The 55,964-nt window shown below is 70.2% G+C and carries 51 protein-coding genes and 7 tRNA genes; 16 read left to right on the top strand and 42 right to left on the bottom strand.

Annotation, left to right across the window (positions count from 1 at the left end):
* Positions 1-3: 3 nt before the first annotated feature.
* Together hisS and ACZ5VQ_RS43010 are read right to left on the bottom strand one after the other, a co-directional pair.
* A complete protein-coding gene (gene hisS / locus ACZ5VQ_RS43015; protein ID WP_469109777.1) occupies positions 4-1,266 on the bottom strand; it encodes a histidine--tRNA ligase in 1,263 nt (420 codons plus the stop codon).
* A 13-nt stretch (positions 1,267-1,279) separates the two neighbouring features.
* Positions 1,280-1,996 carry an MBL fold metallo-hydrolase gene (locus ACZ5VQ_RS43010; protein ID WP_469109776.1) on the bottom strand — a complete coding sequence of 239 codons (717 nt, stop codon included), beginning with the start codon at positions 1,994-1,996 and terminating at the stop codon, positions 1,280-1,282.
* A 170-nt stretch (positions 1,997-2,166) separates the two neighbouring features.
* Between ACZ5VQ_RS43010 and ACZ5VQ_RS43005 the strand changes: the two genes are divergently transcribed.
* Both ACZ5VQ_RS43005 and ACZ5VQ_RS43000 read left to right on the top strand, forming a co-directional pair.
* Positions 2,167-3,006: a peptidylprolyl isomerase gene (locus ACZ5VQ_RS43005; RefSeq protein ID WP_469109775.1), complete on the top strand. Its 840-nt coding sequence runs from the start codon at positions 2,167-2,169 to the stop codon at positions 3,004-3,006.
* 135 nt (positions 3,007-3,141) lie between these two features.
* Positions 3,142-4,371: a DUF349 domain-containing protein gene (locus tag ACZ5VQ_RS43000; RefSeq protein WP_469109774.1), complete on the top strand. Its 1,230-nt coding sequence runs from the start codon at positions 3,142-3,144 to the stop codon at positions 4,369-4,371.
* A 127-nt stretch (positions 4,372-4,498) separates the two neighbouring features.
* On the opposite strand, the gene ACZ5VQ_RS42995 is transcribed toward ACZ5VQ_RS43000, so the two are convergent.
* The 16 genes from ACZ5VQ_RS42995 to pgsA form a co-directional block, all read right to left on the bottom strand.
* Positions 4,499-7,024: a RelA/SpoT family protein gene (locus ACZ5VQ_RS42995; RefSeq protein ID WP_469109773.1), complete on the bottom strand. Its 2,526-nt coding sequence runs from the start codon at positions 7,022-7,024 to the stop codon at positions 4,499-4,501.
* A gap of 219 nt (positions 7,025-7,243) precedes the next feature.
* Positions 7,244-7,792, bottom strand: coding sequence for an adenine phosphoribosyltransferase (locus ACZ5VQ_RS42990; RefSeq protein ID WP_469109772.1), 549 nt, complete (start codon positions 7,790-7,792; stop codon positions 7,244-7,246).
* On the bottom strand, positions 7,789-8,916 hold the full coding sequence (gene secF / locus ACZ5VQ_RS42985) for a protein translocase subunit SecF (RefSeq protein ID WP_362082939.1): 1,128 nt from the start codon (positions 8,914-8,916) through the stop codon (positions 7,789-7,791). Before secF ends, ACZ5VQ_RS42990 begins: the two co-directional genes overlap by 4 nt.
* A gap of 1 nt (position 8,917) precedes the next feature.
* Positions 8,918-10,675, bottom strand: a complete 1,758-nt coding sequence (gene secD / locus ACZ5VQ_RS42980; protein ID WP_469109771.1) for a protein translocase subunit SecD — start codon at positions 10,673-10,675, stop codon at positions 8,918-8,920.
* A gap of 141 nt (positions 10,676-10,816) precedes the next feature.
* Positions 10,817-11,314 (bottom strand): preprotein translocase subunit YajC, encoded by a 498-nt coding sequence (gene yajC, locus ACZ5VQ_RS42975; protein ID WP_055614438.1) that lies wholly within the window; start codon positions 11,312-11,314, stop codon positions 10,817-10,819.
* A 164-nt stretch (positions 11,315-11,478) separates the two neighbouring features.
* Entirely contained in the window at positions 11,479-12,549 is a 1,071-nt protein-coding gene (gene ruvB / locus ACZ5VQ_RS42970; RefSeq protein ID WP_469109770.1) for a Holliday junction branch migration DNA helicase RuvB, read from the bottom strand.
* A 160-nt stretch (positions 12,550-12,709) separates the two neighbouring features.
* On the bottom strand, positions 12,710-13,318 hold the full coding sequence (gene ruvA, locus ACZ5VQ_RS42965) for a Holliday junction branch migration protein RuvA (protein WP_306940974.1): 609 nt from the start codon (positions 13,316-13,318) through the stop codon (positions 12,710-12,712).
* A complete protein-coding gene (gene ruvC / locus ACZ5VQ_RS42960; protein ID WP_469109769.1) occupies positions 13,315-13,944 on the bottom strand; it encodes a crossover junction endodeoxyribonuclease RuvC in 630 nt (209 codons plus the stop codon). The genes ruvA and ruvC overlap by 4 nt, the downstream gene beginning before the upstream one ends.
* Before the next feature lie 161 nt (positions 13,945-14,105).
* Positions 14,106-14,858: a YebC/PmpR family DNA-binding transcriptional regulator gene (locus tag ACZ5VQ_RS42955; RefSeq protein ID WP_143635426.1), complete on the bottom strand. Its 753-nt coding sequence runs from the start codon at positions 14,856-14,858 to the stop codon at positions 14,106-14,108.
* Between the two features lie 51 nt (positions 14,859-14,909).
* Complete coding sequence (gene pdxT, locus ACZ5VQ_RS42950) at positions 14,910-15,515, bottom strand: pyridoxal 5'-phosphate synthase glutaminase subunit PdxT (protein ID WP_469109768.1); 606 nt, start codon at positions 15,513-15,515, stop codon at positions 14,910-14,912.
* A gap of 6 nt (positions 15,516-15,521) precedes the next feature.
* Positions 15,522-16,445 carry a pyridoxal 5'-phosphate synthase lyase subunit PdxS gene (gene pdxS / locus ACZ5VQ_RS42945; RefSeq protein WP_200399490.1) on the bottom strand — a complete coding sequence of 308 codons (924 nt, stop codon included), beginning with the start codon at positions 16,443-16,445 and terminating at the stop codon, positions 15,522-15,524.
* 232 nt (positions 16,446-16,677) lie between these two features.
* Complete coding sequence (locus tag ACZ5VQ_RS42940; RefSeq protein WP_469109767.1) at positions 16,678-17,223, bottom strand: LemA family protein; 546 nt, start codon at positions 17,221-17,223, stop codon at positions 16,678-16,680.
* A gap of 267 nt (positions 17,224-17,490) precedes the next feature.
* Entirely contained in the window at positions 17,491-17,811 is a 321-nt protein-coding gene (locus ACZ5VQ_RS42935; protein ID WP_469109766.1) for a hypothetical protein, read from the bottom strand.
* 39 nt (positions 17,812-17,850) lie between these two features.
* Positions 17,851-19,020 (bottom strand): glycosyltransferase family 4 protein, encoded by a 1,170-nt coding sequence (locus tag ACZ5VQ_RS42930; protein ID WP_469109765.1) that lies wholly within the window; start codon positions 19,018-19,020, stop codon positions 17,851-17,853.
* Positions 19,017-19,943, bottom strand: coding sequence for a phosphatidylinositol mannoside acyltransferase (locus ACZ5VQ_RS42925; RefSeq protein ID WP_469109764.1), 927 nt, complete (start codon positions 19,941-19,943; stop codon positions 19,017-19,019). The genes ACZ5VQ_RS42930 and ACZ5VQ_RS42925 overlap by 4 nt, the downstream gene beginning before the upstream one ends.
* A complete protein-coding gene (gene pgsA, locus ACZ5VQ_RS42920) occupies positions 19,940-20,701 on the bottom strand; it encodes a phosphatidylinositol phosphate synthase (RefSeq protein WP_469109830.1) in 762 nt (253 codons plus the stop codon). The genes ACZ5VQ_RS42925 and pgsA overlap by 4 nt, the downstream gene beginning before the upstream one ends.
* 217 nt (positions 20,702-20,918) lie before the next feature.
* Between pgsA and ACZ5VQ_RS42915 the strand changes: the two genes are divergently transcribed.
* The gene (locus ACZ5VQ_RS42915) at positions 20,919-23,117 is read left to right on the top strand and encodes an elongation factor G-like protein EF-G2 (RefSeq protein WP_469109763.1); all 2,199 of its coding nucleotides are present in this window, start codon (positions 20,919-20,921) and stop codon (positions 23,115-23,117) included.
* A 169-nt stretch (positions 23,118-23,286) separates the two neighbouring features.
* Positions 23,287-24,954, top strand: a complete 1,668-nt coding sequence (locus ACZ5VQ_RS42910) for a hypothetical protein (RefSeq protein WP_362082966.1) — start codon at positions 23,287-23,289, stop codon at positions 24,952-24,954.
* A 135-nt stretch (positions 24,955-25,089) separates the two neighbouring features.
* On the opposite strand, the gene ACZ5VQ_RS42905 is transcribed toward ACZ5VQ_RS42910, so the two are convergent.
* Positions 25,090-25,650: an HIT family protein gene (locus ACZ5VQ_RS42905; protein WP_200399483.1), complete on the bottom strand. Its 561-nt coding sequence runs from the start codon at positions 25,648-25,650 to the stop codon at positions 25,090-25,092.
* A gap of 67 nt (positions 25,651-25,717) precedes the next feature.
* Between ACZ5VQ_RS42905 and ACZ5VQ_RS42900 the strand changes: the two genes are divergently transcribed.
* Positions 25,718-26,431: a potassium channel family protein gene (locus tag ACZ5VQ_RS42900; protein WP_469109762.1), complete on the top strand. Its 714-nt coding sequence runs from the start codon at positions 25,718-25,720 to the stop codon at positions 26,429-26,431.
* Positions 26,432-26,509: 78 nt separating this feature from the next.
* Here ACZ5VQ_RS42900 and thrS read toward each other — a convergent pair whose 3' ends face one another.
* The 3 genes from thrS to ACZ5VQ_RS42885 all read right to left on the bottom strand — a co-directional run bounded on the left by thrS (position 26,510) and on the right by ACZ5VQ_RS42885 (position 30,425).
* Positions 26,510-28,486, bottom strand: a complete 1,977-nt coding sequence (thrS, locus tag ACZ5VQ_RS42895) for a threonine--tRNA ligase (RefSeq protein ID WP_469109761.1) — start codon at positions 28,484-28,486, stop codon at positions 26,510-26,512.
* A 143-nt stretch (positions 28,487-28,629) separates the two neighbouring features.
* A complete protein-coding gene (locus tag ACZ5VQ_RS42890) occupies positions 28,630-29,862 on the bottom strand; it encodes a hypothetical protein (protein WP_469109760.1) in 1,233 nt (410 codons plus the stop codon).
* On the bottom strand, positions 29,859-30,425 hold the full coding sequence (locus tag ACZ5VQ_RS42885) for a DUF4365 domain-containing protein (RefSeq protein ID WP_143635449.1): 567 nt from the start codon (positions 30,423-30,425) through the stop codon (positions 29,859-29,861). The genes ACZ5VQ_RS42890 and ACZ5VQ_RS42885 overlap by 4 nt, the downstream gene beginning before the upstream one ends.
* Positions 30,426-30,593: 168 nt before the next feature.
* Between ACZ5VQ_RS42885 and ACZ5VQ_RS42880 the strand changes: the two genes are divergently transcribed.
* On the top strand, positions 30,594-31,319 hold the full coding sequence (locus ACZ5VQ_RS42880; protein WP_469109759.1) for an exonuclease domain-containing protein: 726 nt from the start codon (positions 30,594-30,596) through the stop codon (positions 31,317-31,319).
* A 63-nt stretch (positions 31,320-31,382) separates the two neighbouring features.
* On the opposite strand, the gene ACZ5VQ_RS42875 is transcribed toward ACZ5VQ_RS42880, so the two are convergent.
* Positions 31,383-31,454, bottom strand: a tRNA-Val gene (locus ACZ5VQ_RS42875).
* 49 nt (positions 31,455-31,503) lie between these two features.
* Positions 31,504-31,965: an SRPBCC family protein gene (locus tag ACZ5VQ_RS42870; protein WP_469109829.1), complete on the bottom strand. Its 462-nt coding sequence runs from the start codon at positions 31,963-31,965 to the stop codon at positions 31,504-31,506.
* A 97-nt stretch (positions 31,966-32,062) separates the two neighbouring features.
* On the opposite strand from ACZ5VQ_RS42870, the gene ACZ5VQ_RS42865 reads away from it, so the two are divergent.
* The gene (locus tag ACZ5VQ_RS42865) at positions 32,063-34,579 is read left to right on the top strand and encodes an SCO7613 C-terminal domain-containing membrane protein (protein WP_469109758.1); all 2,517 of its coding nucleotides are present in this window, start codon (positions 32,063-32,065) and stop codon (positions 34,577-34,579) included.
* A gap of 83 nt (positions 34,580-34,662) precedes the next feature.
* On the opposite strand, the gene ACZ5VQ_RS42860 is transcribed toward ACZ5VQ_RS42865, so the two are convergent.
* The 7 genes from ACZ5VQ_RS42860 to ACZ5VQ_RS42830 all read right to left on the bottom strand — a co-directional run bounded on the left by ACZ5VQ_RS42860 (position 34,663) and on the right by ACZ5VQ_RS42830 (position 43,225).
* Positions 34,663-37,410, bottom strand: coding sequence for an exo-rhamnogalacturonan lyase family protein (locus tag ACZ5VQ_RS42860; protein WP_469109757.1), 2,748 nt, complete (start codon positions 37,408-37,410; stop codon positions 34,663-34,665).
* Positions 37,411-37,527: 117 nt separating this feature from the next.
* Entirely contained in the window at positions 37,528-38,136 is a 609-nt protein-coding gene (locus tag ACZ5VQ_RS42855) for a hypothetical protein (RefSeq protein ID WP_362082993.1), read from the bottom strand.
* 7 nt (positions 38,137-38,143) lie between these two features.
* Positions 38,144-39,052, bottom strand: coding sequence for a carbohydrate ABC transporter permease (locus ACZ5VQ_RS42850; protein ID WP_469109756.1), 909 nt, complete (start codon positions 39,050-39,052; stop codon positions 38,144-38,146).
* Complete coding sequence (locus ACZ5VQ_RS42845; protein WP_469109755.1) at positions 39,049-40,020, bottom strand: carbohydrate ABC transporter permease; 972 nt, start codon at positions 40,018-40,020, stop codon at positions 39,049-39,051. Before ACZ5VQ_RS42845 ends, ACZ5VQ_RS42850 begins: the two co-directional genes overlap by 4 nt.
* Positions 40,020-41,309 (bottom strand): ABC transporter substrate-binding protein, encoded by a 1,290-nt coding sequence (locus ACZ5VQ_RS42840; RefSeq protein WP_469109754.1) that lies wholly within the window; start codon positions 41,307-41,309, stop codon positions 40,020-40,022. Before ACZ5VQ_RS42840 ends, ACZ5VQ_RS42845 begins: the two co-directional genes overlap by 1 nt.
* A gap of 1,337 nt (positions 41,310-42,646) precedes the next feature.
* Positions 42,647-42,721: transfer RNA gene (locus tag ACZ5VQ_RS42835), tRNA-Val, on the bottom strand.
* 69 nt (positions 42,722-42,790) lie between these two features.
* On the bottom strand, positions 42,791-43,225 hold the full coding sequence (locus tag ACZ5VQ_RS42830) for a TIGR02611 family protein (RefSeq protein ID WP_200401934.1): 435 nt from the start codon (positions 43,223-43,225) through the stop codon (positions 42,791-42,793).
* 191 nt (positions 43,226-43,416) lie between these two features.
* Here ACZ5VQ_RS42830 and ACZ5VQ_RS42825 point away from each other — a divergent pair, with 191 nt between their 5' ends.
* Both ACZ5VQ_RS42825 and ACZ5VQ_RS42820 read left to right on the top strand, forming a co-directional pair.
* A complete protein-coding gene (locus tag ACZ5VQ_RS42825; protein WP_003959770.1) occupies positions 43,417-43,830 on the top strand; it encodes an SsgA family sporulation/cell division regulator in 414 nt (137 codons plus the stop codon).
* A gap of 286 nt (positions 43,831-44,116) precedes the next feature.
* Positions 44,117-44,674 (top strand): CGNR zinc finger domain-containing protein, encoded by a 558-nt coding sequence (locus tag ACZ5VQ_RS42820; RefSeq protein WP_469109753.1) that lies wholly within the window; start codon positions 44,117-44,119, stop codon positions 44,672-44,674.
* Between the two features lie 41 nt (positions 44,675-44,715).
* Here ACZ5VQ_RS42820 and ACZ5VQ_RS42815 read toward each other — a convergent pair whose 3' ends face one another.
* On the bottom strand, positions 44,716-44,868 hold the full coding sequence (locus ACZ5VQ_RS42815) for a hypothetical protein (protein ID WP_169802000.1): 153 nt from the start codon (positions 44,866-44,868) through the stop codon (positions 44,716-44,718).
* Between the two features lie 182 nt (positions 44,869-45,050).
* Positions 45,051-45,500: a hypothetical protein gene (locus ACZ5VQ_RS42810; protein ID WP_469109752.1), complete on the bottom strand. Its 450-nt coding sequence runs from the start codon at positions 45,498-45,500 to the stop codon at positions 45,051-45,053.
* Positions 45,501-45,726: 226 nt separating this feature from the next.
* Here ACZ5VQ_RS42810 and ACZ5VQ_RS42805 point away from each other — a divergent pair, with 226 nt between their 5' ends.
* Complete coding sequence (locus ACZ5VQ_RS42805) at positions 45,727-46,251, top strand: DsbA family protein (protein WP_469109751.1); 525 nt, start codon at positions 45,727-45,729, stop codon at positions 46,249-46,251.
* Positions 46,252-46,299: 48 nt separating this feature from the next.
* Here ACZ5VQ_RS42805 and ACZ5VQ_RS42800 read toward each other — a convergent pair whose 3' ends face one another.
* From ACZ5VQ_RS42800 to ACZ5VQ_RS42790, 3 genes are read right to left on the bottom strand one after another with little or no spacing between them, the layout of a single operon-like run.
* Positions 46,300-47,124: a GNAT family N-acetyltransferase gene (locus ACZ5VQ_RS42800; RefSeq protein WP_469109750.1), complete on the bottom strand. Its 825-nt coding sequence runs from the start codon at positions 47,122-47,124 to the stop codon at positions 46,300-46,302.
* 58 nt (positions 47,125-47,182) lie between these two features.
* A complete protein-coding gene (locus ACZ5VQ_RS42795) occupies positions 47,183-48,004 on the bottom strand; it encodes an aminotransferase class IV (RefSeq protein ID WP_469109749.1) in 822 nt (273 codons plus the stop codon).
* Positions 48,001-49,056, bottom strand: coding sequence for a chorismate-binding protein (locus ACZ5VQ_RS42790; RefSeq protein ID WP_469109748.1), 1,056 nt, complete (start codon positions 49,054-49,056; stop codon positions 48,001-48,003). Before ACZ5VQ_RS42790 ends, ACZ5VQ_RS42795 begins: the two co-directional genes overlap by 4 nt.
* Before the next feature lie 156 nt (positions 49,057-49,212).
* On the opposite strand from ACZ5VQ_RS42790, the gene ACZ5VQ_RS42785 reads away from it, so the two are divergent.
* The 5 genes from ACZ5VQ_RS42785 to ACZ5VQ_RS42765 all read left to right on the top strand — a co-directional run bounded on the left by ACZ5VQ_RS42785 (position 49,213) and on the right by ACZ5VQ_RS42765 (position 49,683).
* Positions 49,213-49,285, top strand: a tRNA-Gly gene (locus tag ACZ5VQ_RS42785).
* A gap of 39 nt (positions 49,286-49,324) precedes the next feature.
* Positions 49,325-49,398, top strand: a tRNA-Cys gene (locus ACZ5VQ_RS42780).
* A 1-nt stretch (position 49,399) separates the two neighbouring features.
* Positions 49,400-49,471, top strand: a tRNA-Val gene (locus ACZ5VQ_RS42775).
* 36 nt (positions 49,472-49,507) lie between these two features.
* Positions 49,508-49,579 (top strand) — tRNA-Val (locus tag ACZ5VQ_RS42770).
* A gap of 29 nt (positions 49,580-49,608) precedes the next feature.
* A tRNA-Val gene (locus ACZ5VQ_RS42765) sits at positions 49,609-49,683 on the top strand.
* A gap of 56 nt (positions 49,684-49,739) precedes the next feature.
* Here ACZ5VQ_RS42765 and ACZ5VQ_RS42760 read toward each other — a convergent pair.
* The 4 genes from ACZ5VQ_RS42760 to ACZ5VQ_RS42745 form a co-directional block, all read right to left on the bottom strand.
* Positions 49,740-50,063 (bottom strand): TFIIB-type zinc ribbon-containing protein, encoded by a 324-nt coding sequence (locus ACZ5VQ_RS42760; RefSeq protein WP_307526551.1) that lies wholly within the window; start codon positions 50,061-50,063, stop codon positions 49,740-49,742.
* Between the two features lie 74 nt (positions 50,064-50,137).
* A complete protein-coding gene (locus ACZ5VQ_RS42755) occupies positions 50,138-51,085 on the bottom strand; it encodes an aminoglycoside phosphotransferase family protein (RefSeq protein ID WP_469109747.1) in 948 nt (315 codons plus the stop codon).
* 197 nt (positions 51,086-51,282) lie between these two features.
* The gene (locus ACZ5VQ_RS42750; RefSeq protein WP_055618075.1) at positions 51,283-51,492 is read right to left on the bottom strand and encodes a hypothetical protein; all 210 of its coding nucleotides are present in this window, start codon (positions 51,490-51,492) and stop codon (positions 51,283-51,285) included.
* Positions 51,493-51,724: 232 nt separating this feature from the next.
* Positions 51,725-51,991: a hypothetical protein gene (locus tag ACZ5VQ_RS42745; RefSeq protein ID WP_055511046.1), complete on the bottom strand. Its 267-nt coding sequence runs from the start codon at positions 51,989-51,991 to the stop codon at positions 51,725-51,727.
* Positions 51,992-52,187: 196 nt separating this feature from the next.
* Between ACZ5VQ_RS42745 and ACZ5VQ_RS42740 the strand changes: the two genes are divergently transcribed.
* On the top strand, positions 52,188-53,459 hold the full coding sequence (locus ACZ5VQ_RS42740; RefSeq protein WP_469109746.1) for a serine/threonine-protein kinase: 1,272 nt from the start codon (positions 52,188-52,190) through the stop codon (positions 53,457-53,459).
* A gap of 92 nt (positions 53,460-53,551) precedes the next feature.
* Here ACZ5VQ_RS42740 and ACZ5VQ_RS42735 read toward each other — a convergent pair whose 3' ends face one another.
* Both ACZ5VQ_RS42735 and cobA read right to left on the bottom strand, forming a co-directional pair.
* Positions 53,552-54,370 carry a TrmH family RNA methyltransferase gene (locus ACZ5VQ_RS42735; RefSeq protein ID WP_055618248.1) on the bottom strand — a complete coding sequence of 273 codons (819 nt, stop codon included), beginning with the start codon at positions 54,368-54,370 and terminating at the stop codon, positions 53,552-53,554.
* A gap of 64 nt (positions 54,371-54,434) precedes the next feature.
* Positions 54,435-55,679, bottom strand: a complete 1,245-nt coding sequence (cobA, locus tag ACZ5VQ_RS42730; protein WP_469109745.1) for a uroporphyrinogen-III C-methyltransferase — start codon at positions 55,677-55,679, stop codon at positions 54,435-54,437.
* Positions 55,680-55,964: the final 285 nt, after the last annotated feature.

The following is a 55,964-nucleotide window of genomic DNA, read 5'->3' as shown; positions in this document are numbered from 1 at the left end:
CACTCAGCTCAGCCTGGACTCCAGTTCCGCCACGATCTCGTTCACGCCGACGGGAACCTGCTCGCCGGACTCCATGTCCTTGAGTTGGACGACACCTTCGGCGAGATCGCGCTCGCCGGCGACGACGGTGTAGCGGGCCCCACTGCGGTTGGCGTTCTTCATGGCGCCCTTGAGCCCCTTGCCACCGTAGGAGAAGTCGGCCGCGACCCCGTTCCTGCGCAACTCGGTGACCACCCGGAACAGCACCCGCCGAGCCTCGTCCCCGAGCGGCACCGCGAACACACTGGTGGACGCGGGAAGTTCGAGGGACACACCCTCGGCCTCCAGCGCGAGGACCGTACGGTCGACACCGAGCGCCCACCCGACGGACGGCAGCGCAGGACCGCCGATCATCTCGGACAGGCCGTCATAGCGACCGCCGCCACCGACCGCGGACTGCGAACCGAGACCGTCGTGCACGAACTCGAAGGTGGTGCGGGTGTAGTAGTCCAGCCCGCGGACCAGCTTCGGATCGTCCTCGAAGGAGACACCGGCGGCCGTGATCAGCTCGCGGACCTCCTCGTGGTACGCCTTGCACGCGTCGCAGAGGTAGTCCCGCAGCAGCGGGGCGCCCACCAGCTTCTTCTGGACGTCGTCGCGCTTGTCGTCCAGGACCCGCAACGGGTTGATCTCGGCCCGCCGGAGCGTCTCCTCGTCCAGGTTCAGCCCGCGCAGGAAGTCCTGGAGCGCGGCCCGGTAGACGGGACGGCACTCCTGGTCGCCCAGCGAGTTGAGGAGGATCCGGAAGTTCCGCAGCCCGAGCGAGCGGTACGCCTGGTCGGCCAGGATGATCAACTCGGCGTCCAGCGCCGGGTCCTCGGCCCCGATCGCCTCGGCGCCGACCTGCGAGAAGTGGCGGTAACGGCCCTTCTGGGGGCGCTCGTAGCGGTAGTACGAGCCCGAGTACCAGAGCTTGACGGGGAGGTTGCCCACCTTGTGCAGGTTGGCTTCGAGGGCGGCGCGCAGCACGGAGGCCGTGCCTTCGGGGCGCAGGGCCAGCTGGTCGCCGCCCTTGGTCTCGAAGGCGTACATCTCCTTGGTCACGATGTCGGTGGACTCACCGACCCCGCGCGCGAACAGTTCGACGTTCTCGAATCCGGGCGTCTCGATGTATCCGTAACCGGAGTTCCGCAGCGGCGCGGCGATCGCCTCGCGCACGGCGAGGAAGGTCGCGCTGTCCGGCGGAATCAAGTCGTACGTGCCCTTGGGGGCCTTGAAGGTGCTCACGGGAAGTCTCTCGTCACATTCCTCGTCGAGGAGCGGAGGTCGGGTCCGCTCCCGGGCCGGCCGCCGCCACCTGCCGCAAGTACGGGTTGGTGGCGCGCTCCTGGCCGATGGTCGTCTGGGGGCCGTGGCCGGACAGCACCACGGTCGAGTCGTCGAGCGGCAGGCACACACGGGCCAGCGAGCCGAGCATCTCGTCCATGTCACCGCCGGGCAGGTCGGTGCGTCCGATGGAGCCGGCGAAGAGCAGATCCCCGGAGAAGAACACGGACGGGACCTCCGTGTTCTCGGGCATCCGGAACGTCACCGACCCCTTCGTATGGCCGGGCGCGTGCGCGACGGAGAAGTCGAGGCCGGCCAACTTCAGCGCGGCGCCGTCCGTCAGCTCCTTCACGTCGTCCGGCTCCCCGATGGTCAGCTCACCCATCAGCGGCATTCCGATGGAGCGGCCGAGCGCCCGCTCGGGGTCGCTCATCATGTACCGGTCCTCGGGGTGGATCCACGCCGGTACGTCGTGCGCGCCGCACACCGGGACCACCGAGGCGACATGGTCGATGTGGCCGTGTGTGAGGACGACGGCGACGGGCTTGAGCCGATGCTTGGCGAGCGCTTCCTCGACTCCCTGGGCGGCCTGGTGGCCCGGGTCGATGATCACGCACTCCTCGCCTGCGGCGGGGGCGACCAGATAACAGTTGGTGCCCCAGGCCCCGGCGGGGAACCCGGCAATGAGCACGTTCGTCCTTCGGTATGTCGTACGGGGGAATGGCCTGGCTGTGGATCAGAGCCTACCGGCGCTGCCGGAACCACAGCGAACCCATATACGGTACGGGGCACACGCAGGCGGTCGGCTCAACAGACGCACGCGTCCCACCTGACGTACGAGACGCATGAGGAGATAACCCGGTGGTCACCCAGGAACAGCGGCGGCGTCAGCTCGCCCGGGAGAAGTTCTTGCGGCAACAGCAGCGGCGCACGTCCGCTCGGCGCAAGGCCCACGCTCGCAACGCGGTGATCGCGTCGGTCCTCGGCGTGGTCGTCGTGGGCAGCGTGGTGTCGTACGCGACCGGGGTCTTCAAGAGCGACGACAACAAGTCGGACGCGGCGGCCGAGGCCAGCCCGAGCCCCTCCGCGCCCAGCAAGGCACCTGACCCCTGCGAGAAGGCCGCCGCGGGCAAGGTGAAGTCGCTGAGCTACAAGAAGGAGCCGGCGATGACCATCGACAAGTCGGCGGACTACACGATGAAGCTGCAGACGACCTGCGGCACGATAGACATCGACATGCCGGCCTCGAAGGCCCCGCACACCGTGAACTCGTTCAACTTCCTGGTGGGCAAGGGCTATCTGGACCACACCAAGTGCCACCGCCTGACCACGAACGGCATCTTCGTGCTCCAGTGCGGCGACCCGCAGGGCACCGGCATGGGCGGCCCCGGCTACACGATTCCGGACGAGAACCTCAAGGACAAGCGCCTCAAGGGCGACGTGTATCCGGCGGGCACGGTGGCGATGGCCAACCAGTACAACGCGCAGACGAAGGAAGGCCGCAACTCCGGCGGCAGCCAGTTCTTCCTCGTGTACCAGGACAGTCCGTTGCCGGCCAACTACACACCGTTCGGGACTATTTCCGAATCGGGCATGAAGGTCATGGAGAAAATCGCCAAGGCCGGCGAGAGCACTGGCCAGGGCGACGGCGCACCCAATGCGACCGTCGTGATCGACAAGGCGACCGTGACGAAATCCTGACCTCCAGCAGCGAAATTTCGGTCGCGCGGGATGCGGACAGCCGCCCCGCCGGTCGCCTATGTTGGCCGTGACGAAACTGTGGACGATGCCCGGGGGTAAAGCAGCCCCACGCAGGCATCATGTGGAGGAGGCGCTGTGAGCAGCGACCCGTGGGGCCGCGTCGACGAGACGGGGACCGTGTACGTGCGTACGGCCGACGGCGAGCAGGTCGTCGGTTCCTGGCAGGCCGGTTCTCCCGACGAGGCACTGGCCTACTTCGAGCGCAAGTACGAGGGCCTGGTCGTCGAGATCGGCCTCCTCGAGCGACGAGTGAAGACCACCGACCTGTCGGCGAAGGACGCCCAGATTGCCATCGACCACATTCGCGAGCAGGTGGACGCCCACCACGCGGTCGGGGATCTGGACGCGCTGAAGGTGCGTCTTGACAAGCTCGTCGAGACGGTCGAGGCACGCCGCGAGGAGCGCAAGGCGCAGCGGGCGAAGCAGTCCGACGAGGCCCGGCACTCCAAGGAGGCGCTGGTCACCGAGGCGGAGGAGCTCGCCCAGTCCGACCAGTGGCGGGCCGCCGGTGAGCGGCTGCGGGCGCTCGTGGACACCTGGAAGGGTCTGCCGCGGCTCGACCGGAAGTCCGACGACGAGCTGTGGCACCGCTTCTCGCACGCGCGCTCGGCGTTCTCCAAGCGCCGCAAGGCGCACTTCGCGTCGCTCGACGCGCAGCGCGAGGAGGCTCGCAAGACCAAGGAGAAGCTGGTCGCGGAGGCCGAGTCGCTGTCCGGCTCGACGGACTGGGGTCCGACGGCCGCCCGCTACCGCGAGCTGATGGCGGACTGGAAGGCCGCGGGCCGTGCCCAGCGCGAGCACGAGGACGACCTGTGGAACCGCTTCCGCGGTGCCCAGGACGTGTTCTTCGCGGCGCGCAGCTCGGTCTTCGCCGAGCGGGACGCGGAGCAGACGGAGAACCTGAAGCTCAAGGAGGAGCTGGCCGAGGAGGCCGAGAAGCTCCTCCCGGTGCACGACCTGAAGGCGGCGCGGGCCGCCTTCCGCTCGATCAACGAGCGGTGGGAGGCCATCGGCCACGTGCCGCGTGACGCCCGCCCGAAGGTCGAGGGCCGGATGCACACGGTGGAGCGGGCCCTCCAGGAGTCCGAGGAGGCCGAGTGGCGCCGGACGAACCCGGAGGCACGCGCGCGTGCCGAGGGTCTGACCGGGCAGCTCCAGGCGGCCGTGGACAAGCTGCAGGGCCAGATCGAGTCGGCGCGGTCCTCCGGCAACAACGCACGGGCCGACAAGCTCCAGAAGGAGCTCGACGGCCGCCAGGCGCTCCTTGAGCAGGCCCTGAAGGGTCTGCAGGAGTTCGGCGGCTGAGGCCCCCGAGGTCACCGGGGCGGGGCCACTGAGCCCTTCCACGGTTTTCCGCTTCTACGTAGAGGGGGCTTCCGTACGTTTCGTACGGAAGCCCCCTCTACGTAGTGGCCGATCGAGGCCGGACCGGCTACGGCCTGCGCGCCGAGGTCACCCGGTAGACGTCGTACACGCCCTCGACTCCCCTGACCGCCTTCAGGACGTGGCCCAGGTGCTTCGGGTCGCCCATCTCGAAGGTGAAGCGGGACGTGGCCACCCGGTCGCGGGACGTCTGGACGGCCGCCGACAGGATGTTGACGTGCTGGTCGGACAGGACCCTGGTGACGTCCGACAGGAGCCGTGAGCGGTCCAGTGCCTCCACCTGGATGGCGACCAGGAAGACCGAGGACTGGGTGGGTGCCCACTCGACCTCGAGGATCCGCTCTGGCTCGCGGGACAGCGAGTCGACGTTGACGCAGTCGGTGCGGTGGACCGATACACCGCTGCCGCGCGTGACGAAGCCCATGATCGGGTCGCCTGGAACGGGAGTACAACAGCGGGCCAGCTTGACCCACACGTCGTCGACGCCCTTGACGACGACGCCCGGGTCGGCGTTCGACCGGCGCTTGCGGCCGCGGCCGCGCGCGGGCGGAACGCTCTCGTCGATCTCCTCGGTGGCCGCTTCCTCGCCGCCGAGCGCCTGGACGAGCTTCTGCACGACGTTCTGCGCGGCGACATGGCCCTCGCCGATCGCCGCGTACAGGGACGAGATGTCGGGGTAGCGCATCTCGTGCGCGAGCGTGACCAGCGAGTCGCCGGTGAGGATGCGCTGGATCGGCAGGTTCTGCTTGCGCATGGCGCGCGCGATGGCGTCCTTGCCCTGCTCGATCGCCTCGTCGCGGCGCTCCTTGGAGAACCAGGCCCGGATCTTGTTGCGGGCGCGCGGGGACTTCACGAAGCCCAGCCAGTCGCGGGACGGGCCCGCGCCGGCCGCCTTCGAGGTGAAGACCTCGACCAGGTCGCCGTTGTCCAGGGTCGATTCGAGCGGTACGAGGCGTCCGTTGACCCTCGCTCCTATGGTCCGGTGGCCGACCTCCGTGTGGACCGCGTACGCGAAGTCCACCGGCGTCGCCCCGGCCGGGAGCGCTATGACGTCGCCCTTCGGCGTGAAGACGAAGACCTCGTTGCGGGACAGGTCGAAGCGCAGGGACTCCAGGAACTCGCTGGGGTCCTCGGTCTCCTTCTGCCAGTCGAGCAACTGGCGCAGCCACGCCATGTCGTTGACCGCGTCCTTGTCCTTGCCGAGGCCCCTGGGCGCGTCCGTGCGCACCTTGGAGGCGCCGGCGGAGGGCTCCTGCTTGTACTTCCAGTGCGCGGCGATGCCGTACTCGGCACGGCGGTGCATGTCGAACGTACGGATCTGGAGTTCGACCGGCTTGCCGTTCGGACCGATCACCGTCGTGTGCAGCGACTGGTACATGTTGAACTTGGGCATCGCGATGTAGTCCTTGAACCGCCCCGGAACCGGGTTCCAGCGGGCGTGGACGGTGCCCAGTGCCGCATAGCAGTCGCGGACCGTGTCGACGAGGACGCGGATGCCCACCAGGTCGTAGATCTCCGCGAAGTCACGGCCGCGGACGATCATCTTCTGGTAGACGCTGTAGTAGTGCTTCGGGCGGCCGGTGACGGTCGCCTTGATGCGGGCCGCGCGCAGGTCGGACTGGACCTCGTCGGTCACTATGGCGAGGTACTCGTCGCGCTTGGGGGCGCGTTCGGCGACCAGCCGCACGATTTCGTCGTACATCTTGGGGTAGAGGATCGCGAAGGCGAGGTCCTCCAGCTCCCACTTGATGGTGTTCATGCCCAGGCGGTGCGCCAGCGGAGCGTAGATCTCCAGCGTCTCGCGGGCCTTCTTCTCCTGCTTCTCGCGCTTGAGGTAGCGCATGGTGCGCATGTTGTGCAGGCGGTCGGCGAGCTTGATGACCAGGACGCGCGGGTCCTTGGCCATGGCGACGACCATCTTGCGGACGGTCTCGGCCTGGGCGGCCTCGCCGAACTTGACCTTGTCGAGCTTGGTGACGCCGTCGACGAGCAGCGCGACCTGGTCGCCGAAGTCGCGTTTGAGGGTGTCCAGGCCGTACTCGGTGTCCTCGACGGTGTCGTGCAGCAGGCCCGCCATCAGCGTGGCCGGGTCCATGCCCAGCTCGGCGAGGATCGTCGTCACGGCGAGCGGGTGCGTGATGTACGGGTCGCCGCTCTTGCGCTTCTGGCCGCGGTGCCAGCGCTCGGCGACCTGGTAGGCGCGCTCGACCTGGCGGAGCGTGGACGTCTCGATCTTCGGGTCGTTGCTGCGCACTATCCGCAGCAGGGGCTCCAGGACCGGGTTGTACGGGTTTGACCGCTGGACGCCAAGACGGGCCAGACGGGCGCGTACGCGGTTGGAGGAGCCGCCGCCGGAGCGTGCGGGCTGGCCGGCCGTGGGACGGGCCGCGGACGCGGGTGCCTGGCGCTCGGGGGCGGCCGGCTCGGGGCGTGGCTGCTCAGCCGCCTTGGCTCCGGGCGCGGGCTCGGCGGAGCCGTTCTTCGCGGGCGCGCTCGCGGGCGGTGCGGGCGTGCCTGCGGGCGCCGCGGACTTCTCGGGCTTGGCGGCGGTGAGTGGCTGGGCCTCGTCTGGCAAGAGGACTCCTCGTGCGCGATCCGGGTCCCCGGTCAGGTTCCGGAGACCCCATGGTAGCGATCCTGGGCTCCGGACTCGCCTTCGGCCGGTGAGACCGCCTTCTACGGGAGAAACGCGAGAGGCGGGCACCGGATTCCTCCGGGCCCGCCTCCGCGGTGTCCTACAGGTGCCTCAGGGGTGTCGTACGGGCGCCTCAGGGGTTGCTCAGGGGGTTTTTGCTCAGACCTTGAGCAGCGCCTCCAGCGGGGCGCCGTCCAGGGCCGGCTCCAGCCGTGCACGGCCGCCCAGGAAGCCGAGCTCCATGAGGACGGCGACGCCGGCGACCCGGGCACCGGCCCGGCGGATCAGCCGGAGCGAGGCCTCGGCGGTGCCGCCGGTGGCGAGGACGTCGTCGACGACCATGACGCGGTCGTCCGCGCTCAGGTCCTCGGCGTGCACCTCGATCTCGGCGGAGCCGTACTCCAGGTCGTACGTCTGGCCGAGCGTCGCTCCGGGGAGCTTGCCCGCCTTGCGTACGGGGATGAAGCCGAGCCCGGCGCGGACCGCGACGGGCGCGCCCAGGATGAAGCCGCGGGCCTCCAGGCCGACGATCTTCGTGGCGCCGCTGCGGACGCTGATCTCGGCCAGCGCGTCGGTGAGCGCCGTGAACGCCGCCGGGTCGGCCAGGAGCGGGGTGATGTCCTTGAACATCACGCCCGGCTCCGGATAGTCCGGGACGTCACGGATGCGGCTGAGCAGCAGCGCCGTAGCGTCGGTGAGCCCGGTCATCGGCGCTTCCCCGACGGCCGGCCGCGCCCCCTGCCACGGGACGACGGCTGGGCACGCTGGGCGCGCGGTCCGACGACCGCGGGCGTCGCGTCCTCCGGCTCGTCCTCGTCGTAGTGGTCCTCGACGACCGGGGCCTCCAGGGACTCGCCCTTCGCGGCGGCGGCGGCCCGCTTGGCGAGCACGCGCTTCCGCAGGGCCTTCATCTGCGGCTCGCGCTCCTTGAGGTCGGCGACGAGCGGCGTGGCGATGAAGATCGAGGAGTACGCACCGGCCGCGAGGCCGACGAACAGCGACAGCGAGATGTCGTTGAGCATGCCCGCGCCGAGCACACCGCCACCGATGAACAGCAGGCCGCCGACCGGAAGCAGCGCGACCACCGTGGTGTTGATGGAACGCACCAGGGTGCCGTTGATCGAGCGGTCCGCGATCTCGCTGTAGGTCCAGCGGGTCTGTTTGGTGATGTCCTTCGTCTGCTCCTTGAGACTGTCGAAGACGACGACAGTGTCGTAGAGCGAATAACCGAGGATCGTGAGCAGACCGATCACCGTACCTGGGGTGACCTCGAAGCCGACCAGGGCGTAGACGCCGACGGTGATGGTGATGTCGTGGATGAGCGCCACGAGCGCGGCCACGGCCATGCGCCACTCGAAGGCGATGGCCAGATAGATCACCACCAGGACCAGGAAGATCGCCAGACCTTGCCAGGCCTTGTTGGCGACCTGATCACCCCAACTGGGGCCGACCAGGTCGGCGTTGATCTTCTCCGCGTCGACCTTCAGGTCCTTGGAGAGCTCCTGCTTGATCTGGTCGGACTTGCCGGTGTCGATGCCGGCGATCTGGATGCGCAGTCCGCCGTTGCCGAGCTTCTGGACGATCGCGTCGTGGCCGGAGGCCTCTTCCGCGTACGTCTCGGCCTGACTCACCGAGATGCTGGTCCTCTCGGTGGTGAAGACGGCGCCGCCCTGGAACTCGATGCCCATGTTCAGGCCGCGCACCGCCAGGCCGACGATGGCCGTGATGGTGATCAGGATGGAGATGCCGTACCAGAGCTTGCGCTTGCCGACGAAGTCGTAGCCGATCTCGCCGCGGTGGAGCCGGGCGCCGAGGGTGCCGAGTTTCGACATCTCAGGCCTCCTTCGTGTCGACGGGAGCGGACACGCGACGGGTGCGGCGCAGCGGCGGCTGGACGCCCAGTCGCTTCGGGTCGAGGCCGGACCAGCTGTGGCCCTCCGCGAAGAACTTCTTGCGGGCGAGGATCGTCATCAGCGGCTTGGTGAAGAAGAAGACGACGACCACGTCGAGCAGGGTGGTGAGACCGAGCGTGAACGCGAAGCCCTGGACCTTGCCGACCGTGACGACGAAGAGCACTGCGGCGGCGAGGAACGACACGAAGTCGGAGACCAGGATGGTGCGCCGGGCGCGCGGCCAGCCGCGCTCGACCGCGGGCCGCAGCGTACGGCCCTCGCGGATCTCGTCACGGATGCGTTCGAAGAACACGATGAACGAGTCCGCTGTGATGCCGATGGCCACGATGGCGCCGCAGACCGCCGGCAGGTTCAGGGCGAAGCCGATGGTCGGGCCGAGCAGCGACATGATCACGTAGGTCATGACCGCGGAGACGAGCAGCGACGCGATGGCGATGAGCGACAGACCCCGGTAGTAGGCCACCAGGTAGATGATGACCAGGGCCAGACCGATGGCGCCGGCGATCAGACCGGCCTCCAGCTGCTCGCCGCCGAGCGCGGCGGTGACGGTGGTGACGCTCGCCTCCGTGAAGGTGAGCGGCAGCGCGCCGTACGACAGCATGTTGGCCAGGTCCTCGGCCTCCTGCTGCTTGAAGCTGCCGGAGATCTCCGCGCTGCCGCCGGTCAGCGCCTGGCTGACGTACGGGTCGGAGACGACCTCACCGTCGAGGACGATGGCGAACTGGTTCTGCGGGGACTGGTTCTGCGCCAGCTTGCCCGTGATGCTCGCGAACTTCTTGGCTCCCTTGGACGTGAAGTCCATGGTGACCTTCCAGCCCGCGGCACCCTGGGTGTCGAACAGGGCCGAGGCCTTGTCGACGTCGGTGCCCTCGACCTCGGCCGGGCCGAGGATGTACTTCTGCCACTGGCCCTGGGAGTTCTGACCACAGGCGACGGTCGGGTCGGTGGCCTTGACGCCGTCACCGGCCTTCGCGCGGACCGTCTTCTTGGAGCAGTCGAGCGCGGTGTACTCCGCCTGGAGCTTGGCGGTCGCCGGGTCGGTGCTCGCGGACGGCGAGGCGGACGGGCTGGACGAGGCGGAACCGCTGCCCGACGGGGTGGGGTCGGCCTTCAGCGCGTCGGTGACCGCGCGGCCCTGCGTGCTGGAGGTGGCCGAGGGGGGCGTGGAGGGCGACGCGGACGAGGTGGCCTTGTCCTTGTCGCTGTCCTTGTCCGAACCCGTGGAGGCGCTGCTGGAGGCGCTCGGCGAGGGGCTGGCCGCCGGGTCACCACCGGAGACCTCGGTGGTCAGGACGGGACGGAAGTAGAGCTTGGCGGTGGTGCCGACCTGTTCCCGGGCCTGCTCGGAGTTGGTGCCCTTGGGGATGTTGACGATGATGTTGCTTTCGCCCTGGGTCTGCACCTCCGCCTCGGTGACGCCCAGACCGTTGACACGGCGGTTCATGATGTCGACCGCGGTGTTCATGTTGGTCGGGTTGATCGCGTTCTTCTGGCCCGGCTCGTTCTTCGCCTGGAGCGTGATGCTCGTACCGCCGGCGAGGTCGATGCCGAGGCGCGGCGTCGTGTGTCCGGAGGCGAACATGCCGCCGGTGAGCGCCACGATGGCGATCAGGATCAGGGCCAAGGTGCGCCCCGGCCTGCCCTGGGTGCCCTGTCGGCCCTTCTTAGGTGCTGCCACCTTCTCGTTCTCCCTCTTCGTCCGCCCGGTGACCGAAGTACCTGCGCGGACGGGCATGAATGGTGTCGAGATTCCGTGCGAAACCACACGTCCCGGGGACCGCGGCGCGCGAGCGGCGCACTCCGCGGTCCCCGGTCATGACTACTTCGCGTCGGACTCGCCGTCGGACTTCTTCAGGTCAGCCTCGTCGGCCTTCTTCGGCTCCGCGTCGGCGGACTCCTCGACGGGCTCGTCGGCCGCGTCCTTCTTGCCGAGGTCGATGGGCTTGTCGTCGGAAGCGTCGGCGGGCTCGTCGGTCTCGGTGAGGGAGGAGGCGTCGTCCGGGACGACGGACTCGTCTTCCTTCAGGTCGTGCTCGATGCCGTGAACGAGGCGGTTGTACTCGTCGTCGCTGAGGACCGCGCCGATCGCGTTCTTCGCGAAGAGCAGGTCGACTCCCGGGCCTGCGTCAAGGAGGACCGTGTCCTCGTTGACCTCCTTCACCGTTGCGTACATGCCACCGATCGTGCGGACGCCGGAGCCGGGCTGCATGTCGTTGCGCATCTGCGCAGCCGCATTCTGCTTCTTCTTGGCCGACCGGGTCATCAGGAACATGGCCCCGATGAGCACGATGAACGGGAGGAGGGTCACGAGACTCACGGGACGGAACTTCCTTCATTCGACCGCGATGGTGAGCGGCCTGATGGATGGGGGTATGTGCGCCGCCGGCAAAGGCGGCATCGGCGGAGTCTAAGCGAGTCCGCCGTCAAGGAACAACGCTCAGCATGGCACCGGGGTTCCTGACCTCGCGAGCCCCCTCGCCGTCACGCCCCGAACAGGTCCTGTTGTCCGTTTCCACCGGTTGACGGCCGGGGCGGGGTGAGGCCGAAATGAGCCCACGCCGCCGGTGTCGCCACGCGCCCGCGGGGTGTACGGGCCAGTAGTCCCTCACGGACGAGGAAGGGCTCGGCGACCTCCTCCACGGTCTCGCGCTCCTCCCCCACGGCGACGGCGAGCGTGGACAGACCGACCGGGCCGCCGCCGAAGAGCTTGATCAGTGCTTCGAGGACACCGCGGTCCAGGCGGTCGAGGCCTCGGCTGTCCACTTCGTAGACGGCGAGGGCGGCGCCGGCGATCTCGCGCGTGACGAAGCCGTCGGCCTTGACCTGGGCGTAGTCGCGGACGCGGCGCAGGAGCCGGTTGGCGATACGGGGCGTGCCACGGGAGCGGCCCGCGATCTCGGCGGCGCCCTCGGTGTCGATCTCGACGTCCAGCAGGTTCGCCGAGCGGTGGATGACGCGCTCCAGCTCGGCGGGCTCGTAGAACTCCATGTGGGCGGTGAAGCCGAAGCGGTCCCGCAGCGGGGGCGGCAGCAGGCCCGCGCGCGTGGTGGCGCCGACGAGCGTGAAGGGCGGCAGTTCGAGCGGGATGGCGGTGGCACCGGGACCCTTGCCGACGATCACGTCGACGCGGAAGTCCTCCATCGCCATGTAGAGCATCTCCTCGGCGGGCCGCGACATGCGGTGGATCTCGTCGAGGAAGAAGACCTCGCCCTCCTGGAGGGAGGAGAGGATCGCGGCGAGGTCGCCCGCGTGCTGGATGGCGGGGCCGCTGGTGATGCGGATGGGGGCTTCCATCTCGGCGGCGATGATCATCGAGAGGGTGGTCTTGCCCAGGCCGGGGGCGCCGGAGAGCAGGACGTGGTCGGCGGTGGCGCCCCGCGCGCGTGCGGCCCGCAGGACGAGGTCGAGCTGCTCGCGGACCTTCTCCTGGCCGATGAACTCGCCGAGGTCCTTGGGGCGCAGGGCGGCCTCGACGGCCTGCTCCTCATGATCGGCGGACGCACCGACGAGCCGCTCGGCGGTGTCGTCGTCGGCCGTGTCGTCCCAGTTCATGTGCTGTGCCTCGCGGGGTAGTGGGTCCGGGTCGTACGGGTGTGGAGCAGGCGGTGCCGTGCCCCATGGCGGCGCGGGGCCGTGTCGATTGCGGCTCCGCCGCGTGGGCGCGACCAGCCACAACGGACCCGCAGCTTCACGACCGCACCTCCTGCGGAGCTCAACGCGCTCTGTTGAGGGTCTGCAGGGCGGCCTTCAACAGCTGGCCGATCTGCGGCGTCCCGGCCGCCTCGGCCTGTGGCGCCACCGCGGAGACCGCCTCGTCGGCCTCGCGGGTCGCGTACCCGAGGCCGATCAGCGCGGCGTGCAACTGCTCGCGCCAGCCGGCCGTGACGGGGGTGCCGATGGCCCGGCCGCCGGTGCCGAGGGGTTCGCCGAGGCGGTCCTTGTACTCCAGGAGGAGCTTCTGGGCACCCTTCTTGCCGATGCCGGGCACCGCGACGAGGGCCTTCTCGTCGCCGGTGGACACCGCGCGGCGCAGGGCGTCGGGGCTGTGCACCGCGAGCATGGCCTGGGCCAGGCGAGGGCCGACACCGCTCGCGGTCTGCAGCAGCTCGAAGGTCTGCCGCTCGTCGTCGTCGGCGAAGCCGTACAGCGTCAGCGAGTCCTCCCGTACGACGAGGGAGGTGGCGAGCTTGGCCGGCCGGCCCATGCGGAGTCCGGAGAGCGTGTTCGGCGTGCACTGGACCGCGATGCCGATGCCGCCCACCTCGACCACCGCGGAGTCGGGTGCGAGGGCGGCGACGGGGCCGCTGACGAAGGCGATCATGCGGTACGGCCTTTCGGTGCGTGGGGTGGTGCGTGGTTCGGTGCGTCGGTCGCTGCGCGGCTCGGTGCTTGTCGCGACGCGAGTTTCGACGCGTGCAGGGCGGCGGCCTGCTGGAGCCGGTTCTGCGCGACGGCCTGCTGCAGGCGGTTCTGGGCGGGCGCGCGCCAGATGTGGCAGATCGCGAGGGCCAGGGCGTCCGCCGCGTCGGCGGGCTTCGGAGGTGCGTCGAGCCGGAGCAGCCGGGTGACCATGGCACCGACCTGGGCCTTGTCCGCACGGCCGTTCCCGGTGACGGCGGCCTTTACCTCGCTCGGCGTGTGCAGGGCCACGGGAATCCCGCGCCGGGCGGCGCACAGCATGGCGACCGCGCTGGCCTGGGCCGTGCCCATCACCGTACGTACGTTGTGCTGGCTGAACACCCGCTCCACGGCGACGAATTCGGGCCGGTGCTCGTCGAGCCACTGCTCGATGCCCTGCTCGATGGCGACGAGGCGCTGCCCCAACTCCGCGTCGGCGGACGTGCGTACGACACCGACGCCGTGCATGGTCAGGGGCCGGCCGGCGACACCTTCGACCACACCGACACCGCACCGGGTCAGTCCGGGGTCAACGCCCAGTACCCGCACCCCTGCCCCTCCTTCGATCTCCCCCAGCTACCGCTGGGTGCCCCCAGTTTGTGCAGGCTATCGGGTGCCACCGACATCGCTCGCCAGCGACGCCCGACAAAGCGACGGGCCGACGGAGTGTGTCCCGTCGGCCCGTTGAACCCGTGCGGCTCGCGGCAGCGCTACGCGTCCACCTTCTCCATGACCTCGTCGCTCACGTCGAAGTTGGCGAAGACGTTCTGCACGTCGTCGCTGTCCTCAAGGGCGTCGATGAGCTTGAAGATCTTCTTGGCGCCCTCCTCGTCCAGTTCGACCTGCATGGTCGGGACGAAGTTGGCGTCGGCGGAGTCGTAGTCGATCCCGGCGTCCTGGAGGGCGGTGCGCACCGCGACCAGGTCGGTGGCCTCGGAGATGACCTCGAAGGACTCGCCCAGGTCGTTGACCTCCTCGGCGCCCGCGTCGAGCACGGCACCCAGGACGTCGTCCTCGCCAAGCTCGCCCTTGGGGACGATGACGACGCCCTTGCGGTTGAAGAGGTACGAGACGGAACCCGGGTCAGCCATGTTGCCGCCGTTGCGGGTCATGGCGACGCGTACGTCCGAGGCGGCGCGGTTGCGGTTGTCGGTGAGGCACTCGATGAGCACCGCGACACCGTTCGGACCGTAACCCTCGTACATGATCGTCTCGTAGTCGGCGCCACCGGCTTCGAGACCGGCGCCGCGCTTGACCGCGGAGTCGATGTTCTTGTTCGGGACCGAGCTCTTCTTGGCCTTCTGGATGGCGTCGAAGAGCGTCGGGTTACCGGCCGGGTCGGCACCGCCGGTACGGGCCGCGACCTCGATATTCTTGATCATCTTCGCGAAGAGCTTGCCGCGCTTGGCGTCGATCACGGCCTTCTTGTGCTTCGTCGTAGCCCATTTAGAGTGGCCGGACATCTGCCTGTCTCCTTCGCGTAACCCAACTCTTTACGAACCCCAGGAATCCTACTAGGACCCCGGAGTCAGGTTCGCGCGCACCATCTCGACGAACAGGCCGTGCACGCGGTGGTCGCCGGTCAGTTCCGGGTGGAACGACGTGGCGAGCGCGTTGCCCTGACGTACGGCGACGATGTGGCCGTCGTGCTCGGCCAGCACCTCTGCCTCCGCGCCCACGGACTCGACCCAGGGGGCCCGGATGAAGACGCCCTCCACGGCATCGCCCTCCACGCCCTTCACGTCGACCGTCGCCTCGAAGGATTCGTTCTGCCGTCCGAAGGCGTTGCGGCGCACGATCATGTCGATGCCGCCGACGGTCTCCTGGCCCGAGCGCGGGTCGAGGATCTTGTCGGCGAGCATGATCATGCCCGCGCAGGTGCCGTAGACGGGCATTCCGGCCCGCACGCGCGCGCGGAGGGGTTCCATCAGGCCGAAGAGGACGGCCAGTTTGGAGATGGTGGTGGACTCGCCGCCGGGGATGACGAGTCCGTCGATCTCGGCGAGTTCCTCGGGGCGTCGCACCTGCCTGGCCACGGCGTCCGCCGCGGCCAGGGCGACCAGGTGCTCCCGTACGTCGCCCTGGAGGGCCAGGACGCCTATGACAGGTGCGTCGGTCATCGGTGCTTACCAGCCGCGGTTCGCGTAGCGCTCGGCCTCGGGGAGGGTGTCGCAGTTGATGCCGACCATGGCCTCGCCGAGGTTGCGGGACGCCTCCGCGATGATCTTCGGGTCGTCGTAGAAGGTGGTGGCCTTCACGATGGCGGCGGCGCGCTTGGCCGGGTCGCCGGACTTGAAGATGCCGGAGCCGACGAAGACGCCCTCGGCGCCGAGCTGGCGCATCAGCGCGGCGTCGGCGGGGGTGGCCACACCACCGGCGGAGAACAGCACGACCGGGAGCTTGCCGAGCTCGGCGACCTCCTTGACGATCTCGTACGGGGCGCGCAGTTCCTTGGCGGCGGCGTACAGCTCGTTGTTGTCGTAGCCGCGGAGCTTGGCGATCTCGTTCTTGATCTGGCGCAGGTGGCGGACGGCCTCGACGACGTTGCCCGTGCCGGCCTCGCCCTTGGAGCGGATCATGGCGGCGCCCTCGGCTATGCGGCGCAGGGCCTCGCCCAGGTTGGTGGCGCCACAGACGAAGGGGGTCGTGAAGGCCCACTTGTCGGAGTGGTTGACCTCGTCGGCGGGGGTGAGGACCTCGGACTCGTCGATGTAGTCGACGCCGAGGGACTGCAGGACCTGGGCCTCCACGAAGTGCCCGATGCGCGACTTGGCCATCACCGGGATGGACACGGCCTCGATGATGCCCTCGATCATGTCCGGGTCGGACATACGTGCCACGCCGCCGTCCTTGCGGATGTCGGCCGGCACCCGCTCCAGGGCCATGACGGCCACGGCGCCCGCGTCCTCGGCGATCTTCGCCTGCTCCGGCGTGACGACGTCCATGATCACGCCGCCCTTGAGCTGCTCGGCCATACCGCGCTTCACGCGCGCGGTTCCGGTGGCAGGGGTGTCGGTGGGCTGGGCGGGAGTGGAGAGCGTGCTGGACAAGGGTTGACCTCACTCGGTGAAAGAGGGCTTCTGCAGACACCGAGGAAACGCTTGAGGACCAGGCCACTGCAAGGGCCAATGAGGAGGCGGTGGCTCATTTTCCGGGCCTCCGGGCGCGTTTCCCGTGGTCAGGCCGGGCGGTCGGGGCCGTGACCAGGGACGTCGTGTGCCGTGCCCGACGGCGTCGGATCCTGTGGCCGGGAGCCTTTCCCGGGGTCCACGCGCGCGTGGACTACGTTCCCGGGCGGTCCGCGAGGGCGACCGGAGCCTCGTCGTCCATCTCGAAGGCCAGCGGGAACGGCGCGTGGCCGGCCAGCCGGAACCAGCGCACCTTGCGGTGGCGGCGCAGGGCGCGGGCCGCTCGTACGGCGTCGTTGTGGAAGCGCCGGGCCATCGGAACCCGGCGGACCGCCTGGGCGAGTTCACGTGCCGCTTCCTCGCCACCGGGGACCGCCTGCACCGCCTCGACCTGCTGGACCTCTCCGAAGACGGCCCGCAGCGCCTGGCTGAGGTCGCTCTCGGCGACCTCCCTGTTGTCCTCCTCGGCCTGGCGGGCCGCGTGCGCCGCTTCGTAGAGCACGATCGAGGCGGCCGGGTCGAGCACTCCGGAGGTGGCCAGCTCCTGTGCCACCGACGCCCTCCGGAGCAACTGTGCGTCGAGCGCGGCCCGGGCCGCGTCGATCCGCGAGTGCAGCCGGTCGAGACGGCCCGCGGTCCAGCTCAGGTAGAGGCCGATCGCCACGAGGGCGACCACGATCCAGATCAGTGTGGAGGTCACGGGCGCACAGGCTACCGGTGCGTCCCGGGCCGCCCGCCTCGGCATCACCCCGCACGACGATCAGCAGCCGAGCCGCACGCAGGCGCCGCGCACCACCGCACCACCGCACCACCGCACCCGGATGTCACCGCAGTGACCCACCGTCAGAACCGGACGCTGCTGCAGCGATCCCGCCATCAGCCCAGTCGGGGGGGCGGAGGCGGGCCCGGCCAGGCCCCTCCCCCTCCCCCCGGCACTGTCACCTCACGCGGGGCGCCGCCCCGGGCGTCAGTCGTCCAGCTGTCCGGCTGCCCCGGCCGCCGGGCCGACCTCATGCGCGGCGCCCACCACCGTGAACCGCATGGACACGATGTCCTGCGGCACGGCCTCGACCCGGCACCCGAGCCGCTCCTCGATGATCCGCGCCACCGCGAAGAGCCGGATGCGCTCCTCCGGCGTGTGCGCGGGAAAGACAGCCCACCCCTGGCGGGCCAGCTGCGCGCCGATCTCGGTGGCGAAGACCGAGCGGCTGCGCAGTTCCTCCTCGGCCGTCAGGGGAGTCCTGGCGGCCTCCTGGGGCACCTCCCGGACATCACGTACGTCCCCCACGCCATGTGCGTCCCACACCACGCGCGTTCCCTCCTGCTCTCAGTCCCGGACCAGGCCGAGTCGGGCCAGCAGCCCGCCCGGCTCGTTGGGCTCGTCGGCGGCGACCGCGGCGGCGCCGTCGGTGACCGTCTCGTAGACGGACAGGATGTCCGCGCCGACCGTCGACCAGTCGAAGCGCCGCACATGCGCGCTCCCCCGTTCGCGCAGTTCCGCGCGGCGCGCCGGGTCGCCGAGCAGCCGTACCGCGGAGGCGGCCAGCGCGTCGGCGTCCTCGTTGGCGAACAGCTCGCCCGCCGCGCCCTGGTCGAGGACCTGCGCGAACGCGTCGAGGTCGGAGGCGAGCACGGGCGCGCCCGCCGACATGGCCTCGACGAGGATGATCCCGAAGCTCTCGCCGCCGGTGTTGGGCGCGACGTACAGGTCGACGCTGCGCAGGAACCGTGCCTTGTCGTCGTCGCTCACCATGCCGAGGAACTCGACGCGCGACCGCAGCTCCGCGGGGAGCTTCTCGACGGCCTCCTCCTCGTCACCGCGCCCGGCGACCAGGAGCCGGGTCCCCGGCCGCTCGGCGAGGATCTTCGGCAGCGCCTTCATGAGGACCGGCAGTCCCTTGCGGGGCTCGTCGATACGCCCTATGAAGCCGATCGTCTCGCCCTGCCACTCCGTTTTGGGCTCCGCCTTGGCGAAGAAGTCCACGTCGACGCCGTTCGGGATGACGACGGCGTCGCCGCCCAGGTGCTCGACGAGGGTGCGCCGCGCGTACTCGCTCACCGCGATGCGCGCGCTGATCTTCTCCAGGGCGGGCTGCAGGATCGGGTACGCGGCGATCATCGCCCGGGACCGCGGGTTCGACGTGTGGAAGGTGGCGACGATCGGCCCCTGTGCGGCCCAGCAGGAGAGCAGGCCGAGGGACGGCGAGGCCGGCTCGTGGATGTGGATCACGTCGAACGTGCCGTCGTGCAGCCAGCGCCGCACCCGCGCGGCCGACAGGAACCCGAAGTTGAGGCGCGCGACCGAGCCGTTGTACGGCACCGGGACGGCACGGCCCGCCGAGACGACGTACGGCGGAAGGGGGGTGTCGTCGTCGGCCGGAGCGAGGACGGACACGTCGTGTCCGAGGCCGATGAGGTGGTCCGCCAGATCGCGGATGTGGAACTGGACTCCCCCGGGCACGTCCCAGGAGTACGGACAGACGATGCCGATTCTCACGGCTGTTCCCCCTCGGCCGGCCCGGAGCGGGGCTCCAGGTCGGCGAGCCACAAGCGCTGCAGCATGTGCCAGTCCTCCGGATGGTCGGCGATACCCGTGGCGAAGGCGTCGGCCAGCGCCTGCGTCATGACAGACGTCTTCTCGGCCCGGCTACCTGACTCGGGGACGTCGACGGGCGGATGGACCCGGCCCCGCATCACGGGCGAGTCGTCGTACCAGAGTGTCACCGGCAGCAGCAGCGCACCGGTCTGCTGGGCGAGCAGCGCCGGACCCGCGGGCATCCGGGTGGCGTCTCCGAAGAACTTGACCTCGACCCCGGAGGCGGACAGATCGCGCTCGGCTACCAGACAGACGAGGCCGCCGTCGCGCAGCCGCCGGGCCAGCGTGCCGAACGCGGTGCCGCCGCTGTGCGGCAGGACCTCCATGCCGAGGCTCTCGCGGTAGGCGACGAACCGGTCGTACAGCTTCGCCGGCTCAAGCCGCTCGGCGACCGTCGTGAACGGCGTTTCCAGCTTGGTGGTGACCCAGGCGCCGGCGAGGTCCCAGTTGGCCAGGTGCGGCAGCGCGAGGATGACACCCTTCCCGGCGGCGAGCCCGTCGGTGAGGTGGTGGACGTCCTTCACGTCGAAGCCGTCCTTGATGCGCTCCCGGCTCCAGGCGGGCAGCCGGAAGGACTCCATCCAGTAGCGCAGGTACGAGCGCATGCCGGCCCTGGAGAGCTCGGTGAGCCGCTCCGGGCTCGCGTCGGGCAGCACGCGCGCGTAGTTGGATTCGAGGCGTCGTACGCCCTTGCCGCGCCGCTTCCAGGCGATGTCGGCGATGGTCCGGCCCAGGCGTACGGCGACGGGCTCGGGAAGCTTCTTGACGGCCCCCCAGCCCGCCGCGTACGCCGCGTACGTCAGCTGGCCCTTCAGACCGCTCACGGTGTGGCCTCGCTGCTCTGCGAGGCGTTGTCCGGCGAGGCGGTGGCGGAGGGGGAGGCGTCGGCAGCCGCGTCGGCCTCTGCGGACTCCCGGCGGACCGTGACGACGCGCTGGATCAGCGTGACGACACTGCCGACGGCGACGATCCACAGCGCGATGGGCAGCAGGATCTCGATACCGGGCACGCCGAAGGTCTTGTGGAAGCCCGCCAGGCCGGCCGCGACCAGCGAGATCACCAGGCGCTCTGCGCGCTCGACGAGGCCGTTGACGGCGACGGGCAGTCCGATCGACTCGCCGCGGGCCTTGGTGTACGACACCACCTGACCGCTGGCCAGACAGAAGATCGAGACGGCACACAGGACGTTGTCGTCGCCACCGCCCGCGTACCAGAGCGCGAACCCGCCGAAGATCGCGCTGTCGGCGACCCGGTCGAGCGTCGAGTCGAGGAAGGCTCCCCAGCGGCTGGAGCGGCCCAGCTGGCGGGCCATGTTGCCGTCGACGAGGTCCGAGAACACGAACAGCGTGATCACGATCGTGCCCCAGAAGAGTTCCCCCCTGGGGTAGAAGACCAGTGCGCCCGCCATCACTCCGGCCGTGCCCAGGAGGGTGACCGTGTCGGGGCTTACCCCCCGGCGGATGAGAAACGCGGCGAACGGTGTGAGGACACGCGTGAAGAATGCACGCGCGTACTTGTTCAGCATGGCCTTCCCGAGGGTCGGTGTGGCCGCGCGGCCCCTGCTGGCCACCGGCTGGCCCATCGTAGCCACGCGTGCGCTTGTGCGACGGTCGGGCACCCGCACCCCGGGTCACGTCCTGATGACATCCGTGGGACGGCGCGATCGCGTCCGTTGTATGGACGCACCGTGACACGAGTGCAAAGCTCGAAGACACCGCGGGCGTCATCGGAGCCGCCACCGCACGCGGCGCCGCGCGTCCGCGCCCACAGTGACCTCACCGTGCACGGGAGGCAAGGCCATGGGCGACAAGGCGAATGCACACCCCGGAGCCGCCGGCAGGGCTACGGCGGCCGACCACCCCGCGTCCGTACGGAATGTGGTGCTGGTCGGCCACTCCGGATCGGGCAAGACGACTCTGGTGGAAGCTCTCGCGCTGACGGCGGGAGCGGTGAACAGGGCGGGCCGTGTGGAGGACGGCGGCACCGTCTCCGACTACGACGAGATCGAGCACCGGCAGCAACGCTCGGTACAGCTCTCCCTGGTACCCGTCGACTGGGACGGATACAAGATCAATATTCTCGACACACCCGGATACGCCGATTTCGTCGGCGAGTTGAGGGCCGGTCTGCGAGCGGCGGACGCGGCCCTTTTCGTCGTCTCGGCCTCGGACGGGGTGGACGGCTCGACGCGCATGGTGTGGGAGGAGTGCGCGGCGGTCGGGATGCCGCGGGCCATCGTGATCACGCACCTGGAGTCGGCCAGGGCGGACTTCGACGAGATGACGCGGACCTGCGCGGAGGCTTTCGGGGCCGACGACCCCGACGCCGTGCTGCCGCTGTACCTGCCGCTGCACGGCCCGCAGGGTCCCGACGGGCACGCGCCCGTGACGGGTCTGATCGGGCTGCTGTCGCAGCGGTTGTTCGACTACGCCTCCGGGGAACGCAAGGAGTCCGAGCCGGGCCCCGAACAGCTGCCGCTCATCGAGGAGGCCCGCAACCGGCTGATCGAGGGGATCATCGCCGAGAGCGAGGACGAGACCCTCATGGACCGCTACCTCGGCGGCGAGGAACTCGACTTCAAGACACTCGTGCAGGACCTGGAACGGGCCGTCGCTCGCGGGATCTTCTTCCCGGTGCTGGCCGCCGCGCCCGCCGCCGAGGGCGCCAAGCAGGGGCTCGGCACGGTGGAGCTCCTTGAGCTGATCACCGGCGGTTTCCCGACCCCGCTGGAGCGCGAGGCCCCGACGGTCACCACCCCGGACGGCAGGGCCCGCCAGGTGAAGGCCTGCGACCCGGACGGGCCGCTGGTCGCCGAGGTCGTGAAGACCGCGTCCGACCCGTACGTCGGCCGGGTGTCGATGGTCCGCGTGTTCTCCGGGACGCTGCGCCCCGACGAGACGGTGCACGTCTCCGGACACGGGCTCGCCGACCGCGGCCATGAGGACCACGACGTCGACGAACGCATCGGCGCCCTGTCCGCGCCGTTCGGCAAGCAGCAGCGCGCCCTCACGCACGCCATCGCCGGTGACCTCGCCTGCGTGGCCAAGCTGAGCCGTGCCGAGACCGGCGACACGCTCTCCTCCAAGGACGACCCGCTGCTCATGGAGCCGTGGGAGATGCCCGACCCGCTGCTGCCTCTCGCCATCCAGGCGCACAGCAAGGCGGACGAGGACAAGCTGTCGCAGGGCCTGGGCCGGCTGGTCGCCGAGGACCCGACGATGCGGCTCGAACAGAACCAGGACACCCACCAGGTCGTCCTGTGGTGTCTGGGCGAGGCCCACGCGGACGTCGCCCTGGAACGGCTGCGCAGCCGCTACGGCGTCCAGGTCGATGTCGTACCCCACAAGGTCTCCCTGCGGGAGACGTTCGCCGACAGGTCGGCGGGGCGCGGCCGCCATGTGAAGCAGTCGGGCGGGCACGGGCAGTACGCGATCTGCGCGATCGAGGTGGAGCCGCTGCCCGGAGGATCCGGCATCGAGTTCGTCGACAAGGTCGTCGGCGGGGCCGTGCCACGGCAGTTCATCCCGTCCGTCGAGAAGGGCGTGCGCGCGCAGGCCGCCAAGGGTGTGGCCGCGGGCTATGCGCTGATCGACATACGGATCACGCTGCTCGACGGCAAGGCGCACTCGGTGGACTCCTCGGACGCCGCTTTCCAGACCGCCGGCGCGCTCGCCCTGCGGGAGGCCGCGGTCGACGCCCGGATCCATCTCCTGGAGCCGGTCGCCGAGGTGACGGTCCTGGTCGGCGACGAGTACGTGGGCGCCGTGATGAGCGATCTGTCGGGGCGGCGCGGTCGCGTCGTCGGCACCGAGCAGGCCGGCGGGAACCGCACGCTCGTACGGGCAGAGGTCCCCGAGATCGAGATCGGGCGGTACGGGGTCGACCTGCGCTCCCTGTCGCACGGCACCGCGCGCTTCAACCGCACATACGCCCGACACGAGCCGATGCCGGCGCAGTTGGCGGAGAAAATCCGCGAACAGGCGCAGGGAAATCCCTAGTTGAAACACCGGTCCATCGCCCCTCCGGATCGGCGGGCAGCTTGTGCTGTCCGCCGACGGATGTCGGTCCCGGCGGATACTCTGAGAACCTGATCAAGACGATGACCTGATCAACAGGTGTGCGGAGCACGGAAGTCGGGAAAAGCCGCAGCAGCGGAGCAAGGCGGCGATGGGGGCGGCAGTGGCGGACGAGGGATTCGATTTCAGGCCCGGGGCACAGGTCCCGCTCTCGGGTGCCGCAGGCCAGACGGCGGCGACATTCGCCCTGGCCTCGGCGGCGTACCGGGACAACGAGGTCGGGGAGATCCTCAAAGCCAACAACGAATGGCACAAGTCGAAGGTCAAGGAGGGCAAGCTCAAGCTCTTCGTGCCCAATCTGGGCGAGGCGTTCGCGCGGGCCGTTCACGACCGCATGCTGGGCAGCGGCCGTAACGCGCTCATCCAGTCGTTCGGCACCGAACCACAGGTCGTCGTCGAGCACTGCCTGGCGGCGAACCGCATCCGCCGGGAGCGCGACAACTGGCTGACGGCGGTGACGGTGCTGTGCGGGCTGATCTTCCTGCCCGGGCTCATCGCCTGGCTGCTGGTCTTCCAGATCCGCACGATGATCGCCAAGCGTGAGGACAAACGCGCCTCCGCCCTGGCCACCACCCTCCTCATCGCCTTCGGCGCGCTCGCCGTGATCTTCCTGCTCCGGCTGCCGTTCGGCGGCTTCTGGGCCTGGTACGCACGCGCGGCGATCGTCATGCCGGTCGTCGGCTGGTTCTGGGCCCAGCAGATCTGCGAGCGCACGGCCAAGGACCTGCGGGCCCGCTGGGAGGGCCTCCTTTCGGGCGGCGGCGTGGGCGCCAAGATCCCCGAGGCGGTGCCCGGCAGCCCCGGCGAGACGGCGGCGGAGTCACTGCGCCAGAACCTGGCCAAGCTGAGCGCCGAGCAGCAGTCCAACTCCGTCTTCTACGCGGGCCCCAAGGGCATACTCGGCATGGGCACACGCTGGGGCAGCTGGCAGCTCGCCGAGGATCTGGTTCCGCTCGACGAGAACAAGGAGATCCACCCCTTCCGCAGCTGGGACGTCATCCGGTCGATCCACGACCAACTGCGCATGCTGGAGCGCGGCCCGCTCAACACCGGCGGCTTCCCGCGCCCTTCGATAAAGCACTGGGTGGTCACCCCGATCGGGGAGAACGCCGGTTCGGTGTCCCGGCCCGGCGGTACGGACGTGGACGCGTACCAGGTGAAGAACCACGCCATCCAGGACATCTGCAACAAGCAGCAGTTCGGCAGCGGCGACCGGCACTACCTCGGGATCCAGTGGACGCTGTGGGACGGCCAGTTGGTCATCACCATGCTGATCACGGTGACCGTGCTGCACGAGACCCTGCGCATCGAGGTCACCGGCCACGCGCTCGGACCCGTGCACCCGCTGTTCACGACCAAGCCCTCGGCGAAGACGAAGCAGATCGCGAAGTCCTTCAAGCCCTGGGAGACCCGCTCGAAGAAGCTCCCGCTCGTCGACACGGACGAGGTGGTGCGCCTCGCCGTGCGCGCCCCGATCACCTGGTACCCGCCGCTGCTCAACTGGCTCGGCGGCAGCCTGGCGCTCCCGGAGCCGTTCGGTCTGCGGCACGCGTGGGCCGATCAGCCCTGGCGGCACCGCTTCATGGCCGACGACGCGCTGCGGGCGGCCACGCCCGTCCTGCGCGTGGTGCACGCGGCGTCCATCAAGGTCCTCAAGGAGAACGGCGTCGACACGGAGAAGTTCGGCAACCGCTCGTCGTTCCTGAGCACGGCGATCCAGGACGCGTCACCGAGGAAGGCGGACGTATACGACGCGTAGGCCTCCGGCGGTTCGGCGGGGCGGGCGCGTTGTGGATCGTGCGGTCGTGAAGATCGTGCGGGTCGTGGGGGCTGGTCGCGCCCCGCGGCGGAGCCGCACATCGGCACAGCCCCGCGCCCCTTACGGGGCGGGGCCTCAGGCCGTCGGCCAGGCCTCCGCGAGCATCTTCCGTGTGTCCGCGAGGAGTTGGGGCAGTACCCGCGTGTGCCCGACCACCGGCATGAAGTTGGTGTCGCCGCCCCAGCGGGGCACGATGTGCTGATGCAGGTGGGCGGCGATACCGGCGCCCGCGACCGTGCCCTGGTTCATCCCGATGTTGAACCCGTGCGCCCCGGAGGCGGCCCGCAGCGCGGTCATCGCCTGCTTCGTCAGCTCGCCGAGCTCGGCGGTCTCCGGGACGGTCAGGTCGGTGTAGTCCGCGACGTGCCGGTAGGGCACGACCATCAGGTGCCCGCCGTTGTACGGGTACAGATTGAGCACCGCGTAGACCTGCTCGCCGCGCTTGATGACGAGCCCGTCCTCGTCGGACTTGGCCGGGATCGAGCAGAAGGGGCAGCCGTCGTCGGCCCCGGGACCGGTGGGCTTGTTCTCGCCCTGGATGTACGCCATCCGGTGGGGCGTCCACAGGCGCTGGAACGCGTCCTGTGTGCCGACTCCGATCTGCTGCTCCGGCTCACTCGTCATGTGGTGCAGCATATGGCTTCGCCCGTTCGCGGCGTGTCGCCGGGTACCACGTGAAAGGGCCTCCGGCCAAGCTGAGCCGATGGACGACGACAGCCGCACGGCCCGCTGGGAACACCGCGCCGAGGTCCCGCTCGCCGTGGCCTCGGCACTGTTCCTCACCGCGTACGCGATCCATGTCCTCGCCCACGGCCTGCCCGAGCCGTGGCGGGCCCTGTGTCTCGCGGTGACCCTGGCGAGCTGGGCGGTGTTCGCCGTCGACTACGCCGTGCGCTGGCGGCTGAGCGGCGAGGGCCACCGCTTCGTACGGACGCACTGGCTGGACACGGTCGTCCTGGCCCTGCCCCTGCTGCGCCCCCTGCGGGTGGTCAGGGTCTACGAGGCCGTCCAGCGCCGGCAGGGACGCCCGCGGCTCACCCTGCATGCGCGCGTGATCACGTACGCCGGTCTCTCGGTGGCCCTGCTCGGCTTCGCGGGCGCGCTCGCCGTGTACCAGCAGGAGCACGCGGCGCCGGGCGCGACGATCCGTACCTTCGGCGACGCGGTCTGGTGGACCTGCGCCACGCTCGCGACCGTGGGATACGGCGACGTGACTCCCGTGACGGCCGCCGGACGCGTGATCGCGGTCGGCCTGATGGCCTGCGGGCTGGCGCTGCTCGGCGCGGTCACGGGGTCGTTCTCGGCGTGGCTGCTGCAGGTCTTCTCCAGCGAGGACGAGCGCCGGGCAGCAGCCCCCGTACCGGACGAACACCCGCCGGCAGCCCCCGCGCAGCACGAGAGGCCCCCGGAAAGCTGAGCTCTCCGGGGGCCTCCGGGCGCCTTCAGGACCGTACGGCCGGACGCTCGCGTACGGGGATCGCACTCGCGTCCGCGATCAGACCTGCACGCGCTCCTCGACCACCTTCGCGATCTTCGCGATGGCCTCGTCGAGCGGGATGCCGTTCTCCTGGGAGCCGTCGCGGTAGCGGAAGGAGACGGCGCCGTTGGCCATGTCCTCGTCGCCCGCGATGACCATGAAGGGCACCTTCTGCTTCTGGGCGTTGCGGATCTTCTTCTGCATGCGGTCGGAGGACGAGTCGACCTCGACCCGCAGGCCCTTCTTCTTCGCGTCGGCGGCGAACTTGTGCAGGTAGTCCACGTGCGCGTCGCCGATCGGGATGCCGACCGCCTGGACGGGCGCCAGCCACGCCGGGAACGCGCCCGCGTAGTGCTCCAGCAGGACCGCGAAGAAGCGCTCGATCGACCCGAACAGCGCTCGGTGGATCATCACCGGCCGCTGCTTGGTGCCGTCGGGGCCCGTGTACTCCAGGTCGAAACGCTCGGGCAGGTTGAAGTCGAGCTGCACGGTCGACATCTGCCAGGTGCGGCCGATCGCGTCCTTGGTCTGGACGGAGATCTTCGGGCCGTAGAACGCGGCGCCGCCCGGGTCCGGGACCAGCGGGAGGCCCTGCTTCTCGGCCACCTGCCGCAGCGTCTCGGTGGCCTCCTCCCAGATCTCGTCGGAGCCGACGAACTTCTCCGGGTCCTTGGTGGACAGCTCCAGGTAGAAGTCGGTCAGACCGTAGTCCCGCAGCAGGCCGAGGACGAAGGTGAGCGTCTTGTCGAGCTCCTCCGCCATCTGCTCCTTGGTGCAGTAGATGTGCGCGTCGTCCTGCGTGAAGCCCCGGGCACGGGTCAGACCGTGCACGACACCCGACTTCTCGTACCGGTACACGGTCCCGAACTCGAAGAGGCGCAGCGGCAGTTCACGGTACGAGCGGCCGCGCGCGTCGAAGATCAGGTTGTGCATCGGGCAGTTCATGGGCTTGAGGTAGTAGTCCACGCCCTCGTCGAGCTGCATGGGCGGGTACATGCCGTCGGCGTACCAGTCCAGGTGGCCCGAGGTCTCGAAGAGCTTCCCCTTGGTGGCGTGCGGGGTGTAGACGAACTCGTAGCCCTCTTCCTCGTGGCGGCGCCGCGAGTAGTCCTCCATGACCCGGCGGACGACGCCGCCCTTGGGGTGGAAGACGGCGAGGCCGGAGCCGATCTGCTCCGGGATGGAGAACAGGTCCAGCTCGCTGCCGAGCTTGCGGTGGTCGCGCTTCTCGGCCTCGGCGAGGAACTCCAGGTGCGCCTTCAGCTCGTCCTTCGACGGCCACGCGGTGCCGTAGATGCGCTGGAGCATCGGGTTCTTCTCGCTGCCGCGCCAGTACGCGGCGGCGTTGCGCATCAGCTTGAACGCCGGGATGTTCCGGGTGGTCGGCAGGTGGGGACCGCGGCAGAGGTCCTTCCAGCACAGGTCGCCGGTCTTGGCGTCGAGGTTGTCATAGATCGTCAGCTCGCCGCCGCCGACCTCGACGTCCGCGCCGTCGTCGCTCGACGCGGAGCCCTTGATGCCGATCAGTTCCAGCTTGTACGGCTCCGAGGCCAGCTCCTCGCGGGCGGCCTCGTCGGTGACGACACGACGGGAGAAGCGCTGCCCCCGCTTCTGGATCTCCTGCATCTTCTTCTCGACGGCCTTGAGATCCTCGGGCGTGAAGGGCTTCTCCACGTCGAAGTCGTAGTAGAAGCCGTCCTTGACCGGCGGGCCGATGCCCAGCTTGGCCTCGGGGAACAGCTCCTGCACGGCCTGCGCCATGACGTGCGCGGTGGAGTGGCGCAGGATGTTGAGACCGTCCTCGGAGGAGATCTCCACGCTCTCGACGGTCTCGCCGTCCTTCACCTCGTACGCGAGGTCCTTGAGCTCGCCCGCCACGCGGGCCGCGACGATGGTGCGCTCACCGGCGAAGAGCTCGGCCGCCGTAGTGCCCGTCGTCACCACGCGCTCTTCCCGCTCGGAATCGCGTTGGATGATCACACGGACGTCTGACACCGGACTCTCCTGCCTGAAGGGAAACGCGCGCGGTCGTCTGGTGCACGCGTAATACAAGGGCGATCGTACCGAGCCCGGGGCACCCCTCGCGAAACGGTTCCCTCTCCCCGCCTTCCGCACGCGGTACGTCTCCACCAGGAACCTCAGTCCCCGCTGCACGCCTCCTCGAAGAAGGCCGCGATTTCGGCGGTCGCCTGCAGCGACTTCATCAGCCGGTCCCGCTCCGCCTCGTCGACCTGCACGGGTGCCACCCCGGACGCCCCGGTCAGCCGCCGGAATCCGCCCCGGCTCTCCAACCGCCCGTGCACCCGCACCGGCAGCCCGACGAGATGGGCGTGCCCCGCTATCCGGTACGCCTCCTCGTCGAGCGTCATCCGTACGTGCGGGACCTCGGCCCCGGCGATGACCCGCAGCCGTACGCTCCCCTCGCCGCGCGGTCCCGACCTGCGCATCCGCACCACGGCTCCGGTGATGCGCACGGGCACGGAGGGTTCCTCGCGCAGATAGCGGGCGCCGGCCTCGCGGAGTGCGGGCAGGTCGCCGGGCGAGAACTCGACGGGTTCGGCGGGCGTCGCACACCCTTCGGGCACCCCGGCCGCGGGCGCCCACTCGACGGCGATCCGGGCGCCCTCGGTGCCGCGCACCAGGGACGCCAGCGCCTCGGTGAGCTCATGGCTCACGCCCGCCTCGACAGCCCCGTCGAAGGCGTCCATGCCACCGGTCGCGCGCTTGTAGTCGATGGCCTCGCGGACCGCGTACAACGCCTGGTGGAGGCGGACGGCAAGCGGCCGGCCGGTGGCGACCGGCACGAAGGCGGTGAGCCGGCGGCCGCCAGGGGCGGCTCCGACGAGGACGTTCTCCAGGGACGCGGCGGCGGGCCTGCGGTGGCGGGCGCCGTAGTAGCCGGCCCGCGCACGCGCGGCGAGGGCGCCCGCGAGGAGCATCTGCCGTGCCGCCGTGCGCAGTTGTTCCTCGACGGTCCACGGCGAGACGCCGACAGGACCCGTCGGTACATCGCGCCACCAGCGGATCTCGTCGCTGGGCACGGCGAGGCCGACCAGGACGTCACGGGCGGAGGGCGAGGCGCTGCGGGACAGCGCGACGAGGGCTTCGGCGAGAAGGTCCTCACTGTCGGGGAAGGCCCGGCTCTCCGGTACCAGCAGGCTGGTGCCGGAGCCGCCGGGCCCCGGTGGGGTCCAGCGGCCGTACCGTCCGGGGGCTCCGCCGCGGCGCTGCCAGCCGTGCCGGTGCAGGAGCGCACCGAGGACGGCCGGGTCGACCTGGTCGGGCCGGGGTGGCTGGTCCCAGAGCCCCGGGGTCTCGACGGGGTGGGGCCTGACGGGGCGTAGGGGCTCGTCGGTGGGGCGGTGCGTCACGGTCTGCCTCCCGTTCCGACCCGCGTCATGATCTCGCAGAGCGCGCGGTCGTCGAAGACGCGAGAGGTCGGAATCCGCACGGTGGTCCTGCGCCGGCCGGTGATCCGGTGTCCGGCGAGGTTGATCCAGTAGCAGCAGTGCCGCAGATCGAGGCGGTCGTGGCCGGCACGCAGCCAGTCGTCCTGCGATCTGGGCACCAGCATCACGACCAGTATTTTGTGCACCGAGACCGGGGTGCGGGCCAGTTTCTCCAGGTGGGCGTTGTCGAGCGTGAAGGAGAAGGCCGGGCCCGGGGGGTTCGGCGGGATCTGGTACGTGCACTTGAGCTGCACCTTGATGGTGACTTCGTCGTCGACCGTGTGCCCGGGGGCGCTGTGGCTGACGTGCCAGTCGATGCCGTTGTCCGGAAAGGGCTGGGACAGGGAACAGCCCGCGGCCGCCGCGACCGCGTGCAGATAACCGACCTGCAGTGTCTCCATGCACGCCGTGGTGGCCAGTGAGCCGCGATGCGGTGCCGTCCTCTGGGGCAGCAGCCCGCCCTGCTCGGGCTGCGCGAGCGCCATGTCCAACAGCCTTCCGAATCAGGTGAATCCCCGCTGCGGGCCGCTGAACTGCAAAGACCCGTACCTCTGTTGTCTCCTTCCGGCGTACGGCGCAAACAGCCCGGGTATCACAAAAAGGGCAGGGGACGGCGCGTCAACTGCCGAAGGTGAACAAGGAGTTGTGTGCGTATGACGTGCTGGTACGAGGGCCCCTTGACCGCGTTCGACACCGAGACGACGGGTGTGGACGTGGAGACCGACCGGATCGTGTCGGCCGCCGTCGTCGTCCAGGACGCTCCCGGAAGCCGCCCGCGCGTGCGCCGCTGGCTGGTGAATCCGGGAGTTCCGGTGCCCGAGGGGGCCACGGCGATACATGGGCTGACGGATGAGCATCTCCGGCTGAACGGCCGCTGGCCGTCGCCGGTGATGGACGAGATAGTCAGGGAACTGGCCGAACAGAGCGCGGCGGGCCGCCCGCTCGTGGTGATGAACGCGCCCTTCGATCTGACGCTCCTGGACCGGGAGTTGCGCAGGCACCGGGCGTCCTCGCTGGACCACTGGTTCGAGACCGTGCCGATGCGCGTCCTCGATCCGCGGGTCCTCGACAAACACCTGGACCGCTACCGCAAGGGCCGCCGCACGCTCACGGACCTCTGCGCGCACTACGGCGTGGAGCTGACGGGAGCGCATGACGCGGCGGCCGACGCACTGGCCTCACTGGAGGTCGTACGGGCGGTCGGGCGCCGTTTCGCGACGCGCCTTGAGCGGCTCTCGGCGGCCGAGCTGCACACGCTGCAGGCCGTCTGGCACGCGGCGCAGGCACGCGGCCTCCAGGCGTGGTTCGCACGCAGCGGCACGGAGGAGGCAGTCGATCCGGCGTGGCCGCTGCGCCCCGAACTGTCGGCGGCGGCCTGAGCCGCATCCCGTCGGCAGCGAACAAAAAAGCCGGTCCGTCTGTGACGGACCGGCCTTTCCCGGTGGGCGATACTGGGTTCGAACCAGTGACCTCTTCGGTGTGAACGAAGCGCTCTCCCACTGAGCTAATCGCCCGGGAACGCACTGAACAATACAGGTCTCCTCGCGTTTCCTTCAAACCGCTTCACGGTTCGCGCGAAGGGGTGCCGCGGAGGTGGGCGACCAGCCCCTTCCGCCCGGCCCGCATCATCAGCGCGTGGTTGGCGCGGAACGCGGGCCGTCCGGGCACGGCGAGCCGCCTCAGCAGCGGCTTGGCCACATGGACCTCCTGGTCGTAGCGGGCGCGGGTGCCGGTCCCGTCGGTGGCGAGGGTCCACCGCGCCCAGCCGTCCACGTCGCCGGTCATCGCTATCTCCAGGACCCCGGCCGCCGGATCGCGGCCCACCTCCCGCCCGGTGAACACCAGGTCGTACGGCAGCACCGAGCGGATGCGGACGACGCCGCTGCTCGCGTCGAGGGGTGTCACCTCGCGCACCTGCGGCCACCAGCGCGGATAGCGTTCGACGTCGGCCAGCGCCTCGTAGACCTCGCCGAGCGGGGCGGCGAGCCTCCACAGGCTGCGGAAGCGGTAGTGCGTCCAGTCCATGTGCCGAGTCTGCCGGTCAGCGGCCCGCCCCGGGCAGAACCGGTGCGTCCGCACCTCGGGGTGTCCGGATCTGAGTACGTCCTGAGTACGTGCGCTCATGCCGTACGGCGTGACCCGGACCACACTCCGAGGCATGACGAACATTCCGCCACCGGCCGAGGAGTTGCGGATCCTCGACCACGAGCTGCGGCAACTGGACGCGCGCAGGGCCCAACTGCTGGCCCGCCGGTCCTGGTTGCTCGGTGTGCTCCGGTCGGCCAAGACACCGGCCCCGGCCTGGGGTCCTGCCCCGACCCCCGCACAGGCCCCGGCCGTCTGGTCGGCACCTGCGCCCCACACCCGGCGGCCCGAGGCCACGGCTCCCGGTGTGCAGAACGTGCTGCTCGTGCTCGGCGGCGTCCTGCTGACCGTCGCGGCGATCGCGTTCACGCTGGTCAGCTGGGGGCACTTGGGCATCGCAGGACGGGCTGCGGTCCTCGGCGCGGTCACCTTCGCCGCGCTCGCCGCACCCGTGCCGCTGCTGAAGCGCGGGCTCCGCTCGACGGCCGAGTCGGTGGCGGGCCTCGGCCTGGTGCTGACGGTGCTCGACGCCTACGCCCTGCACGAGGTCGCCCTCCCGGAGGTGGACGGCACCGGGTACGCGGCCGCCGCGACCGCGCTCCTGGCGGTGCTGTGGGCGGCGTACGGGCGCTCACTCGGTGCCCTGCGCCTGCCGCTCCCGGCGGCGATGGCGACGGCTCAACTCCCGCTGCTGCTCTGGGTGGTGGCGGCTGGCGCGGGACATCACACGATCACGGCGGCGCTGCTGGTGACAGCCGCGTTCGACACGGTCGTGGCCCTCTCGGTGTCCGTGCGGTCCGTCCGTGTCGTCGCCTCCGTCGGCGCGTACGGGACGGGCGCCTGGGGCCTTCTGGCGGCCGGCCGGCTCTCGTGGGAGGCCACCGGTCCGAGCGCCGCCGCCCGTGCGGCGGCGCTCCTCGCCCTCGCCGCGGCGATCGCGCTGGGGGCCGCGTGGCGTGCCCCCACCGCGCAGGCCGCCCCCGTTCTCTCAGTGACCGGCGGCCTGATCACCGTCGCCGCGGCGGGCGGCGTACTCCGCTCGGTGCTGCCCGACGCCTGGACGGTTCCGGGCTATCTGCTGTGCGGCGTCGCGTTGTCGGTCGTACGCGGCACCTGGCTCCCTGAAGCCGTACGCCGTGGCCTGCGTTGGTCCTCCGCGGGTGTGCAGGCCCTCGCCGTGGCATGGGCCCTGCCTCTCGTCACCGTGGTCCTCGCGGGCCCGGTCGGCTGGGCGGAACGCGTGTGGTCCGGTGCGCCTTCGGACGCCCGGGACGCGGTGACGGTCTCCACGCCGTGGCCGCCGAACACGGAGACGGCTCCGCTGGTGCTGGCCGCGGTCGCGGCGGTCCTGGCCCTGACGTTCCGGGGCGGGCCGCACCGGTCCGCCGCCCTGAGCGGTGCGCTCGGTCTGGCCTGGTCCGCGGTCCTCGTCCTGCCCGCCACGCTCGAACTCCCTTACCCGGCAGCCCTCTTGGCACAGGGCGTGGTGACCGCCGCCACCCTGACGACCGCGACGTACAGCCGTCACGCACACCCGACCGACGACGGGACCGCACGCCCGACAGAGCCCCCGGCCCCGACCAGCACCCGCCCCTCCCCCATCACCCTGACCGCCCTTGGCCTGGCCCTCCTCACCTCTCTCCACCTCGTCGCGCTCTCCCTGACCGCCGAAGCGGCCACCCTGGCCGTCCTCGGGAGCCTGACCGCCCTGTTCGGGGCGTTCGCCGTCCGGCAGAAGCACGAGATCCGGGCCGTGTCGGCCGCCGCGTCCCTCGCGTCCGCCACCGCGCTGGCGTGTGCCGCGGGCGCGTCGCTGGACTGGCAGCCGCACCACATCGCGCTGCTCGTGCTGGTGGTGCCTGCCACGGCCGCGCTGCTTGCGGCCCGGCTCAAGGACGCGACGCCGACCCTGTCCGTCGAGATCACGGGAGCCGTCGCCGCACTGGTGGCGATCGACCTCGCGTTCATGGAACCGCCCATGCTCGCCCTCGTGCTGGCACTGTGCGGCGTGATCGCCGCGGGCACGGCGGTCCGGCCGGACCGCAGGCAGGTCGGCTACGCGGCGGCGGCCCTGTTCGTGCTGGCCACCTGGGTCCGGCTGGCGTCCTGGGAGGTCGGCTCGCCCGAGGCGTACACCCTGCCGGTGACCGTGCCCGCGCTGGTCGTCGGGTTCGTCCGCAGGAGGCGGGACCCGGAGACCTCGTCCTGGACGGCCTACGGGCCCGGCCTGTCGGTGACGCTGCTGCCGAGCCTTCTCGCGGCATGGGGCGACCTCGACTGGCCGCGCCCGCTGCTGCTCGGCGCGGCGGCACTCCTGGTCACCCTCGTCGGCGCCCGGCAACGCCTCCAGGCCCTGCTCGTCCTCGGCGGCGGCACACTGGCCCTGGTCGCCCTCCACGAACTGGCCCCGTACATCGCCCAGGCGATGGGCGCGGTACCCCGCTGGGTACCTCCGGCACTGGCCGGCCTCCTGCTCCTCGCCCTGGGCGCGACATACGAACAGCGCCTACGAGACGCCCGCCGAGTCAAGGATGTCCTTGGAAGGATGCACTGACCAGGGCGCCCCTTCAGGGGCGCGGGGAACTGCGCGCCCAGCCCCGGCGGACCCGCACCCAATCCCCGCACCCCAGTGGAACGTCACGGCATCTTGTCGCCCACCAACGCCAGATTCTGAATCGCCGCCAGCCCGTACAACGCCGTCGTGTTCGTCGAAACCCACGACGCCTCACTGCCCGGGACCAGGCCGGTCGGCCCGTCGACCTTCTTCGTGGACCAGTCCGTCGACTCCTTGTAGTCCCAGGTGTCGGCACTGTTGTAGAACTGCCGCCACGCCCGCGCGGCCAGCGCGTCGTCGCCCAACTGGACGGCGGCGTACGCGTCCTGCCGCGCATGCCCCTGGAAGAGCAGCAGGGAGCCGAAGTCGGAGCCGTAGCGGGCCCTCTGCTCGGCCTTCGTGGCGTTGAAGTAGCGGCAGTAGTCGAGCCACGCCTCCTTGAACTTCGGCATGTCGATCTGGTCGAGGAGTTCGGCGTTCAGCTCGACCAGGCCGAACATCGCCGAGAGATGCGAGACACCGACCACGGCCTTGTCCGCGACGGCGAACTTCCCGGTGTCCAGGTCGTACAGGGCGCTGCCCTGGACGAACCCGTTGGGCTGGGCGGCGATGGTCTCCATCGTCGACAGGACCCGCGCCTTCGCCTTCTCCCACTTGGGGCCGCGCCGCTCCCACTCGGTGAGCCAGGCGGAGACCAGACCGCTCCAGTCGGTGCCGAAGCCGATCGAGAGCGCGTTGCGGTCCGGCTCGTACGGCTCGGTGCGGATCTTGCGGATGGGGTCGAGGACGAGGAACGTCTCGTCGGAGTCGACGTTGGCGTGCATGAGGTCGCCGACGCGTTCGTCCGCGGTGAGGAAGTAGTAGTAGCGCCGGTAGGTCGTGTTGGCGATGCGCTGCTGCTTGGCGCTGTCGGCGTAGTGCTGGACGCCGTGGCGGGTGCCGAGGCCCGCCCACTTGCCGAGGTGGTAGACGTCGACCTCACCGGTGTGGCGGGTCATGGCCTCGGCGAAGCGGAAGATGTCGGCGCGGCCCGAGCGCATGTACGCGAACCAGAGCCACAGGTCGGGCGAGAGCTCGGAGTTGTCCCAGGCGTAGCCGCCGACGTCGTAGCACCACTGGTGCCGGCTCGGGTCGTACGAGTGCATGATGTCGCCGTAGTCCCAGAAGCCGTACCAACGGCGCATCTCCACCTGGTCCTTGTAATAGGTGAAGAGGAAGTCGAGATGGTCCTCGATCTTCGCCTTGGCGGCGGTGGAGCGGTCGGGCTCGGAGAACAGCTTCCCGAACACGCCCGCCTTGATGAGGTGTTGGGGCGGGGCGACGAGCTGTGCCGGGGTGCGGACGGCCTCCACCTGTTCGGCCATCGCCTCGGCGCTCGGCGTCGACTCGTGGGCCCAGAAGAGGAGTTCGCTGGTACGGGCGATGCCGTAGGGCGTGCCGAACTCGGGCTCGTAGTCCTCGTAGGTGATGTTGAGGCCTTCGAGCTGTTCGGGGTACGTGTCCTGACCCATGCCGTCGTGGTAGAAGCGCAGGTCCATGGGCTGCGCCTCGGGCGACCAGAGCCACATGGTGACCTCGGCCTCGTCGGTCTGGGCGTCGCGGATGTCGAGCTGGGCGGGGAACTTCTCCCAGAAGTCCCGCAGCCCGAAGGAGAATCCACCGCTGGCACCACCCACGTACCCGAAGCCGCTGGCCCGCCGGCCACCGCCCGCGGGGATCCAGCCGTGGCCCTTCTTGGTGCGCTTGCGCACGCCGAAGCCGTCCGCGGAGAGCTGGGAGAGGGTGTAGTCGCCCCACTCGGGGATGTACTGGAGGCGGGTCGTCACCCGCTGGTCCCAGGTCGACGGGTCGGGCAGCTTCCTGCCCTCGAACTGGGCGGTGCGCACGGCCGCGCCCGGGTCCCGGCGCAGACCGGTGATGCCCTTGACGGCCTCGCGCAGCAGACCCGTGCCCTCACCGCCGATACGGATGTGCCGGTCGTACGCGGCATCGCGCATCGGCACCTTGAACCGGACGCCGATCCCGCGGATGAAGTCGCCGCTCGCCCTGCCCGGCTCCTGGGTGCCGTCGAAGGTGATCGTGTGCACCATGCGGAACGACTCGGCGCCCGCGTAGAAGTAGAGCCGGACCGAGAAGGGCAGCCAACTCCGGCTGCCCTTGCGGTGCTTGCCGTCGATACGGACGACCGCGCGGACCGGCCCGTCCTGCTCGACCTCGACCTCGCCGATGACGCTCTCGAACCGCTCGTACTTCTCCGCGCCCTGGTCGCCGTCCTCGATCTCGGGCTGCCGCAGCAGTACGAGACGGCCGTCCCTGGCGATCTCCGTCGAGCCGCGCAGCACGGACTTCACCAGCGTGGAGCCGCTCTTGCCGATCTTCGCGGTGATGACACCGGTCGACACGTCGATGGAACCGCCGCTCTTGTCGACGGTCACCTTCTTCGCGGGCGCGGCGGGCGACCCGGCGGCGAGCGTGAGCTTGCCGCTCCCCGCGCCCGGCCCGACCGCGTGTGCCGTCCACTTCAGCGAGCCGTCCGGCCAGTAGCCGATCGGCCAGGACTGGACGGGCACCTCCTTGCCGTCGGCGTCCTTCAGCGCGAACGTCTGCTCCTTCTCGTACGCGCCCTTCGGCCAGGGCACGCCCACGGTCGAGCCGGGGGCGGCGCCGAGGCCGCCGCCCTCCAGCCAGTCCAGGGTCACCGGGTCCGCGTCGGCGGCCTCGGCTCTTGGCGCGGCCTGGGCCTCCTGGGCGCCCAGGGCCCAGCTGAACTGGGCGGCGGCTCCGGCGACGGCGGCCGCCTTCAGGAGGGACCTACGGGGGATGGAAGCCATCAGAATTCAGCCTTTCCTTTCCGTGCGGGGAAGTCAGGGGCATGACAGATGGAGGCGCGGCGCCGGACGCCGGCCCTGTGTACGTCTACGCGTGATGGGTGCTGTTGAACGGTTGGGTCAGCGGCGCCGGCCGCGCTCCTCCACGGCGACGGCCGCCGCCGCGACGGCCCCGAGCACGGGGACCGCCAGCGGCAGGATGAACCAGGCGGAGCAGGCCACCACGGCCACCCCGCCGACCAGCAGGAACGACCCGGCGGGGTCGAGGACCGTACGGCGCCCGGCGGCCCCGAGCAGCTCCCGCCAGGACGCGCCGGGTTCCCAGACCGCCGCCGCGCGCAGCCCGGCGACGACCAGCCCGATCAGGGCGAACAGACCGACGGCCCCGACGACCGGGCCGCCCGGGATCCCGGCACGCACGGCCTGGACGTCGACCCACACCGCGAGGGCCGCGGCCCACCCGGCGAGTCCTGCGATCCACCCGCCGCGCAATGCCGACCGGTAGTCCGCGACGAACTCCCGCCAGCCGCCGCCCAGATGGGCCGTACGCCGTCGAAGATGCCGGGACCCGGCGGCGAACGCGGCGGGATAGGTGACCACGGGCAGGGAGGCCACCGCGATCCACACCCCGGTGAGCAGACACTCGGCGAACAGTGCGAACCGCTCGGCGAAGGCCGATTCACGCCTGGGAGCGGCAGCCGTACGAGTCTTCGTGCGCGTCTGGGTCATGACCGGCTCAGCCCTTCAGCCCGGAGGTCGCCATGCCGTCGATCAGGTACCGCTGGAAGGCGAGGAAGAAGGCCAGCACCGGCAGCAGCGCCACCAGCGACATGGCGATCATGCCGCCGTAGTTGGCGACGCCCTCCTGGTCGCGGAACATCATCATGCCCAGCGAGACGGTGTACTTGCCGGGCTCGTTGAGGTAGATCAGCGGGCCCATGAAGTCGTTCCAGGCGTTGATGAAGGTGAAGATCGCGCTGGTGATGAGCGCCGGACGGCAGAGCGGCAGCACGATCGACCAGTAGATCCGCAGATGCCCGCAGCCGTCGAGCCGCGCCGCCTCGTCCAGTTCCTTCGGCAGGTTCCGCATGAACTGCACCATGAGGAAGACGAAGAACGCCTCGGTCGCGAGGTACTTGCCGATCAGCAGGGGTACATAGGTGTTGATGAGTTCCATCTTCTGGAACATCACGTACTGCGGGATCAACAGCACGTGATACGGCAGCAGCAGTGTGCCGATCATCAGCGAGAACATCAGGTTGCGCCCGGCGAAGCGAATGCGGGCGAAGGCGTACGCCGTCAGCGAGCAGGAGATCAGGATGCCGACGACGGAGCCGAGCGCGTAGAAGAGCGAGTTCTCGAAGAACGTGGCGATCGAGATGTCCGCGATGCCGTCGGCGAGCCCCTTGAAGTTCTGGAGGATCGGGCTGGTCGGGAAGAGCTGCAGGCTGCCGATGATCTCCCGGCTGGGCTTGAACGAGGCGCCGAGGACCCAGATGACGGGATAGAGGACGACCGCGAGGATGAGCAGGGCGCCGAGGTGCCAGGCGAGCGATCCGGTCCGCTTTCGCCCGAGCTCCAGCGACTTGCGCGGGGTGGTCGGGGCCTGGGTCGGGCTCGTGGTCGGAGTCGTGGTGGTGCTCATCGGGAGGCCTCCTCGTAGTGCACCCACCGCTTCTGGGACCAGAAGAGGACCGCCGTCACCAGCGCCACGGCGAGCAGCAGCATCCAGGCCATCGCGGAGGCGAAGCCCATCTGGGCCTCCTTGAAGCCCTTCTGGTACAGGTAGCAGGTGTAGACGAGCGTGGAGTCGGCCGGTCCGCAGCTGGTGTTGGACACGACGTACGCCGAGCCGAAGATCTGGAACGAGTGGATGGTCTCCAGCAGCACGTTGAAGAACAGCACCGGAGAGATCATCGGCAGGGTGATGCTCCAGAACCGCTTGAACGGCCCGGCGCCGTCCACCTCGGCCGCCTCGTACAACTCTTTGGGCACCTGCTTGAGTCCGGCGAGGAAGATCACCATGGGTGCCCCGAACTGCCAGACGGTGAGCGCCACGAGGCTGTAGAGCACCCAGTCCGGGTCCCCGACCCAGCCGCCGACGTCCCACCCGAAGAACGACTGCGTACGGTCCACGACGGCGTCGTCGGAGAAGAGCGCGCGCCACACGAAGCCGACGGACACGCTCGCGCCGATCAGCGACGGGGCGTAGAAGGCCGCCCGGTAGAAGGCCTGGCCCCGCCTGCTCTGTGCGAGCAGCAGGGCGACGCCGAGGGCGAGCAGCAGCTTCAGCGGCGTACCGATGACGACGTACTTCGCCGTGACCTCCACCGACTTCTGCCACCGTGGATCGTCGAACATCCTGGTGAAGTTGTCGAAGCCGATCCACTGCGGGGAGTCGAAGAGGTTGTAGTCGGTGAACGCGAAATAGAGCGAGGCGGCCATGGGCCCCGCGGTCAGCAGCAGAAAGCCCGCGATCCACGGGGACATGAAGAGGTAGCCGGCCAGATTCTCCCGGCGGCCCCGCCGCTTGACGGCGGCGGGGGGACCGGGACGCTTCTCTGGCGCATCCGGCGGAGAGTCCTTGATGAGCGTCGTCACTGCGGTTCCCATCAGGCGGCGAGCGCGGACTCGGCCTCGGAGAAGAACTGCTTCACCGCGTCGGAGACCTTGGTCTTGCCCTGGGACATGTCACCGGCGATGCGCAGGAAGGCCGCCTCGACGGTGTCGGCGCCCGCCGGGTGCGGGGTGATGGTCCCGAGGACTCCGGCCGCGGCGACGTCCTCCTCGTACTGGGCGATCGCCTTGTTGGGGGCGTCGGTCGGCTTGTACGCGTCGAACTGCTCGGTGCTGGCGAGGATGCCGCGGTCGTAGCCCATGATCTTGCCGACCTCGGGGTCGTGAACCATGAAGTCGATGAACTGGGCGACCTCCTTCGGGTGCTTGGTCCGGGCGGATCCGCTCAGCATCAGCGAGGAGAGGTACTGGCCGGTCTCCTTGCCGTCGGTGGTCGGGATCGGCGCGAGCCCGTACGTGCTGTCGCCCTCCGTGGTGTAGCGCACCGTGAAGTTGTCCCAGGTGAACTCGGACGCCCCGTCGCCCGAGGCCAGCGCCGACTTGGGTTTGAGCTGCTCGATCTTCTTCGGGTCGGTGATGATCCCGGCCTTGACGCGGTTGTAGGCGTCCGTCCACCACTCCGTCAGGTCGGCCGCCTCGAAGCCGAGTCCGTCCTCGGTGAAGAACGCCTTGCCGTTCTGCCGCAGATAGAGGTCGTAGAGGTACATGATCCCGAAGTAGCCGGTGTCGCCGGACACCTTCTGCTCGTTGCGGATCTTTTCGAGGGCGTCGAAGTACTCGTCCCAGGTCCAGCCCTGCTCGGGCTTGATGCCCGCCTTTTCGAAGACCTTCTCGTCAATGACCAACGACATGGTGTTGGAGCCGACGGGTATGCCGAGCAGCTTTCCGTCCACCTCGCCGACCTTCTCGACTCCGGCGCGGAAGTTCTTGAGGCTCAGATTTCCCGCGTCCACTTGGGACTTGAGATCGAGGAGAACACTTCTCTTGTCGTACTTCCGCAGGAATGCGACAGCGTTCTGGAATACGTCCGGAGGATTTCCACCCGCGGCCTGGGTCTGGAACTTCTCCCAAAAGGCCACGTAATCCTGGAAGTCCGTCTTCACCTTGACCTTCGGGTACTTCTTCTCGAAGAGCGCGATGGTCTGGTTGATGCGCTTGGCCCGCTCCTCCGCGCCCCACCAGGCGAAGCGGATCTCGACGGTCCCGTCCCCCGATCCACCGCTGTCTCCCCCGCAGGCCGTCGTCGTGGCCAGCCCCAGCGTGGCCAGCGACGCTCCGGCCGCCTTGAGGACCGTCCGCCTCTCAACACTCCCGTTTTCTCCCACAGTCGGGCCTCCCCGCGACGTAGCCGTCCGCTGCCATGAATCGTTTCAAGTAAGCGCTTGCTGGCACAAGGTACGGAGGGTCTTGGTGGGCGTCAATGATTCGGACAGGAATCGGTGTGAACGGGGTCGCTCGCGCGACGGCGTGAACTGGGCTGATGTGGCGGGGGTGTTGGGTGAGTGTGCAGGTGGGGTGGGGTTGGTCGGGTGGTCGAACGGGGTTTGGCGGGCTGGATTCGGGGAGGTTGGGTGGGGTGAATGTTGGGGGTGGGGTGAGGAGTTGGCGGGGTCGGGGTGAGGGCGGGTGTCGGGAGGTGGGGGTCGCCCCCGGGGGCGAGGGTGGGTGTCGGGAGGCGGGGTCGTCCCCGGGGGGTGGCGGTGGAGGGGGCTGGCGGGGGCGCTGATACCGGCGGTGATTGGGACGCAGTCGTAGGCGGCTGCTGTGGGGGGCGGTGGGCTTGAGCAGGCACGTTGATCGGGTGGTGGGGCAGCACCAGCACCCACTCCACGAAACCTCGTCCCCGCGCTCCTCCGCGAAGCCCGAACCCAGCGCCGACACCGGGAGACCCAGGTCCAGCGCCAGCTCTTCGAAATCACAGCGAGACGCCCGCTTCAGAAGCCCGGACCAGCCCCACCGCACGAAACCTCGCCCACACGCCCTCCCAAGAGGCCCGCCTTCAACGCCGACACCGGAAAGCCCGAGCCCAGCGCCCACTCTGGGAGGCCCACGCTCCAACGCCCGCTCCACGAAACCGCAGCTGAGCGACCTCGCAGCGAGGCCCGGGCTCGGTACCACTCCGCGAAGCCGCACTCTGGCGCTCTCGCCTGGCAGCCCAAGCACGGCGTCCACTTCCCGGAATCACGGCCAGGCACCCGCCCCGGAAAGCCCAGGCCCAGGGGCCGCCACGCTCCAGCTGGGCACCCCCGTGAAGCCCGGGCGCAGCGCCGCTCCGCGAGGCTGCGACCGGGTGCTCTCACCCGGAAGCCCAGGGCTGGCGTCCACCCCGTGGAATCGCGGCCAGGCGCCGTCACCGAGAGGCCTGGGGCCGGCGCCGCTTCACGGAATCCCAGTCGGGTGCCCCCTCCGAGAGGCTCCGGCGCCCGTGCTCGCTGCGGGGACCCGGACACGCGTCCACCGCGGGGATCCACGTAGGTGTCCGCCCCTGGGAAGCAGCGGAACAGCGCCCGCTCCGGCCAGCCGTCCGGCCGGAACGCCCGCTCCGGCCAGATCCGCGTCTGTGGAGTGCAGGTAGCAGGCCCTCGACCGGTCGCAATCGCCTGCTGAAACGGCGATTGGCGGCCGGGTCCACGTGCTCTGTGGACCCGGCCGCCAATTGATGTGGTGGGCGATACTGGGATCGAACCAGTGACCTCTTCGGTGTGAACGAAGCGCTCTCCCGCTGAGCTAATCGCCCGGGCGCACGGAGAAGATTACCCCATGTCAGGGGGTGCCTCCGACCGCCTTCGAAGGGTGCGGAGGGCTGCTACTCCTTGATCTTCCACGGCATCTCGAAGCCGAACTTCCAGACGTAGATCCCGACCAGCACCGCGATGATCACCAGCCCGATGGTCGTCAGGATGATGTTGCGGCGCCGCACCTTGGGATCGAGGGCCTTCTGCGTGGCCTCGGTGACCTTGCGCTTCGTCCAGCGGAGCACCAGCTGGGCCCAGACGAACTCGGTCGCCCAGATCGCCATGCCGCCGAAGATCACCAGCCAGCCCGGTCCGGGCAACGGCAGCATGATCACGCCGGCCACGACGACCGCGAGACCCACGATGAACACGCCCACCTGCCAGCTCAGGTGCAGCGCCCGTCGCGCCTTGATGAATTCCGGCGCACGGGATCCGAGCGCCGGCTCGCTCTTCGTTCCGTCGGCCGCCGCGACGGCCTCCCCCGTTTCGTCACTCCCCGTATTCATACGGCCAAACCCTACCCGACGGAAACCGGTCACCGGAATGGTGGTACTCCGCGAACGAGCACTCGGCCGGATGAGCTACCTAAAGACACGCAAAACACTCAGAGGGGTTTACAACGGCACCGTAGGTGGCATGTCGATTTCGCCGACGTGCGAATCCCCGAGCGCACACTGAGCGAAAGGCCCTGGCGCTTATGAACACCACGGTCAGCTGCGAGCTGCACCTGCGCCTCGTTGTGTCGAGCGAGTCCTCACTGCCTGTTCCCGCAGGACTGCGGTATGACACGGCCGATCCCTACGCCGTGCACGCCACCTTCCACACCGGAGCCGAAGAGACCGTCGAGTGGGTGTTCGCCCGCGACCTTCTGGCCGAGGGCCTGCACCGGCCCACCGGCACCGGCGACGTCCGCGTCTGGCCGTCGCGCAGCCACGGTCAGGGCGTCGTGTGCATCGCCCTGAGCTCTCCGGAGGGAGAGGCCCTGCTCGAGGCCCCGGCGCGGGCCCTGGAGTCGTTCCTGAAGCGAACAGATGCCGCCGTGCCCCCTGGCACGGAACACCGGCACTTCGATCTCGACACGGAGCTCTCGCACATCCTGGCCGAAAGCTAGGACGAGACTCCGCACCAAGCCGCCCGGCGCCGTCCACTCGGGGAGACGGCTCGGGCTCAGACAACCGCATATGGCGCATGCACAGGCGCCGCCACCCTGGACATTCCAGGGTGGCGGCGCCTGTGCATGCGCCCGTTCATGCGCCCGCGACGGCCCCGCGCGGATGCCGCCGGCCAGTGCCTGGGGGCCGCCCGCCGGGACGGAGCCGGTCCTCCGGGCCGGTAAGCGACTAGCATCGGCCAGCATCGGCGGGCGGCTGCCCGATTTCCAGGCCAGGGAGCGAAATGTGCTGATCACCCACGACACCCGGTGCGCCCTCGACGCCGTGGTAGACCTGGTGAACACCGCGCCGGAGGACGACACGGCGGACGGGCTCGCGACCATCGCAGCCCTGCACGATTTCGTACGAAACCATGACATCAGCGACGTCGGAACCCTGTCCGAGCTCGATCTCTCCGCGGTGCGCAAGATCCGCGGGCGCTTCGCCGGGATCTTCGCCGCTTCGGATCCCCGGGCCGCCGCCACGCTCATCAACGAGCTGGTCGCCGCCGCGGGCACCACTCCGCGTCTCACGGATCACGACGGCTACGACTGGCACGTGCACTATTTCGCGCCCGGCGCGTCCGTCGCCGACCATCTCGCCGCGGACGGCGGCATGGCACTGGCGTTCTTCGTGGTGGCCGGCGAACAGGAGCGGCTGCGCCGCTGTGAGGCACCGGACTGCCGACGCGCCTTCGTCGACCTCTCCCGCAACCGCTCCCGCCGCTACTGCGACAGCCGCACCTGCGGAAACCGTCTGCATGTGGCCGCCTACCGGGCGCGTCGCAAGGAGGCGGCGGGCTGACGGAGTCCTCGGCGGGTGGCGCCAGGGACTCCGCGTACGGCTCAGAGCAGCAGCAGATCGTGCAGCGAAGCCATGAGCAGCAGACAGCCGATCACCGCAAGGAAGATCATCAGCGGTGGCTGGGAAAGCGCGAAGAGACAACCCCGCGGCTCCTCGGAAGGGGCAGCGGTGTCGCTCTGTGTTGTGTCCAGCATCTCGCGGCGATGATGGCGCAGCGGACTGGCCCTACGCGATCAACACGCCCGGATTATGGGGGAGTTAGCCGAAATCCGTGACACGGCGGTCCACGATCTGGGATAGGTGCCTGTCCCACGCGAGGACGCACGGCACGGCCCGCGTCACTGTGTCGTTTCAGAGCGTCATACGCCGTGCTGCTTCATATGCCGTGCTTCTTCAGGATGGCCTCGATGTCGCTGAAGTCCTCTCCCTGCTCGGCCTTGCGGGGCTTCGCGGCGGGGCGGGTCGCCGGGCGCGTGGCCGGTGCCGCGCCGAGCGAGGGCGCCGAGGCCGCGGGGGCGACCGCCTCGCGCTGTGCGGCCCGGGCGGCCTTGCGCTCCTTGCGGGTCCCGCCGGTGCGCCGCTCCACGGCCCGCGAGGTCATGAACAGCAGCCAGGCCCCGCCGAGCACGCCGAAGCCCGCCCAGGCCATCGGGCTGAAGGCGGTCTCCGCCGCCCATTCGACGGCCCCGGTCATCACCAGACCGAGGGGGACCAGCGAGTACGCGGTGAGGCGGACCGCCATGAGGAAACGCTTGCGGTACGCGGTGACCGCGGCGATGCCCAGGCCGGCCGCGGCGACAGCGGAACAGACGGTCTCGGCAATCATCCGGTCCTCCAGACATGGCTGGGGCGAGCAGGGTCAGATTCGTCCCTTCCATCCTGCACCGCCCCCTGCCCGGTATGCCATGGTCCGGGCAGACCTCAGGGACATCTCCGGGTCGGGTCCTCCTCAGGGCCCGGTCCCCGTACGCGATCAGGAGTGGTCCGGGGTTCGCCCGGGGTCGGAAGGTCCCGGTTGGGCCGCGGGAGCCTCGGCTGGGAGACTGGGACCCATGAGCGACTCCTCCCCCGCACGCCCCGCCGCCCCCGTCCTGGACGTCTGGTGCGAACTGCAGTGCCCGGACTGCCGTAGCGCCCTGGACGACCTGCGCGCGCTGCGCGCCCGCTACGGCGACCGGCTGGAGCTGCGGCTGCGGCACTTCCCTCTGGAGAAGCACAAGCACGCCTTCGCCGCCGCCCAGGCCGCCGAGGAGGCCGCGGAACAGGGGCTGGCCTGGCCGTACGTCGAGGCGGTGCTCGGGCGCGTACAGGAGCTTGACCGTGAGGGGGAGCCCTTCCTGGTCGAGGTGGCCGGGGAACTCGGCCTGGACGCCGAGGAGTTCGACACCGCTCTCATCGACGGCCGGCACATCCTGATCGTCGACGCCGACCAGGCCGAGGGCAAGGCCATCGGCGTGACCGGCACCCCGACGTACGTCGTCGACGGTGAGCGGCTCGACGGCGGCAAGAGCCAGGAGGGGCTGCGCGAGCGCGTCGAGGAGATCGTGGACCGGCTGCTGTCCGAGCAGCAGGCCTGACCGCCGCAACCGCGCGCCCCCCTACAGGCCCTACAGGCGCATGTACGGCTACAGCAGGTTCTTGTAGAAGTGGTAGGTGGTCGTCTCGTAGCCGAGTGACTCGTAGAGCCGCTCGGCCGGGGCGTTCCCGTCGAAGACGTTCAGGCGGATGCCGGGGTGTCCGGCGGCGATCGCCTGCACCTCCGCCAGGAGCATCAGCGAACGGCCGTGGCCCCGGCCGCGATGGCGCTCGTCGGACTCGACCTCGTAGACGAACGACCAGCCGTCGCGCGCGCCCAGCCACAGCACGCCGACCGGCGTCCCCTCGTGTTCCAGGATGCTGAAGTCCATGCCCGCGCTGCTGAGCCCGTCCGGCAGCGAAGTGGCGTGGTCCCGCTCGGACTTGGCGCGGGCCTCGGCCTCGGGCACTCCGCGGGTGATCCAGTCCTTGGCGTACTCCTCCTTCGCCCGCTCCTCCCAGGGACCGAACTCGGCCTCCGTCATGGGGCGTCCCAGGCTGCCGGCGGGCAGTTCGGGCGGCGTGGCGCCGAGCCGCTTCTCCATGTGGCGGTTGCGCAGCACGTAACCGAGGGCCGTGGCCAACCGCAGTGCGGTCGTGGCCGTGGCGGGCACCGACGCCTCGATCCGCGCACAGCCCCAGCCGCGCGCCACCTCCTCCGCGGCGAGCGCGGCCACGGTGCCGCGGCCACGTCCGCGGTCCGGTTCGTCGATGCCGAGGTCATGGATGCGGGCGACGGACGGCCCGGAGAGGGAGTGGGCGGCGAGGTGTATCCCGCCGACGGGACGGCTGTTCACGCACACCGTGTAGTGCCGTGACAGCGCTCCGTCGGCGTCGCGCTGAAGCGGCTCGGTCGGCCGCAGGGTCGTGGTCATCAGGGGTGTTGTACCCGTCCGCGAGGCCTACGTCATCCGGTTAAGGGTGCCGGTCCTGTCAGGGGTCGAGGTCGTCGCCCGACCGCTCGTCGAAGATCCGCATCGCCTTGACGGTCACCGGGCCCGGTGCGCCCGGCAGTTGACGGCCGTCGGCCCGGTGCACGGCCTGCACATCGCGCAGCGACGAGGTCAGGAAGATCTCGTCGGCCCGTTCCAGGACGTCCAGCGGCAGGTCGGTCTCCCTGGCGCCCGTCCAGTCGACGGTGAGGGCCCGGGTGATGCCGGCGAGGCAGCCGGAGGCCACCGGCGGGGTGTGGATCTCGCCGTCGAGGACGACGAAGACGTTCGAGCCCGTGCCCTCGCAGAGCTGCCCGACCGTGTTCGCGAACAGCGCCTCGGACGCGCCCTGTTCGCGCGCGCGGGCGAGGGCGACGACGTTCTCGGCGTACGAGGTCGTCTTGAGGCCCGTCAGCGTGCCGCGCTCGTTGCGGGTCCAGGGCACGGTGATCACGGCGGTGGAGTCCGGGCGCCGGGTGGCCTCGCCGAGGGCGACGACCAGGGTCGGTCCGTGCTCCCCGCGGTCGGAACCCAGCGGGCCGTGGCCGCCGGTGTACGTGATCCGCAGTCGGCCGAGCGGCATCGGGTTGGCTTCCAGGACGGCCGCACAGGCCCGGCGCACCTCGTCGTGGTCGGGCTCGGGCAGCCCGAGGCCGAGCGCCGAGCGCGACAGCCGGTCGAGGTGGCGGGTGAGCGCGAACGGACGGCCGTCCACCGCCTTCGCGGTCTCGAAGACGCCGTCGCCCACGGTCAGCCCGTGGTCGAAGACGGAGACACGGGCCGACTCGCTGTCCTGCAGCCGGCCGTCGAGCCAGAGCTTCACCTGTGGGTCCCTTCACTTGCGTCGTACGCCCCTGGGTACACCCCCGACGCTACAGCGAGCAGTCGCGCGGCTTTCAGTTCGGTCTCCTCCCACTCGCGCTCGGGGTCCGAACCCCAGGTGATCCCCGCGCCGGAGCCGAAGCGCAGCACGCCCTCCGCCCGGTCGATCCAGAAGGTGCGGATGCCGACGGCCAGCTCCCCGGTGCCGCGGTCCGCGTCGACCCAGCCGATGCCGCCGCAGTACGGGCCCCGTGGCGCCGTCTCCAGGGCCTCGATGATCCGCAGGGCGCTGGATTTCGGCGCACCGGTCACCGAGCCGGGCGGGAAGGCCGCGGCCAGCAGTTCGGGCCAGCCGGCGCCCTCGCGGAGTTCGCCCCGGACGGTGGAGACGAGGTGGACCAGTCCCGGGTGCTTCTCGACGACGCACAGGTCGGGCACGGTCACGCTGCCCGTGGAGCACACCCTACCGAGGTCGTTGCGCACCAGATCCACGATCATCACGTTCTCGGCGCGGTCCTTCTCCAGCAGGTCCGCCTCGGTCCGCCCGGTGCCCTTGATGGGGCCCGACTCGACCACCGCCCCGCTGACCCGGAGGAAGAGCTCGGGAGACGCGGTCGCGATCTCCACGTCGTGGCCGGGCAGGCGAATCGTTCCGGCATACGGTGCCGGGTTGCCGCGCGCCAGCAGAGCGGTCAGCGCGTCCACGTCGGCGTCGGGCGCGACCGGCGCGGACAGGACCCGGCAGAGGTTCGCCTGGTACACGTCACCGGTCGCGATGTGCTCCCGGATGCGCCGTACGCCTGCCGTGTACGCGGCGCGGTCGAGCGACGACGTCCAGTCACCGACCGCCGGACCGCGCCACTCCCCCGGCACCGGCGCGGGGACAGGCTCCCGTCGCGCGTCCGCGAAACGGGCACAGACCAGCCGCCCCTCGAAGTCGGCGCTGACGGCCCAGAAGCCACTGGAGTCCAGAGCCGCCGGGTCGCCGGTGACATCGAGAAGACCGGTCGCGACGATGTTGCCGAAACGGGCGAGAGCTGGGAGGTCGTGCACGGCTGTGAGTCTATGGCGGGTGACCCGCGGGTGCCCTGGCCGTGTCCTGGAGCGGGCGTAGCGCAGCACGCTGCACAAACGCGTTTTTGTGCTGGCCCCGGAATCCGCTAGAGTTCAACACGTCGCCGGGACGCTCACGCGAACCGGAAACGACAAGCGGACGTAGCTCAGTTGGTAGAGCGCAACCTTGCCAAGGTTGAGGTCGCCAGTTCGAACCTGGTCGTCCGCTCGCAGGAAGTGGGGGATCTTCCCGAACCCCCGCACTCCTGGTGGAGTGGCCGAGAGGCGAGGCAACGGCCTGCAAAGCCGTCTACACGGGTTCAAATCCCGTCTCCACCTCCAAGGACGATTAGCTCAGCGGGAGAGCGCTTCCCTGACACGGAAGAGGTCACTGGTTCAATCCCAGTATCGTCCACTGGATCTTCCGGTACGTTCGGCGAGATCCGATCCCGCGCGATTAGCTCAGCGGGAGAGCGCTTCCCTGACACGGAAGAGGTCACTGGTTCAATCCCAGTATCGCGCACGCACCAGCACCATCTGCAGGTCCCACCTGCGCGATTAGCTCAGCGGGAGAGCGCTTCCCTGACACGGAAGAGGTCACTGGTTCAATCCCAGTATCGCGCACCAGCCGAAGCCCCCGGCCGTCTCGTACGGTCGGGGGCTTCGTCGTTCCTCCGGGCCGGTCAGGAGGAGAAGAGCATGTGGCCGAAGCTCTTGTGACGCTTGTTGTGGCCGTAGTGACCGCCATGGCCGCCGTGACCGCCGTGCGGAGCGCCCCAGGCGGGTGCGGGGGCCGCAGGGTACGCCTGCGGGGCGCCCGCGGCCGGGTATGCCTGCGGGACACCGGGGGGCGGCGGGGCCGGCTGCGAGTACTGGCCCTCCAGGCGGGCCAGCGACTCCAGCTCGCCGTAGTCGAGAAATATCCCGCGGCAGCCGCTGCACTGCTCGATCTGGACGCCATTGCGGTTGTACGTGTGCATCGGCGCGTGACACTTCGGACACTGCATGCTCGGCTCAACTCCTCGCCGGTCGGTACTGCTTCCGCCAGGACAGACTCCGCCCGGCTTCGGTCGGTTGCACCCTACGTCGCGTATTCTCCCGCCAACTCCGGCGGGTGTGTGGCCATTCGGTCACAAGCATCGATCACGGACGTTTCCACCTCGTCCAACGGGCGCTCCGCCGCGAGGGACTTGGCGATCGCCAGGGCCGCGGTCTGCACGGTCAGGGCGCGGGCCGGGACGTCGAGGGCCGGCCAGGGGTCGTCGGCCGCGGGGACGGCCGGGCCGTCGGCCTGCTGGTAGGCGGTGAGGAAGCGTGCCCACTCGTCGGGCGGCAGGAGTCCGCACGCGAACCAGGCCGCGGGCCGGGCCAGGTCCCACGCGGGCTCGCCCAGGCCCAGGTCGTCGATGTCGATGAGCAGCCAGCCGCCGTCCTGCGTCCGCACCAGCTGGCCCAGGTGGAGGTCACCGTGGCACAGCGTGCGCGCGTACGGCATCGGGGCCTCGTTCCTCGCCCAGGCGGGCAGGACGGCCCAGGCACGCAGGACCGGGGCGGCCGCCGGGTGCTGGCCGGCCGCCTGGAGGCGGGCGACGGCACGGGCCGCCTTGGCCGGGCCTCGCATGGGCGGGACGCCGGGCGGGAGTACGGACTGTGGCGTCCGGTGCAGTCGCGCGAGGAGGGTGGCGGCCGCCTCCCAGGGGGCGGCGTCGGGGTCGTCCCGGTCCACGGGGCTGCCGTACGGCCAGAAGGTGACCGGCCGCCCGTGCGACTCGACCGCGCTCGGCCTCAGCGGTGGCAGGAGGACGCCGTCGAGTCGGGGGTGTGCCGCGACCGCCATCCGTGCCGCGAGCTCGCCGGAGTCGGTGTCGGCGGCGTGCGCCTTCGCCACGGTGCCGGCATGCCGGACGACGGTGCCGTCGGGCCGGTCTGCCAGCACGGAGGTCTCCGTACCGCAGACACAGGCCTCCGCCGCCGGATGAGCGACGGCCCGCACCTTCGCCCTGAGCGCGGGCAGCACGTCTGCGGTCACTCGGGTCCCCCTCAGCTTCTGCGTCCCGCTCGGGTCCTGTACCGACGGATCCTTCCGGGAGCGTACGCAAGCAAAGCAATGCGGGCGCAGCTCCCCAGCTGCGCCCGCATTTTTGCCGTCCGCCGCACCCCCGTCCCCACGGGGTTTCATGGCCGGATGTCCCCGCCCGGACCGCTCTTCCGGGCCTGGGGCGCCGCTCAGCGCCCCAGCATCACGCCCACGGACGACGCCTGTGTGACCACTGCTTCCCAGCCGCCGAAGACGACTACGAGCAGGGTGGCCAGAGGGAGGACCATGGCCGTCGCCACCAGGGGGTGGCGTCGGCCGGACCGGCTGGAACCGAACGCGGCGCTGTACGCCTTGCGTCCCTGCGTGCGGATCATGGTCCGCGATGCTGTGTCCGCCATGGTCCCTCTCCTGACCGTTCTGTTGAGATCTGTTGGATGGGATCTGTTGAAAAGCTTCTGTTGTCTGGCAGCGGCGGGTGTCTGACCTCGGGGGACGAGTGCTGCACCCGCCGCTTGACAACAAATCTAGGCGTGGGAGGCGTGCGGGTCGTCATGCCCTCGTACCTATTACCGGGCCTCCCCGAGGATGACCGGTGACCTGCGGACTACTCCCCTGGGTGGAGAAGAGGTCCTAGGTCTCAGGGGTTTCCCGGAGGGGACGTCCGGTCTGTTCCGAGCTGTCCTCCCTCGGGACCGGCTGCTCGACGAGGGCGAGCACCCTGGTGGCCATGAAGCGGGCCGTACGGACGACTGATCCGCTGCGGGTGACTTCGCTCACTTCGACCACCCCCCTACGGACCGCTGTCTCCACCCGGCGGCCCGCCCGGCTCGCCACCACCTCGTACGTACGCGTCGTGTCCCCGGCGTCGACCACTATCTCCACGCGATCACCCTTCACGGGTCCAATCCCCCTTCTGCGACGGATGGTTGGGGATCCGCGCAGCTCAACGCCGCCCGGCTCCCCCGTCCCCTGACCACCTTTCAAGTTTCCCACCCGGCACTGACAATCGATCGGGCCGCGAGGGCGCGGCCTCTGCGCGCACCCGGCCGCGGAAACGTAAGCTGTGGCTCGTCAAACGGACCGGGCAGCGGGGATGGACATGGCGATGATGCGCCTGAGGCGCGAGGACCCGCGTGTCGTCGGCTCGTTCAGGCTTCACCGACGGCTCGGCGCGGGCGGGATGGGCGTTGTCTATCTGGGCTCCGACCGGCGTGGCCAGCGTGTCGCGCTGAAGGTGATCCGGCCGGACCTGGCGGAGGATCAGGAGTTCCGGTCGCGGTTCGCCCGCGAGGTGTCGGCGGCGCGGCGGATCCGGGGCGGCTGCACCGCGCGCCTGGTCGCCGCGGATCTGGAGGCGGACCGGCCCTGGTTCGCGACGCAGTACGTGCCGGGACCCTCGCTGCACGACAAGGTCAACGACGAGGGCCCGCTCCGCGCGGCCGAGGTCGCGGCCGTCGGCGCCGCCCTCTCCGAGGGGCTCGTCGCCGTGCACGAGGCCGGTGTCGTCCACCGCGACCTGAAGCCGTCGAACATCCTGCTGTCCCCGAAGGGGCCACGCATCATCGACTTCGGCATCGCCTGGGCGACCGGCGCGAGCACGCTGACGCACGTCGGTACGGCGGTGGGGTCGCCCGGGTTCCTGGCTCCGGAGCAGGTGCGGGGCGCGGCGGTCACGCCGGCCACGGACGTGTTCGCCCTGGGGGCCACGCTGGCCTACGCGGCGACCCAGGACTCGCCCTTCGGACACGGCAGTTCCGAAGTGATGCTCTACAGAGTCGTGCACGAGGAGGCACAGCTGCACGGCGTGCCGGACGCGCTGGCCCCTCTCGTGCGGGCCTGTCTGGCGAAGGACCCCGAGGAGCGGCCCAGCACGCTCCAGTTGTCGCTGCGGCTGAAGGAGATCGCGGCCCGGGAGGCGCAGGGAATGGGCGACGCCCGGCCGCCCGCGCCCCGTACCGCCGAGGCCGACCGGCCGACCGGGCGGCTCACCGAGAGCTACCCGGAGCAGCGCACACAGCGGCGTACGCAGGGCACGTCCTCGCCTCGTGGCAACGGCAGCCCTTCGCGGTCGGGGGCTCGTCCGGCGCCCTCGCGGTCCGGTACGGGGAGCCGGCCCAGGCCGCCGCGGAGTGGGGCGGGACGCTCTGGGCCGCGGACCACGGGAACGGGACGGCGGCCTGCCAATCCGCGGTTGTTGCGGCAGCGGCTGTTCGTGTTCGTGGTGGTGACGTTGTTGGTGGCATTGGGGATCGCTGCGGCGCAGGGGTGCCAGGGGCCCGCCCGGGGGCTTGGTCACGAGGGCTCGGGCGGGGATGTGCGGCAGGAGCAGTCGTACGGACAGAGCGGGGTTCGCCCCGGCGGGTGAGCGTTATTTGCCGGCCGCGGGTACGTCGTGGCCGGTCGCGCCCACGCGGCGGAGCCGCACAGTGTCACGGCCCCGCGCCCTGAAGGCGCCCCCTAGTTCTGTGGTCTGCCCGTTGCCACCGCGTAGAAGGCGACCGCTGCCGCTGCTCCCACGTTCAGGGAGTCGACGCCGTGGGCCATGGGGATGCGGACCCATTCGTCGGCGGCCACCAGGGCCTGGGTGGACAGGCCGTCGCCCTCCGCGCCGAGCATCAGGGCCACGCGGTCCATCTTGTGCGGGGCCGCCTCGTCCAGGGACTTGGCCTTCTCGTCAGGGGTGAGGGCGAGGAGGGTGAAGCCCGCTTCGCGGACCGTTTCCAGGCCCTTGGGCCAGGTGTCCAGACGGGCGTACGGGACGGAGAAGACCGCGCCCATGGAGACCTTCACCGAACGTCGGTAGAGCGGGTCCGCGCAGTCGGGGGACAGCAGGACCGCGTCCATGCCGAGGGCTGCGGCGCTGCGGAAGATCGCGCCGATGTTGGTGTGGTCGTTGACCGACTCCATGACGACGACCCGGCGGGCCGTCTGGAGCAGGTCGTCCGGGGTCGGCAGCGGCTTGCGCTGCATGGAGGCGAGGGCGCCCCGGTGCACGTGGTAGCCGGTGACCTGTTCGGCCAGGTCGGGACTTACCGCGTACACCGGGGCCGGCAGCTCGTCGATGACGTCGCGCATGACGTCGACCCACTTGGCGGAGAGCAGCATCGAGCGCATCTCGTAACCGGCGTCCTTGGCCCGTCTGATGACCTTCTCGCCCTCGGCGATGAACAGGCCCTCGGCGGGTTCTCGCTTGCGGCGCAGCTCCACGTCGGTCAGGCCCGTGTAGTCGCGCAGACGGGGGTCGGCTGGGTCCTCAACGGTGATGAGATCGGCCACAGGGTGATACTGCCTTGTCCTGGGTGTGGTGCCAACGGCTTGGAACGGGTTGTGTTACCCGGGGTTACTCGGATGCCCGCGAGGAGTTGTCAGGGCGCACGGTCACGACCTCGCCGATGACGATGACCGCCGGGGGCTTCACGTTCTCGGCGAGTACGGTCTCGGCGACCGTGGCGAGCGTCGCGTCGACCCTGCGCTGCGCGGCGGTCGTGCCCTCCTGGACGACGGCCACGGGGGTGTCCGCCGACTTGCCGTTGTCCATCAACGTACGGGCGATGGCGCCGATCTTGTCCACGCCCATCAGGATGACCAGGGTGCCGCGGAGCTTGGCGAGGGCCGCCCAGTCGACCAGGGAGCGTTCGTCGTCGGGGGCGATGTGGCCGCTGACGACGGTGAAGTCGTGGGCGACCCCGCGGTGGGTGACCGGGATGCCCGCCGCGCCCGGCACCGAGATCGAGCTGGAGATGCCGGGGACGACCGTGCAGGTGATGCCCGCCTCGGCCAGCGCCTGGACCTCCTCCATGCCACGGCCGTAGACGTAGGGGTCGCCGCCCTTCAGACGGACGACCGCCTTGCCCTGCCTGGCGTGCTCGATCAGCGCGTTGTTGATGGCCTCCTGGGCCATGAAACGGCCGTACGGGATCTTCGCCGCGTCGATCACCTCGACGTGCGGCGGGAGTTCGGCGAGGAGGTCGCGGGGGCCGAGGCGGTCGGCGATGACCACGTCCGCCTCGGCGAGGAAGCGGCGGCCTCGGACCGTGATCAGGTCCGGGTCGCCGGGGCCGCCGCCGACCAGGGCGACGCCGGGGGTGCGGGTGCGGTGGTGGGGCGCGACGAGGGTGCCGTCGCGAAGGCCCTCGACGACCGCGTCCCTGATGGCCGCCGTGTGGCGGGGGTCGCGGCCCTTCGCGTTCGTCGTCAGGACGGCCACCGTGACGCCCTCGCTGTGGCCGGTCGCCGGGGTCCAGGCCGTGGCCGCGTCCGCGTCGTCCGAGCGGACGCACCACACGCGGTGTGCCTCGGCCTCGGCGGAGGCCGCGGTGTTCGCCTCGGGGTCGCTGGTGGCGATCAGGGCGTACCAGGCATCCGCGAGGTCGCCGGGCTCGTACGGGCGCCTTGTCCAGGTCAGCTCGCCCGCGTCCGCCATCGCCTCGACGGAGGGGGTGGCGGCCGGGGACACGAGGTGGATGTCCGCGCCTGCCGCGATGAGGGCCGGGAGGCGGCGTTGAGCCACCTGGCCTGCGCCGAGGACTACTACGCGGCGGCCGGTGAGGCGGAGGCCTACAGGGTAGGCGGGGTTTTCGGCCATGGAGGTGCGGCTCCTCATGCGGATGGTGCGGGTGGGCGCGCTGCTGCCTTGGAGCGGGCCTGACGTGCGGATTTTATGGTGTGGGGTGGTGGGTGGCGGGGGGTGGGTGGGGGTTCTTTCCCCAAGCCCGCCCCTTCCCGAAACCGGGGGCTCCGCCCCCGGGCCCCCGGACGTGCGGGTCCGTCGTCGGTCTGTGCCCACCCGTTCGCCCTGCTCCTCGCGAGCCGGGGGAGATGGGGTGCGGCGGGGGTCGTGATCGGTACCGCGATCGCCGTGAAGCCGCTG

The sequence above is a fragment of the Streptomyces sp. NPDC033178 genome, assembly GCF_055577685.1.
Note: the sequence above shows the minus strand (reverse complement) of the source record. Positions and strands in the feature narration are given on the sequence as shown.

What these genes read in the sequence shown, in the direction of transcription:
- pdxT (WP_469109768.1), bottom strand. Translation starts at nt 15,515, where the DNA reads ATGACCGACGCACCTGTCATAGGCGTCCTGGCCCTCCAGGGCGACGTA.
- ACZ5VQ_RS42810 (WP_469109752.1), bottom strand. Translation starts at nt 45,500, where the DNA reads ATGATTGCCGAGACCGTCTGTTCCGCTGTCGCCGCGGCCGGCCTGGGC.
- ACZ5VQ_RS42955 (WP_143635426.1), bottom strand. Translation starts at nt 14,858, where the DNA reads ATGTCCGGCCACTCTAAATGGGCTACGACGAAGCACAAGAAGGCCGTG.
- ACZ5VQ_RS42800 (WP_469109750.1), bottom strand. Translation starts at nt 47,124, where the DNA reads ATGACCACGACCCTGCGGCCGACCGAGCCGCTTCAGCGCGACGCCGAC.
- secF (WP_362082939.1), bottom strand. Translation starts at nt 8,916, where the DNA reads ATGTCGAAACTCGGCACCCTCGGCGCCCGGCTCCACCGCGGCGAGATC.
- ACZ5VQ_RS42830 (WP_200401934.1), bottom strand. Translation starts at nt 43,225, where the DNA reads ATGAATACGGGGAGTGACGAAACGGGGGAGGCCGTCGCGGCGGCCGAC.
- ACZ5VQ_RS42910 (WP_362082966.1), top strand. Translation starts at nt 23,287, where the DNA reads ATGGGGGCGGCAGTGGCGGACGAGGGATTCGATTTCAGGCCCGGGGCA.
- pgsA (WP_469109830.1), bottom strand. Translation starts at nt 20,701, where the DNA reads ATGGGCCAGCCGGTGGCCAGCAGGGGCCGCGCGGCCACACCGACCCTC.
- ACZ5VQ_RS42865 (WP_469109758.1), top strand. Translation starts at nt 32,063, where the DNA reads ATGCCGTACGGCGTGACCCGGACCACACTCCGAGGCATGACGAACATT.
- ACZ5VQ_RS42915 (WP_469109763.1), top strand. Translation starts at nt 20,919, where the DNA reads ATGGGCGACAAGGCGAATGCACACCCCGGAGCCGCCGGCAGGGCTACG.
- ACZ5VQ_RS42850 (WP_469109756.1), bottom strand. Translation starts at nt 39,052, where the DNA reads ATGAGCACCACCACGACTCCGACCACGAGCCCGACCCAGGCCCCGACC.
- ACZ5VQ_RS42855 (WP_362082993.1), bottom strand. Translation starts at nt 38,136, where the DNA reads ATGACCCAGACGCGCACGAAGACTCGTACGGCTGCCGCTCCCAGGCGT.
- ACZ5VQ_RS42760 (WP_307526551.1), bottom strand. Translation starts at nt 50,063, where the DNA reads ATGCAGTGTCCGAAGTGTCACGCGCCGATGCACACGTACAACCGCAAT.
- ACZ5VQ_RS42845 (WP_469109755.1), bottom strand. Translation starts at nt 40,020, where the DNA reads ATGGGAACCGCAGTGACGACGCTCATCAAGGACTCTCCGCCGGATGCG.
- ACZ5VQ_RS42805 (WP_469109751.1), top strand. Translation starts at nt 45,727, where the DNA reads ATGAGCGACTCCTCCCCCGCACGCCCCGCCGCCCCCGTCCTGGACGTC.
- ACZ5VQ_RS42880 (WP_469109759.1), top strand. Translation starts at nt 30,594, where the DNA reads ATGACGTGCTGGTACGAGGGCCCCTTGACCGCGTTCGACACCGAGACG.
- cobA (WP_469109745.1), bottom strand. Translation starts at nt 55,679, where the DNA reads ATGGCCGAAAACCCCGCCTACCCTGTAGGCCTCCGCCTCACCGGCCGC.
- ruvA (WP_306940974.1), bottom strand. Translation starts at nt 13,318, where the DNA reads ATGATCGCCTTCGTCAGCGGCCCCGTCGCCGCCCTCGCACCCGACTCC.
- ACZ5VQ_RS42885 (WP_143635449.1), bottom strand. Translation starts at nt 30,425, where the DNA reads ATGGCGCTCGCGCAGCCCGAGCAGGGCGGGCTGCTGCCCCAGAGGACG.
- ACZ5VQ_RS42825 (WP_003959770.1), top strand. Translation starts at nt 43,417, where the DNA reads ATGAACACCACGGTCAGCTGCGAGCTGCACCTGCGCCTCGTTGTGTCG.
- ACZ5VQ_RS42750 (WP_055618075.1), bottom strand. Translation starts at nt 51,492, where the DNA reads ATGGCGGACACAGCATCGCGGACCATGATCCGCACGCAGGGACGCAAG.
- ACZ5VQ_RS42900 (WP_469109762.1), top strand. Translation starts at nt 25,718, where the DNA reads ATGGACGACGACAGCCGCACGGCCCGCTGGGAACACCGCGCCGAGGTC.
- ruvB (WP_469109770.1), bottom strand. Translation starts at nt 12,549, where the DNA reads ATGAACTGGGACGACACGGCCGACGACGACACCGCCGAGCGGCTCGTC.
- ACZ5VQ_RS42990 (WP_469109772.1), bottom strand. Translation starts at nt 7,792, where the DNA reads ATGACCGGGCTCACCGACGCTACGGCGCTGCTGCTCAGCCGCATCCGT.
- ACZ5VQ_RS42905 (WP_200399483.1), bottom strand. Translation starts at nt 25,650, where the DNA reads ATGCTGCACCACATGACGAGTGAGCCGGAGCAGCAGATCGGAGTCGGC.
- ACZ5VQ_RS42860 (WP_469109757.1), bottom strand. Translation starts at nt 37,410, where the DNA reads ATGGCTTCCATCCCCCGTAGGTCCCTCCTGAAGGCGGCCGCCGTCGCC.
- ACZ5VQ_RS42740 (WP_469109746.1), top strand. Translation starts at nt 52,188, where the DNA reads ATGGACATGGCGATGATGCGCCTGAGGCGCGAGGACCCGCGTGTCGTC.
- ACZ5VQ_RS42815 (WP_169802000.1), bottom strand. Translation starts at nt 44,868, where the DNA reads ATGCTGGACACAACACAGAGCGACACCGCTGCCCCTTCCGAGGAGCCG.
- ACZ5VQ_RS42870 (WP_469109829.1), bottom strand. Translation starts at nt 31,965, where the DNA reads ATGGACTGGACGCACTACCGCTTCCGCAGCCTGTGGAGGCTCGCCGCC.